This is a genomic window from Accumulibacter sp. (genome assembly GCF_029255145.1).
GTDB lineage: Bacteria > Pseudomonadota > Gammaproteobacteria > Burkholderiales > Rhodocyclaceae > Accumulibacter.
In genome coordinates this window covers 1-49,488 of the sequence record NZ_JAPUVQ010000146.1, presented here as the reverse complement: position 1 = coordinate 49,488, position 49,488 = coordinate 1, and the positions used below count along the sequence as shown (strand labels likewise).

At 64.1% G+C, this 49,488-nt stretch carries 47 protein-coding genes; 29 read left to right on the top strand and 18 right to left on the bottom strand.

All coding sequences use genetic code 11. The annotated features are described in order from the left end of the window. Positions 1 to 148: 148 nt before the first annotated feature. Positions 149 to 1,054, bottom strand: a complete 906-nt coding sequence (locus Q1L50_RS18770; RefSeq protein WP_300341730.1) for a LysR family transcriptional regulator — start codon at positions 1,052 to 1,054, stop codon at positions 149 to 151. Between the two features lie 117 nt (positions 1,055 to 1,171). Between Q1L50_RS18770 and aceB the strand changes: the two genes are divergently transcribed. From aceB to Q1L50_RS18755, 3 genes are all read left to right on the top strand, one after another. Then, complete coding sequence (gene aceB, locus Q1L50_RS18765) at positions 1,172 to 2,770, top strand: malate synthase A (RefSeq protein WP_300341729.1); 1,599 nt, start codon at positions 1,172 to 1,174, stop codon at positions 2,768 to 2,770. A gap of 250 nt (positions 2,771 to 3,020) precedes the next feature. Then, entirely contained in the window at positions 3,021 to 3,764 is a 744-nt protein-coding gene (locus Q1L50_RS18760) for a TerC family protein (protein ID WP_300341728.1), read from the top strand. Then, positions 3,761 to 4,189 (top strand): universal stress protein, encoded by a 429-nt coding sequence (locus tag Q1L50_RS18755; protein ID WP_300341727.1) that lies wholly within the window; start codon positions 3,761 to 3,763, stop codon positions 4,187 to 4,189. Before Q1L50_RS18760 ends, Q1L50_RS18755 begins: the two co-directional genes overlap by 4 nt. A gap of 104 nt (positions 4,190 to 4,293) precedes the next feature. Here Q1L50_RS18755 and hslU read toward each other — a convergent pair whose 3' ends face one another. The 5 genes from hslU to Q1L50_RS18730 all read right to left on the bottom strand — a co-directional run bounded on the left by hslU (position 4,294) and on the right by Q1L50_RS18730 (position 9,209). After that, positions 4,294 to 5,625: an ATP-dependent protease ATPase subunit HslU gene (gene hslU / locus Q1L50_RS18750; RefSeq protein WP_300341725.1), complete on the bottom strand. Its 1,332-nt coding sequence runs from the start codon at positions 5,623 to 5,625 to the stop codon at positions 4,294 to 4,296. A gap of 2 nt (positions 5,626 to 5,627) precedes the next feature. After that, positions 5,628 to 6,164, bottom strand: a complete 537-nt coding sequence (gene hslV / locus Q1L50_RS18745; protein ID WP_300341723.1) for an ATP-dependent protease subunit HslV — start codon at positions 6,162 to 6,164, stop codon at positions 5,628 to 5,630. Positions 6,165 to 6,195: 31 nt separating this feature from the next. Beyond that, entirely contained in the window at positions 6,196 to 7,398 is a 1,203-nt protein-coding gene (locus Q1L50_RS18740) for an STAS domain-containing protein (protein WP_300341721.1), read from the bottom strand. A 205-nt stretch (positions 7,399 to 7,603) separates the two neighbouring features. Next, complete coding sequence (locus Q1L50_RS18735; RefSeq protein ID WP_300341720.1) at positions 7,604 to 8,665, bottom strand: GTP-binding protein; 1,062 nt, start codon at positions 8,663 to 8,665, stop codon at positions 7,604 to 7,606. Positions 8,666 to 8,753: 88 nt separating this feature from the next. Next, complete coding sequence (locus tag Q1L50_RS18730; RefSeq protein ID WP_300341719.1) at positions 8,754 to 9,209, bottom strand: transcriptional repressor; 456 nt, start codon at positions 9,207 to 9,209, stop codon at positions 8,754 to 8,756. A 180-nt stretch (positions 9,210 to 9,389) separates the two neighbouring features. Between Q1L50_RS18730 and Q1L50_RS18725 the strand changes: the two genes are divergently transcribed. The 3 genes from Q1L50_RS18725 to msrA are packed head-to-tail and all read left to right on the top strand — an operon-like array spanning position 9,390 to position 11,377. Beyond that, positions 9,390 to 10,223 (top strand): thioredoxin family protein, encoded by an 834-nt coding sequence (locus Q1L50_RS18725; protein WP_300341718.1) that lies wholly within the window; start codon positions 9,390 to 9,392, stop codon positions 10,221 to 10,223. Between the two features lie 27 nt (positions 10,224 to 10,250). Beyond that, positions 10,251 to 10,763, top strand: a complete 513-nt coding sequence (gene msrB / locus Q1L50_RS18720; protein WP_300341717.1) for a peptide-methionine (R)-S-oxide reductase MsrB — start codon at positions 10,251 to 10,253, stop codon at positions 10,761 to 10,763. Then, positions 10,760 to 11,377, top strand: coding sequence for a peptide-methionine (S)-S-oxide reductase MsrA (gene msrA, locus Q1L50_RS18715; RefSeq protein ID WP_300341715.1), 618 nt, complete (start codon positions 10,760 to 10,762; stop codon positions 11,375 to 11,377). The genes msrB and msrA overlap by 4 nt, the downstream gene beginning before the upstream one ends. Positions 11,378 to 11,432: 55 nt before the next feature. Here the strand turns inward: msrA and Q1L50_RS18710 are convergent, their stop codons facing one another. Beyond that, a complete protein-coding gene (locus tag Q1L50_RS18710; RefSeq protein WP_300341713.1) occupies positions 11,433 to 12,623 on the bottom strand; it encodes a class I SAM-dependent rRNA methyltransferase in 1,191 nt (396 codons plus the stop codon). Between the two features lie 258 nt (positions 12,624 to 12,881). Between Q1L50_RS18710 and Q1L50_RS18705 the strand changes: the two genes are divergently transcribed. The 3 genes from Q1L50_RS18705 to Q1L50_RS18695 all read left to right on the top strand — a co-directional run bounded on the left by Q1L50_RS18705 (position 12,882) and on the right by Q1L50_RS18695 (position 14,477). Then, entirely contained in the window at positions 12,882 to 13,241 is a 360-nt protein-coding gene (locus Q1L50_RS18705) for a hypothetical protein (protein WP_300341711.1), read from the top strand. After that, the gene (locus tag Q1L50_RS18700; RefSeq protein WP_300341709.1) at positions 13,238 to 13,870 is read left to right on the top strand and encodes an SCO family protein; all 633 of its coding nucleotides are present in this window, start codon (positions 13,238 to 13,240) and stop codon (positions 13,868 to 13,870) included. Before Q1L50_RS18705 ends, Q1L50_RS18700 begins: the two co-directional genes overlap by 4 nt. 130 nt (positions 13,871 to 14,000) lie before the next feature. Beyond that, on the top strand, positions 14,001 to 14,477 hold the full coding sequence (locus Q1L50_RS18695) for a hypothetical protein (protein WP_300341708.1): 477 nt from the start codon (positions 14,001 to 14,003) through the stop codon (positions 14,475 to 14,477). A 247-nt stretch (positions 14,478 to 14,724) separates the two neighbouring features. Here Q1L50_RS18695 and Q1L50_RS18690 read toward each other — a convergent pair whose 3' ends face one another. The 3 genes from Q1L50_RS18690 to Q1L50_RS18680 form a co-directional block, all read right to left on the bottom strand. Next, entirely contained in the window at positions 14,725 to 14,856 is a 132-nt protein-coding gene (locus tag Q1L50_RS18690; RefSeq protein ID WP_300341706.1) for a hypothetical protein, read from the bottom strand. 86 nt (positions 14,857 to 14,942) lie between these two features. Further along, positions 14,943 to 15,599 carry a DUF47 family protein gene (locus tag Q1L50_RS18685; protein WP_300341704.1) on the bottom strand — a complete coding sequence of 219 codons (657 nt, stop codon included), beginning with the start codon at positions 15,597 to 15,599 and terminating at the stop codon, positions 14,943 to 14,945. 11 nt (positions 15,600 to 15,610) lie between these two features. Next, positions 15,611 to 16,657: an inorganic phosphate transporter gene (locus Q1L50_RS18680; RefSeq protein ID WP_300341702.1), complete on the bottom strand. Its 1,047-nt coding sequence runs from the start codon at positions 16,655 to 16,657 to the stop codon at positions 15,611 to 15,613. Positions 16,658 to 16,790: 133 nt separating this feature from the next. On the opposite strand from Q1L50_RS18680, the gene Q1L50_RS18675 reads away from it, so the two are divergent. Then, positions 16,791 to 17,648 carry a neutral zinc metallopeptidase gene (locus Q1L50_RS18675; protein ID WP_300341700.1) on the top strand — a complete coding sequence of 286 codons (858 nt, stop codon included), beginning with the start codon at positions 16,791 to 16,793 and terminating at the stop codon, positions 17,646 to 17,648. Positions 17,649 to 17,659: 11 nt separating this feature from the next. Beyond that, the gene (locus tag Q1L50_RS18670; protein ID WP_300341698.1) at positions 17,660 to 18,559 is read left to right on the top strand and encodes a M23 family metallopeptidase; all 900 of its coding nucleotides are present in this window, start codon (positions 17,660 to 17,662) and stop codon (positions 18,557 to 18,559) included. Positions 18,560 to 18,620: 61 nt separating this feature from the next. Here Q1L50_RS18670 and fur read toward each other — a convergent pair whose 3' ends face one another. After that, on the bottom strand, positions 18,621 to 19,094 hold the full coding sequence (gene fur / locus Q1L50_RS18665) for a ferric iron uptake transcriptional regulator (protein ID WP_300341696.1): 474 nt from the start codon (positions 19,092 to 19,094) through the stop codon (positions 18,621 to 18,623). 184 nt (positions 19,095 to 19,278) lie between these two features. Between fur and bamE the strand changes: the two genes are divergently transcribed. The 7 genes from bamE (at position 19,279) to Q1L50_RS18630 (ending at position 28,753) form a co-directional block, all read left to right on the top strand. Next, positions 19,279 to 19,761, top strand: a complete 483-nt coding sequence (gene bamE / locus Q1L50_RS18660) for an outer membrane protein assembly factor BamE (RefSeq protein ID WP_300341694.1) — start codon at positions 19,279 to 19,281, stop codon at positions 19,759 to 19,761. Position 19,762: 1 nt separating this feature from the next. Then, entirely contained in the window at positions 19,763 to 20,569 is an 807-nt protein-coding gene (gene dapB, locus Q1L50_RS18655) for a 4-hydroxy-tetrahydrodipicolinate reductase (RefSeq protein ID WP_300341692.1), read from the top strand. 30 nt (positions 20,570 to 20,599) lie between these two features. Beyond that, positions 20,600 to 23,158 (top strand): response regulator, encoded by a 2,559-nt coding sequence (locus Q1L50_RS18650; protein ID WP_300341690.1) that lies wholly within the window; start codon positions 20,600 to 20,602, stop codon positions 23,156 to 23,158. Between the two features lie 228 nt (positions 23,159 to 23,386). Then, positions 23,387 to 24,544, top strand: coding sequence for a glutamine-hydrolyzing carbamoyl-phosphate synthase small subunit (gene carA, locus Q1L50_RS18645; RefSeq protein WP_300341689.1), 1,158 nt, complete (start codon positions 23,387 to 23,389; stop codon positions 24,542 to 24,544). Continuing rightward, entirely contained in the window at positions 24,528 to 27,734 is a 3,207-nt protein-coding gene (gene carB / locus Q1L50_RS18640; protein ID WP_300341688.1) for a carbamoyl-phosphate synthase large subunit, read from the top strand. Before carA ends, carB begins: the two co-directional genes overlap by 17 nt. A 69-nt stretch (positions 27,735 to 27,803) precedes the next feature. Then, the gene (gene greA, locus Q1L50_RS18635) at positions 27,804 to 28,280 is read left to right on the top strand and encodes a transcription elongation factor GreA (RefSeq protein ID WP_300341686.1); all 477 of its coding nucleotides are present in this window, start codon (positions 27,804 to 27,806) and stop codon (positions 28,278 to 28,280) included. Between the two features lie 8 nt (positions 28,281 to 28,288). Beyond that, positions 28,289 to 28,753 carry a DUF4149 domain-containing protein gene (locus Q1L50_RS18630; RefSeq protein WP_300341684.1) on the top strand — a complete coding sequence of 155 codons (465 nt, stop codon included), beginning with the start codon at positions 28,289 to 28,291 and terminating at the stop codon, positions 28,751 to 28,753. 76 nt (positions 28,754 to 28,829) lie between these two features. Here Q1L50_RS18630 and Q1L50_RS18625 read toward each other — a convergent pair whose 3' ends face one another. Then, complete coding sequence (locus Q1L50_RS18625; RefSeq protein WP_300341683.1) at positions 28,830 to 29,189, bottom strand: YhbY family RNA-binding protein; 360 nt, start codon at positions 29,187 to 29,189, stop codon at positions 28,830 to 28,832. A 47-nt stretch (positions 29,190 to 29,236) separates the two neighbouring features. On the opposite strand from Q1L50_RS18625, the gene Q1L50_RS18620 reads away from it, so the two are divergent. The 4 genes from Q1L50_RS18620 to glmM all read left to right on the top strand — a co-directional run bounded on the left by Q1L50_RS18620 (position 29,237) and on the right by glmM (position 34,242). Next, the gene (locus Q1L50_RS18620; RefSeq protein ID WP_300341681.1) at positions 29,237 to 29,857 is read left to right on the top strand and encodes an RlmE family RNA methyltransferase; all 621 of its coding nucleotides are present in this window, start codon (positions 29,237 to 29,239) and stop codon (positions 29,855 to 29,857) included. A gap of 118 nt (positions 29,858 to 29,975) precedes the next feature. Next, positions 29,976 to 31,859: an ATP-dependent zinc metalloprotease FtsH gene (ftsH, locus tag Q1L50_RS18615; RefSeq protein ID WP_300341679.1), complete on the top strand. Its 1,884-nt coding sequence runs from the start codon at positions 29,976 to 29,978 to the stop codon at positions 31,857 to 31,859. A gap of 74 nt (positions 31,860 to 31,933) precedes the next feature. After that, positions 31,934 to 32,767 carry a dihydropteroate synthase gene (gene folP / locus Q1L50_RS18610; protein ID WP_300341731.1) on the top strand — a complete coding sequence of 278 codons (834 nt, stop codon included), beginning with the start codon at positions 31,934 to 31,936 and terminating at the stop codon, positions 32,765 to 32,767. A gap of 107 nt (positions 32,768 to 32,874) precedes the next feature. Then, entirely contained in the window at positions 32,875 to 34,242 is a 1,368-nt protein-coding gene (glmM, locus tag Q1L50_RS18605) for a phosphoglucosamine mutase (protein WP_300341677.1), read from the top strand. Between the two features lie 66 nt (positions 34,243 to 34,308). Here glmM and Q1L50_RS18600 read toward each other — a convergent pair whose 3' ends face one another. From Q1L50_RS18600 to acs, 5 genes are all read right to left on the bottom strand, one after another. Next, on the bottom strand, positions 34,309 to 34,584 hold the full coding sequence (locus Q1L50_RS18600; RefSeq protein ID WP_300341675.1) for a DUF4212 domain-containing protein: 276 nt from the start codon (positions 34,582 to 34,584) through the stop codon (positions 34,309 to 34,311). A gap of 81 nt (positions 34,585 to 34,665) precedes the next feature. Then, positions 34,666 to 36,714 (bottom strand): sodium:solute symporter family protein, encoded by a 2,049-nt coding sequence (locus Q1L50_RS18595; RefSeq protein WP_300341673.1) that lies wholly within the window; start codon positions 36,712 to 36,714, stop codon positions 34,666 to 34,668. Positions 36,715 to 36,728: 14 nt separating this feature from the next. Then, a complete protein-coding gene (locus tag Q1L50_RS18590) occupies positions 36,729 to 37,376 on the bottom strand; it encodes a 3'-5' exonuclease (RefSeq protein ID WP_300341671.1) in 648 nt (215 codons plus the stop codon). A 53-nt stretch (positions 37,377 to 37,429) separates the two neighbouring features. After that, complete coding sequence (locus tag Q1L50_RS18585; protein WP_300341669.1) at positions 37,430 to 39,340, bottom strand: DUF294 nucleotidyltransferase-like domain-containing protein; 1,911 nt, start codon at positions 39,338 to 39,340, stop codon at positions 37,430 to 37,432. 119 nt (positions 39,341 to 39,459) lie between these two features. Then, positions 39,460 to 41,424, bottom strand: coding sequence for an acetate--CoA ligase (acs, locus tag Q1L50_RS18580; protein ID WP_300341667.1), 1,965 nt, complete (start codon positions 41,422 to 41,424; stop codon positions 39,460 to 39,462). Positions 41,425 to 41,711: 287 nt separating this feature from the next. Between acs and Q1L50_RS18575 the strand changes: the two genes are divergently transcribed. The 6 genes from Q1L50_RS18575 to Q1L50_RS18550 all read left to right on the top strand — a co-directional run bounded on the left by Q1L50_RS18575 (position 41,712) and on the right by Q1L50_RS18550 (position 47,485). Then, a complete protein-coding gene (locus tag Q1L50_RS18575; RefSeq protein WP_300341665.1) occupies positions 41,712 to 42,269 on the top strand; it encodes a TIGR00645 family protein in 558 nt (185 codons plus the stop codon). Positions 42,270 to 42,323: 54 nt separating this feature from the next. Then, on the top strand, positions 42,324 to 43,844 hold the full coding sequence (locus Q1L50_RS18570; RefSeq protein ID WP_300341664.1) for a fumarate hydratase: 1,521 nt from the start codon (positions 42,324 to 42,326) through the stop codon (positions 43,842 to 43,844). A gap of 64 nt (positions 43,845 to 43,908) precedes the next feature. Then, entirely contained in the window at positions 43,909 to 44,253 is a 345-nt protein-coding gene (locus Q1L50_RS18565; RefSeq protein WP_300341662.1) for a RidA family protein, read from the top strand. A 40-nt stretch (positions 44,254 to 44,293) separates the two neighbouring features. Continuing rightward, positions 44,294 to 45,148, top strand: coding sequence for a glutamate racemase (murI, locus tag Q1L50_RS18560; protein WP_300341660.1), 855 nt, complete (start codon positions 44,294 to 44,296; stop codon positions 45,146 to 45,148). A gap of 2 nt (positions 45,149 to 45,150) precedes the next feature. Beyond that, positions 45,151 to 46,479: a TIGR03862 family flavoprotein gene (locus tag Q1L50_RS18555; protein ID WP_300341659.1), complete on the top strand. Its 1,329-nt coding sequence runs from the start codon at positions 45,151 to 45,153 to the stop codon at positions 46,477 to 46,479. After that, positions 46,463 to 47,485: an AI-2E family transporter gene (locus Q1L50_RS18550; protein WP_300341657.1), complete on the top strand. Its 1,023-nt coding sequence runs from the start codon at positions 46,463 to 46,465 to the stop codon at positions 47,483 to 47,485. The genes Q1L50_RS18555 and Q1L50_RS18550 overlap by 17 nt, the downstream gene beginning before the upstream one ends. A gap of 97 nt (positions 47,486 to 47,582) precedes the next feature. Here Q1L50_RS18550 and Q1L50_RS18545 read toward each other — a convergent pair whose 3' ends face one another. Then, positions 47,583 to 48,533, bottom strand: coding sequence for a LysR family transcriptional regulator ArgP (locus Q1L50_RS18545; RefSeq protein ID WP_300341655.1), 951 nt, complete (start codon positions 48,531 to 48,533; stop codon positions 47,583 to 47,585). Between the two features lie 95 nt (positions 48,534 to 48,628). Here Q1L50_RS18545 and Q1L50_RS18540 point away from each other — a divergent pair, with 95 nt between their 5' ends. Continuing rightward, positions 48,629 to 49,228, top strand: a complete 600-nt coding sequence (locus Q1L50_RS18540; protein WP_300341653.1) for a LysE/ArgO family amino acid transporter — start codon at positions 48,629 to 48,631, stop codon at positions 49,226 to 49,228. The last annotated feature ends 260 nt before the right edge of the window (positions 49,229 to 49,488 follow it).

Genomic DNA, 49,488 nt, shown 5'->3' with positions numbered 1-49,488 from the left:
GTGGTAGCAGCTTCGCTACCACCCGATCCTTCATCACTTGTCCGTATCTTGCCATTTCCTCACCTCGTCATTGCCCCCGGTTTCAGATCCTATCGAGGCGACAACTAGTCTGACACAGGGGGGCACTCTGGACGCAGCGCCTGACGGCTCAGCATTCAAGCCCCCAGTACAGTGGATCGCCGAACGTGCTCTTGATCTGATCGATGAACAAGCGCACGCGCAAGGGCAGGTGTCGGCGTTGTGGAAATACCGCGTAGATACCCACCGGCGGCGCAGCGTACTCGTCGAGCACCGAGCGTAGCCTCCCGCTGCGCAGATCGTCACCCACCTCCCACACCGACCGCCACGCCAAACCCTTGCCGGCCAGCGCCCATTCGTGCAGGACCGCGCCATCGTTGCACTCGAAAGCCCCTCCTACCTTGCGGTGCACGACGTCACCAGCCAGGGCCTCGCGGAGCGCCCAGCCGCGCTGCTGATCGAGCGACAAGCAGTTGTGCGCCGACAGATCCGCGGGCGTCAGCGGCACGCCGTGACGCGCCAGGTAGTCCGGGCTGGCCACCACCACCCGCCGCATCTCGCCCAGCTTGCTGCTGGCCAGACTGGAGTCGGCCAATTCGCCGATACGCACGGCACAATCGACGCCTTCGTTGAGCAGGTCAACGACGCGGTCGCTCAAGTCCAGTCGCACGCTGACGTCGGGATTTGCGGCCATGAAAGCGGCGACCTGCGGCGCTACGTGACGCCGTCCGAAACCGGCCGGCGCGGACACTTTAAGGTGCCCGCTGGCACGGATGCCGCCGACAGACACCGCCGCTTCGGCGTTCGCCAGTTCGTTGAGAATGCGCTGGCAGTCTTCGAGAAACGCCTGCCCTTCGAAGCTCAGCGACAGCCTGCGCGTCGTGCGCAGCAGCAGCTTTACGCCCAGCCGTGCTTCCAGCGCGTCGAGCCGGCGTCCAATTACCGCTGGCGTGACGGCTTCGACTTGCGCCGCCGCCGACAGACTGCCTCGAGTTGCCGAGTTGACGAAGGCGCGGATCTGTTTGAAGTGATCCATCCTAATGATTACATACCTGAAGTAAAAAATACTTTGATTTTAATCGTTCTTATCTTTCATCACCGTAGGCAATATAATTCGTGCACCGCATCATAAACCTTCGACAGGAGCCACCACATGAGCCTCAATCTGCCCGCTGGAATGCAAATCAACGCACCGATCCAAGCCGCTTACGAAACCGTTCTGACTACCGACGCGCTGGCCCTGGTGGCGAAACTGCACCGTGCCTTCGAAGGGATGCGCCAAGAGTTGCTGCAGGCGCGGGTCGACCGGCAAGCGGCCATTGACGCCGGCGAAGTACCCGACTTCCTGCACGAAACCCGGAGAATACGCGAAGGCGACTGGCGCGTTGCCCCCCTGCCCAAGGCACTCGAGCGCCGCCGGACGGAAATCACCGGCCCGGTTGAAGCCAAGATGGTCATCAACGCCTTCAACTCGGGCGCCGACTCGTACATGGCGGACTTCGAAGACTCCAACAGCCCGAAGTGGGACAACCAGATCCAGGGCCAGGTCAACCTGTACAAAGCCATCCGGCGCGAGCTGTCGTTCGTCAACGAAGCCGGCAAGGAGTACCGCCTGAACGACAACATTGCCACGCTGCAGATTCGTCCGCGAGGCTGGCACCTTGACGAAAAGCACGTGACCGTCGACGGCCGGCGGGTTTCCGGCGGCATTTTCGACTTCGCGCTGGTCTTCTTCCACAACGCCAAGGAACAACTCGCGCGTGGCGCCGGCCCCTACTACTACCTGCCGAAGATGGAATCGCATCTCGAAGCACGGCTGTGGAACGACATCTTCGTCATGGCCCAGGATCACATCGGGCTGCCTCAAGGCACGATCAAGGCGACGGTGCTGGTCGAGACCGTCCTGGCCACCTTCGAGATGGAGGAAATCCTTTACGAACTTCGTGAGCACTCGGCCGGCCTCAACGCCGGGCGCTGGGACTACATCTTTTCGTGCATCAAGAAATTCAAGAAGGACCCGGATTTCTGCCTCGCCAACCGCGCCGCGATCACCATGGAAGTCCCGTTCATGCGCAGCTATGCCCTGCAACTGGTCAAGGTCTGCCACTCGCGCGGCGCGCCCGCGATGGGCGGCATGAGCGCGCTGATCCCGATCAAGAACGATCCGGAGGCCAATGAAAAGGCGCTGGCCGGCATTCGTCACGACAAGGCGCGCGACGCCAATGATGGCTTTGACGGCGGCTGGGTCGCCCACCCCGGTCTGGTCGCGATCGCCGCCGAAGAATTCCAGAAGGTGCTCGGCGATCGCCCGAACCAGTGGGAAAAGCAGCGTCACGAGGTGTTCACGGCCGCTGACTTCCTCGACTTCCAGCCCTCGCAGCCGATCACCGAAGCGGGTGTGCGCAACAACATCAACGTCGGCATCCACTACCTCGGCAGTTGGCTCGCCGGCAATGGCTGCGTGCCGATCCACAACCTGATGGAAGATGCCGCGACGGCGGAAATCTCGCGCTCACAGGTCTGGCAATGGGTGATCTCTCCGAAAGGCGTTCTCGACGATGGCCGCAAGGTCACCGCCGAAATGGTTCGCGGCATGATCGCCGAAGAACTTGCCAAGGTGAAGGCAGCGGTCAGCGCCCAGGGCGAAGATACCGCCACCTACGATCAGGCGGCGGTCATTTTCGACAAGATGTCGCTGACCCCGGACTACCCGGAATTCCTCACCCTGCCGCTTTACGAGGCAATGGACTGAGACCACCTGCCAGCTGCGGATCAGAGCAACCGGCGGCAGCAGAAAGCGGCGTCGCGCCAAGCGGCGCCGGTTTTTTCGTTCAGCAGCCTAACCGACGCGCCGCGCCCCAATCTCGCAGCTCAGGTGTGAGACAATACCGGCGGCCCGATACGCAAGCGTAGCGCCCTTGCGGCTGTACACCAGCGACCGACGTCCCGACCGCATCAGGCATCAGCACATGCCACCTCCAGCCATCAAATAGAAAAACACAATGCCCGATCTCGCTTCGGCCCACTTCTGGATCGCCGTTCTCCAGATCATCGCCATTGATATCCTGCTCGGTGGCGACAACGCGGTAGTCATTGCGTTGGCGTGCCGCAAACTGCCAGCAGCGCAACGCGATAGGGGAATCTTCTGGGGTGTGGTCGGTGCCATTGGGCTGCGCATCTTATTGATCTATTTCGCGCTGCAACTGCTAGCCATCCCTTACCTCAAGATCGTCGGCGGTCTGCTCCTGTTCTGGATAGGCATCAAGCTGGTCATTCCCGAAGACGACAATCCGCACAATGAAGTGGCCGGCAGCGCCACGCTTGCTGGTGCGATCAAGACGATCATCGTCGCCGACGCGGTGATGAGCATCGATAACGTCATCGCGGTCGCCGCGGCGTCGCACGGGTCGATCATCCTGGTGGTCTTCGGTATCGCCGTTTCGATCCCGATCGTCGTCTGGGGCAGCAAGCTGGTGCTCACTCTGATGGATCGCTACCCGGTGGTGATCGTCGCTGGCGGCGGCCTTCTCGGCTGGATCGCCGGCGGCATGCTGCTCACTGACCCGGTGGTACCGCCAGGCTGGCGGGATACCGTCGCGCACAGCACTTACCTGGCTTCAGGGCTGGGCGCGCTGCTGGTCGTCGTGCTCGGGAGATGGCTGGCCAGGCGACATCACTCTGCGGCTGCAAGCGGTGAACTTGCTACCGCCAGCCACCAGAAGCAATCGGAAGGAGAACGGAAATGAACCCCCATTGGCTGGTTCCCGTCGATGGCTCGCTGCCGGCGCTACGCGCTGTGGACCACCTGCTGCGCGAAGTGGCCGACAGCACGATCGCCCCGGCGATCAGCTTGGTAAACGTGCAGGCGCCCTTGCCATCCGAGATCACACGCTTCATCAGCAGCGCGGTCGTCCACGACTACCACCGCGAAACCGGCGAAGCGGCACTGGCCGACGCACGAGCCAGGCTGGAGGAAGCAGGCCTTGCTTATTCCGAGCACATCCTGCTCGGCGAAGCCGCGCCGACCATTGCCGATTACGCCAGGGAGAATGGCTGCACGCTGATCGTCATCGGTTCTCGCGGCCTCGGCTCGGTGGCCGGCATACTACTGGGGTCGGTAACCAGCAGAGTCGTTCATCTGACAGACCTGCCGGTGGTAGTGGTCAAGTAACGCCCGGCTGAGCAAGTGCGTATCGTCCGGGCAGTCGGCCGCAAGCACCACTCGATACGCCCCCACTGGCAAGCCGCGCCTATGGCAACGCGCCGGCTCGCTTACTACAGGACGTAACGCGACAGGTCCTCGTTTTTCGCCAGGTCGGCCAAGCGGCTGTCGACGTAACCGGCATCAATCGCCAGCCTCTCCGGCCCCCCCTGGCCGGCGGAAAACGACACCTCCTCGAGCAATCGCTCCATGACCGTGTACAAGCGGCGGGCGCCGATGTTCTCCGTTCTCTCGTTGACCGACCAGGCGATCTCGGCCAGCCGCCTGACACCGTCGGCAGCAAACGCCAGGGTAACGCCTTCGGTGGTCAGCAGAGCCTCGTATTGTTTGGTCAGGCAGGCATCGGTCTGGGTCAGAATGCACTCGAAGTCGGCAACGGACAAGGAGTCGAGTTCGACACGAATCGGAAAGCGCCCCTGCAACTCGGGAATCAGATCCGATGGCTTCGCCAGGTGGAAAGCGCCACTGGCGATGAACAGTACGTGATCGGTGCGGATCATCCCGTACTTGGTCGACACGGTCGTTCCTTCGACCAGCGGCAGCAAGTCGCGCTGCACCCCCTGGCGCGAGACATCGACCCCGTGGGTCTCGCTGCGCGACGCAATCTTGTCGATTTCATCAAGAAAGACGATGCCGTTCTGTTCGAGATTGCGTATCGCGTCGAGCTTGACCTCCTCGTCGTTGACCAGCTTCGCCGCTTCTTCGTCGATCAGCAAGCGGCGCGCGTCAGAAATCTTCAACTTGCGTGCTTTCCTGCGGCCCCCACCGATGTTCTGGAACATGCCTTGAATCTGCGACGTCAGTTCCTCCATTCCTGGCGGCGCGAAGATCTCGGCCTGCATCGACGGCGCGGCAACCTCGACCTCGATTTCCTTGTCATCCAGTTGGCCCTCGCGCAGCTTCTTGCGGAATTTCTGACGGGTCGTGTTGTCGTCGCTCGGCGGGTTGTCGTTATAGACATTGCTGCGCGCCGATGGCAGCAGAGCCTCAAGAACGCGCTCTTCGGCCGCGTCCTCGGCACGCGCCCGAACGCCCTTCAGCGCTTCCTCGCGGCCACTCTTGACCGCGATCTCGGCCAGATCCCGGATGATTGTTTCGACGTCGCGACCGACATAACCGACCTCGGTGAACTTGCTCGCCTCGACCTTGATGAACGGCGCGTTCGCCAGCCGCGCCAGGCGGCGCGCGATCTCGGTCTTGCCGACGCCGGTCGGACCGATCATCAGGATGTTCTTGGGAGTGATCTCCTGCCGCAACGGCTCGGCGACCTGAGCCCGCCGCCAGCGGTTGCGCAGCGCGATGGCCACCGCTTTCTTGGCTTTGCCCTGGCCAACGATGTGCTTGTCCAGTTCGTAGACGATTTCCTGCGGAGTCATGGACGACATGTTTATTCCAGCACCTCGATGGTCAAGTTCTGATTGGTGTAAATGCATAGATCGCTGGCGATCAGCAGCGACTTGCGGACGATTTCGGCAGGATCCAGCGCGCTGTTTTCAAGCAAGGCGCGCGCAGCCGAGTGCGCAAAAGCGCCGCCCGAGCCAATCGCCACAATCCCGTACTCGGGCTCGACGACATCACCATTGCCCGTGATGATCAGCGAATTGTCGCGGTCGGCGACCGCCAGCATGGCCTCCAGCCGGCGCAGCGCCCGGTCGCTGCGCCAGTCCTTGGCCAGTTCCACGGCGGAGCGCAACAGATTGCCCTGATGCTTGTCGAGTTTCGCTTCGAAGCGTTCAAAGAGGGTGAATGCGTCGGCGGTGCCGCCCGCAAAGCCGGCGAGAATCGCGCCCTGGTGAATGCGTCGAACCTTGCGCGCGCTGGCCTTGATCACCAGGTTGCCGAGCGTCACCTGCCCGTCACCGCCCATCGCCACGCGCGCACCCCGGCGCACGGACAGAATCGTCGTCCCGTGGTACTGATCCATCCAAAACTCCTGTTGTTGGGCTGGTGTTGGCCTAGTTCCTGGCGAGATCGACGTCGGCCACGGCGCGCAGACCAACGACGCGGAACAACTCGGCAAGCAGGTGGTTGGGGTGACGAACAATGATCTGCCGACCGGTCCGTTTGACCGTTGTCAGAACGTTCAGCAGGGCCCCGGCGCTGAGAAAGTCCATCCTCGTCACGGTCGAGCAATCGATCAGCACCGGATCGTTGGCTGCGGCGTAGGCGGCGAGATCGCCAAAACGCGTGCCCTTGACTTCACCCTTGATGACATAGGCCTCGGCCAGCAAGTGGTCCGCAGCGGCCAGGATCAGCGGCGAAGGTTCGGCCTCCTGGACGCGATCGAATTCCCAGGAGGGCGGCGAGATCTCGAAGTTCACGGCGTAGTCGATCGCCATTTCCTCGAACAATTCAAACTGCCCGCGCAGCTGGCAAAGCTCCAGCTTCAGCAACCAGCACGCACGGTTCTCCGGTAGGGCGGGCGCGATCCGACGATCGAGCAGAGTTGCAAGCTGGTCACGGCCCAGCAGGTCGATCTCGCCCTTGCTCCTGCGTGCCTGCTGCAGCATGGCCAGAAGACGTTCACAGCCGGCCGCGTCGAGCTGCCGCACCTTCGACAGGTCAAGGCGAAGCTGCGGGCTCTTCTTGAGTGCCGACTGCAGGATTTCGAAACCGGCATCGTTGTCGCCGGTCAGGTCGCCCTTGAACAAGACCGTTCCCAACACCTTCGCCTGCGCCGCCACCGGCGCAGCAGCGTTTCGCCAGATCGGCGGCGACTTCTCGAAGGATTGTGCGTAGTCGACTGCCAGGGTCTCGAAAGGAACTTTCTTGCCGGTCATCCGGAAGAGGTCGAATAGCATCAGCCACAGACGCTCGCCCGCACCCGAGCGGTGCACCCGTGTCGAATTCTCGAGCAACGCCCGGACCACATCGTCCTGACCATTGGCAAAGAGCATTGCTGCTTCTTCGGCCTCGGCATCAATGGGGTCGCTTTCGGTTTCGATCTGGAACTCGGCGGCAAGCTCGCTGAAAACGAACTCGCTGAGATCGAGCGGTGGACCGTCGGCAGTAGGCACCGGCGATGAAAAGGGGAGATCCTCACGGGCCAGGCCGACCGGTACAGCTGGCGGCGAATTCAGGGTATCGTCCGGCTGCCCACCGGCAGCCGTGCCACGCGCGTCGTGTGGCCGTGGAACGGCCGCTGGCCGGGCAACCATTTTCTTTTCCGGCGGCTGCTTCTTGAAAAACGAAAAAACCATGGGCGAAAAGGGCCACGAGTGACTTGGCGATAAATTCATCTTGTAACACATCGTCCGGCGCACTGCAATTTGAATCCCGGCCGACCGCGGCCCGGCCGCGTCGACCTTCACTTCCTGCAGGCGCGATCGCCGGCGCCTGCCAACGCTCGACAACGCCAGCGCGTCATCCACCATCCCGCTGCGCGGCAGTCCCGCAAAACATCCTGAAAGCCTTCTCGACGACCTCGCGTGCGAGGGCGCGGACGATGAACACCAGCCGTGTGCCATGATCTTCGTCCGGCCAAGCGGGCAGCACCGATTCCGGGTAACGAATGTGCTGAACGCAGTGCACAACACGCGGGGCGCTTTCTCCCACAACGCCGACCAGGCCCTTGACGCGCAGGATCCGTTCGCCGCAGGTGGCGAGCAGGAGGTCGATCGCCTCAGCAAACTCCGGCCAGGCAAGAGGCGGTTCGAAGCGCAAGACGAAGGCATGGACGAGGGCGTCGTGGTGCGTGACATCGTGCTGTCGGGGCATTTCCCCACCGGCGCGGGTAGCCGCAACCTTTTCCTCGGCCAACCAGCGGCGAACGTCGGCGCCCCTGACGGCCGGATCATAAAGACCACAGCCGATGACCTGCTCCGCGCCAATCACCCCATGGCGCACTTCGATCTGCGGCGCACCCGGGTTGACGCGCGTCAGCCGCCCCGCCACCCGGGCAATCTCTTCGGGCTTTGCCAGATCGCACTTGGTGAGCAGCAGGCGATCGGCCATCGCAACCTGCCTGACTGCCTCGAAATGACGGGCAAGCTGAAGATCGGCGTGCGTGACGTCAACCGCAGTCGCGACCCCATCGATGCGATAGCGTTCGGCAATGAAGAAATCCTCAAGCAGGGTGTACAACACCGGCGCCGGATCAGCCAGGCCGGTGGTTTCGATCAACACCCGCGAGAAGGCCGGGATCTCGCGCCGCAACCGGCGCATGAACAGGTCGCGCAGGCCACCTGACAGCTCGCCGCGCACGCTGCAACACAGGCAGCCCGACGCCAGGACCACGAGGTGGTCGTCGATCTTGTCCACCAGGTGATGGTCGACGGCGACGGCGCCGAACTCATTGATGAGCACCGCGGCGTCGGCCAGTGCCGACTGCCGCAACAGCTGGTTGAGCAAGGTCGTCTTGCCGGCACCGAGAAAGCCGGCCAGGACGGTCACCGGAATCGCCCGCTGCGGGTCTATTGCCGGCACTGCCGGTGTCCATGGGAAGCGGTCGCGCCGGAATCGCACACCAGATTAGCGCCAGTCGCGTGGCTGAGCGGCACTACCAAAGCAAACCTCATTGGCCCATACCGGCGCACTGGGCGCAACGCCCACGCAGATCGAGTTCGATACGTGACAAGGCAAATCCCGCGGGCAGGCTGGGAGCTGTCGGCGGTGCGGCCTCAAGACAGAAGACGCGCCCACAGTCTTCGCAACGAAAATGCGTATGCGCCGCATGCTCACCGGCAGCGGCGGCCGAAAAACGGAACAGGCGCTGCGCATCGGTCTGGCGATGCGCCAGACCACGTTCCACCAGCCAGTCGAGGACGCGATAGAGGGTGACGCGGTCGAGTGCCAGCTCGCCGAGCGCTTGCTCGATCTCGTGATGGCTCAATGCTGCCGGTGCAACTCGCAGCAGCAACAGGACGCGGACGCGTGCCGGCGTCGCGCGCGCGCCCGCCTGGCGAATCAGCAGAGCGACGCGCTCAGCTTCGGCCAGCCTATCGAACGAGGGAGCAGCGACGGTCGTCATGACCGTAAATTTAAGCACAGCCAGAGCACAGACGCTACACGGTTGCAGTATTCGCGTGCCGCCGCGCGCTCCCGATGCGACAGGCAAGCGTAAGGTTTGCCGTTCGTCCGACGACCACCGCACATCCAGCGCACAACTGCCGTCGCGCCATTCCATTATTCAATCATTCAGGAGAAGGCCATGTCTTCCGCCAGCAGATGGGCATCAGCGGTCGCTGCCCTGAGCCTGCTCGGCCTCGCCCATGCAGCGGCCGCCGAGCCAGTGCGCTGCGTCAAGCAAAGTCAGGCGCACCGCGTCGCGCTGGTCGAACTGTACACCTCCGAAGGTTGCAGCAGTTGCCCACCGGCAGACCGCTGGCTGGGGGAACTGTCGCAGCGCTTTTCGGACGAACAGCTGCTGGCCTTGTCGCTGCACGTTGATTACTGGGACTACATCGGCTGGCAGGATCCCTTCGCCCAGCCACGCTTCGCGGAGCGGCAACGATGGCTTACGAGTCTGGCGGCGGCCAGCACGATCTACACGCCAGAAGTATTCACCAACATGAAGGAGACTCGCGGATGGCACCAACACGCGCCTTTTGCCGCGCAGGTCGAAGCCATCAACCGCTTGCCGGCAGCTGCCGAGATCACGCTGCAGATGCAGAAGGCCGGAGACACGGCGCTCGATCTGGAAGCTCGCTTCTCGCTGCGCAAGGGGTTTCGTTCGGGGCGGACGGCCGAGGCGATCGTGGTGGTCTTTGAAAACGAGCTGCGCAGCGACGTTCGAGCCGGCGAGAACCGCGGCGCCCGACTGCAGCACCAACGAGTCGTGCGCTACTGGTCAACGGCCATCGCCCTGAGTGCTCCCGACACGCAGACGGTCTGGCGCCAGACCGTGAAGCTGCCGGCGGGCTGGCAGCGTGAAAAGCTGGGGCTGGCCGCCTTTGTTCAGGACCCACAGGCTGGCGAGGTGCTGCAGGCGATAGCGATGACCGGCTGCGCCGGGCAGCAGTCCGCGGGTGGGATCAACAGTTAGAGCAGTCAATCTTCGATGGAGAACGCAATGAATCGTCGTCAAACACTGAAATGGCTGGGCGGCTTGTCCGCCTTCATGCTTCCGGTTACCGCTCCTGGCCCGACCTGGGCCAGTGCCGGCGCTGGCGCCGGGCTACAGAAATCGAAAGCCGAATGGGCGGCGCTACTGCCGCCAGCGTCGTATCGCGTGCTCTTCGAGGAGGATACCGAACGCGCCGGCAGCAGCCCTCTGAACCAGGAGAAGCGTGACGGAACATTCGTCTGCGCCGCCTGCTACCTGCCGCTGTTCGACAGCTCGACCAAGTACGAGAGTGGTACCGGCTGGCCCAGCTTCTGGCAGCCTCTGCCGGCCGCCGTTGCCACCAGGACCGACTTCAAGCTGATTTATCCACGTACCGAGTACCACTGCTCACGCTGCAGCGGGCATCAGGGCCACGTCTTCAATGACGGCCCCAAGCCTACCGGCAAGCGCTACTGCAACAACGGTGTCGCGCTGCGCTTCGTACCACGCGACGAGAGGCTACCGGAGCTGCGGACATGAGCATCCGTCTGCCCCTGGCCGCGATGGCCACGCTGTTGCTGCTGCTCGGCGGTCGTGCCGCGGCAACTGACCTGCCCGCTGGCAAGACCGCCGCTGGCAGCACGGCGATTTTCGCCGGTGGCTGCTTCTGGTGCAGCGAGGCCGATTTCGAGAAGGTACCGGGAGTGATTGCCGTAGAGTCCGGCTATACCGCCGGCCAGACCGTCAACCCGACCTACGAACAGGTCAGTTCGGGAACCACCGGCCACACCGAGGCGGTGCGCGTTTTCTACGATCCGCAGAAGGTCAGTTATGCGCAGCTGGTCGAATACTTCTGGCACCACAGCGACCCAACGGTCAAGAACCGGCAGTTCTGCGACGTCGGCAGCCAGTACCGCAGCGGCATCTACTGGCAGACGGAAGGCGAGCGCAAGATCGTCGAAATGAGCCGCGACGCTCTGCTGGCCAGCGGCAAGCTGCCGCGCATCGAGACCGAGATTGCCGCCGCAACGACCTTCTATCCGGCCGAGGAGTACCACCAGGACTACTACAAGAAGAATCCGATCCGCTACGCCTACTACCGCAGCGGCTGCGGCCGCGACATGCGGATCCAGAAAATTTGGGGTGGCAGCTAGCTGGCCTCGATCGCGGCGGCGCTGCGACCGGCGGTCACCGCCTGCCGCAGCGCAGTCAATCGACCTGGCAGAGCAGGCCCTTGAGGTATTCGCCTTCGCTGAAATGCAGCGCCACCGGGTGGTCCGGCGGTGCTGCCAGGCGGCGCAGGATGCGTGCGTCGCAGCCGGCGGCAACGGCCGCATCGGCGACGATCTCCTGGAAGTGTTCGCGGCGAATACCGCCCGAACACGAGTAGCTCATCAGCAAGCCGCCCGGATTGAGCAGGCGAAAGCCGAAGACGTTGATATCCCGGTAGGCGCGTGCGGCGGCCGCGGCGTGCGCGCCCGAGGGCGCGAACTTGGGCGGATCGAGAATGACCAGGTCGAAACACCGACCGTCGCTCTTGAGCTCGCGCAGAAAACTGAAGACGTCGGCCTCGCGCCACTCGGCGCGGCTGGCGTCGAGTTGCGGGTTGAGCTGCAGGTTGTCGACGGCGGTCGCCAGCGCCGGACCCGAGGAGTCGACCGACAGCACGCTGCTGGCGCCACCGGCCAGCGCCTGCAGCGAAAAGCCGCCGGTGTAACAGAAACAGTTTAGCGTCGCCCGGCCGGCAGCCAACTCGCGGGTCAGCAGGCGGTTGTCGCGCTGGTCGAGATAGAAACCGGTCTTGTGCCCGGCGACGATATCGACCTTGAGCCGGAGACCGTTTTCGTCGATTACCAGCGCCTCGTCGGCGGCGTCGCCGAGCAGCCAGCCGCTCACCGGTTCGAGTCCCTCGAGCCGGCGCACGTCGGAATCGGAGCGCTCGTAGATGCGTGCGCAGCCGGTCGCCCGCTGCACGGCGGCAACGATCGCCCGCCGCCACTTGTCGGAGCCGGTGGCGGTCAGCTGCAGCACCACGCTGTCGCCGTAACGATCGGCGATCAGTCCCGGCAGGCCGTCAGACTCGCCGTGAATCAGCCGCAGGCCGTCCTGTCCGCGCAATTCGGGCATCCACTGCCGACGTTGCACCGCCGCCTGGATGCGCCGCTTGAAAAACGCGTCATCGATGATTTCGTTGGCGTCGAAGCTCCACACCCGCGCACGAATCTTCGATTCCGGACTCCACGCCGCCTTCGCCAGCGGCCGGCCGTTGGCCGCCACGACGTCGACGGTATCGCCCGGCCGGGCGCGACCGCGCAAACCATCGACCGAAGCGGCAAAGATCCACGGGTGGCGGCGGGCGAGCGAGCGGTCCTTGCCCGGCAGAAGAACGAGTTGAGCCATGCTGGCGTTCCGGTGTTCAGCGCCCGGCAGCGCAACCGGGCGACAGGGTGGTGAATCATGAGCAACGCAGTGTACCAGTGTTGCACGACATGCTCCCCGCACCTGCGCGTCGAACGCCGGACGGCGGGAAGATCCTGGCGGCTGACCGAGTCCCTGCCCGACAGCGCTGCCGCGCTTTTTGAGCACCATCAACGAATGCTCTGGCCGGAAGCTCCTATAATCAACCGCCGTACGCCGCCCCCCACCGATGGAGCCCTGATGAAACGTCTGACTTTGCTCGCCACGCTGAGCTTGCTTGCCTGGCCGGCGGCCGCCACACCCGAAGAAGGGCTCTCGGCAATCGGGGACTTGGGACAACTGAACGGTCAGGCACTGGCCTGCGGCAACATGAGCGTCGCCAGCCAGGCGAAGAAACTGGTCATCGCGCACGCGCCGAAGACCCGCAACTATGGCGAGGTCTTCGAAGAACAGACCAACGCCGCGTTCCTCAGGCAGGGCAAGGATCACGCCGAGTGCCCGACGGACGAGGACTTTGCCGGCGCACTGCGCAGCCTGTCGAACCGTTTGCAGGTCGCCCTGCCAGCGCCGCCGCCAGCAAACCAGGCCGCAGGCCGATGAGGAGTCTGCTCCTGGCCTTGCTGACCGCCTGTCTCGCGCTGCCGGCGGCGGCCGCCGATGGGGCGGCGGAGCCGGCCAGCGCCGGCGCGGCGCAGCCACCCGGTGGCCGCTACCTGCTGATGGACGTCAACGGACGGGCGGTCAGCAACGAGGACTTCCCGGGGCAGTTCCAGCTGCTCACCTTCGGCTACACCTTCTGCCCCGACATCTGCCCGACGACGCTGGCCGAGATGGCGGTGGTCCTCAACAGCCTGGGCAAGGACGCCGCCCGTTTGCAGGCGCTGTTTGTCACCGTTGACCCGGAGCGCGACACGGCCGGCGCTCTGCGCCCCTACGTCGCCTTCTTCGACGAACGGATCATCGGCCTGACCGGTTCGCCCGCACTCGTCCGGAAAGCCGCCGACGCCTTCAATGTACGCTACGAAAAAGTCAGGGAACCAGGCGCTCCAGCAGAACAGTATGCGGTGGACCACTCTGCCGGGATGTTCCTGCTCGGCCCGGACGGTGACTACATCCGGAAGTTTGCTTACGCCATGCCGCCGGTCGAGATCGCCAGGCGGATTCGCGAGCTGATGGCCCAGGCACCCTCCCGTCGGCAAGCCGGACTCTTGGCGCCGGTGGGCGAGTAGCCATCGGCTCCGGCAGAACATCCTGGCGCGCAGCAAGAACTCAGCCGCTTCGTCGTCAGCGAGCCCTACGTGCGACAGCGACCCGGCTGGCCGGCAGAAATTCGCCCACTATTACGAGGAGAAGAACGCCATGAGATCAGCGTCGATTGCCTTTGCCCTGCTGCTGCCGGCCTTGGTCGCCAGTGCCACCGAAACACTGCCCTGCCCGCTGCTTGCCAGCGCCATCCAGGTCGGCAACTGCCCTGACGAGGCTGGACTGCAGTACACCTTTACCGGCTACTGTAGCGATAACCGGCGGATGTACGAGCAGGATGCAGAGGTGTGCACCGATTACCAGCAATACCGGAAGCTCAAGAACGTCGCCCACTGGGAATCGGCGGACGGCGCCTTCAACGCGTACCTCTCGTGCGACTTGCCGGCAGAGCAGATCAGGGCCGCTCGCGCGTCCCGGATGACGATCGCCAAACGGGGACAGATCAGCCTGCTGGCGTGCCACTACGGTGAAGACAACAGCATCAGCTTCACCTATCGCTCGCGGCTGCAATGCAAGGTCGTGGGCGATGGCCACTGCGCGCCAGCGGCGGCCTGCCAGGCCATCTGCGAATGAGGTCAGTTCCGCACGCGCAGACGGGAGAGCCGCTTCGGCGATGGCAGCAGCGCTAGCCGGGAGGCTAACCCCGCGGCTTCCGGGCCTAGCTCCAGCCAGCGCTGCCAGGACCACTCGCGGCAGCTGACACCCGAGACCGGCGATCCGGAACAAGGTCCGCAGGGTACGCCGCGAGCACCCAGCAACGCACAACGCAACGCGGCGCATACCAGAGGTACGCGCCGCGCGTGTTACAGGCACCGACAAGTCAGATCTTGGGCTTGGTCGGAGTGCTCATTTCAGTCTGCCCATCCTTGGCCTTATCAGCCGAGCAGGCGACAGCAGTTGCACTTGATAGCGCCAGCGCCAAGGCCATCAGGCCGGCGGTGAGGTTCCTCATACGCATCTCCCGGTAACTGCCGAAATTGGCAAGGCCAATGTAAGCCGATGCCGTCCCGAAAACAAGCCCAATCGTCTAATGGGTTTTCAGCACAGCTTGACGACGATGTCGTCCAGCGCGTTGGCGGCGTCGGCCACGCGGTCGCCAGCGTTGGACATGTGACGATAGGTCTCTCGCCGCTTGAACATGTTAAGGTAGTCGTCACCCTGAAAGAGCTCGACAATCGCTCGCCGATAGGCTTTCTCGACCGTGCGCTCGGCTTTCCGTGCGGCGGCGGCATCAACGCCCGACGCTGCCGGATCGGTCGCCAGGCGACCGAAACCCCGGGCCAGCGCGTCGGCGCCTTCCTTCAGGTGCAGCGCCATTTCGAGGCTGTACTTGTCGGGTTGCAGGCCCAGCACGTCCATCTCGACCACCGTCGACTTGCAGTAGTTGACGATGTCGTCGAGGGTCATGATGGCACGGTGGATGTCTTCACGGTCGATCGGCGTCGAAAACGCTTCGGCGAGGACGCCGAGGTTGCTGGCCTTCATCCGGTCGGCCTGATGCTCGTCGGCGCGGACTCTCTGGCTGACCGCGACGTCGCCGGTCTCCATGAACTCGACCAGCAGGCGAGTGGTCTCCGCGGCGTTGGTGCTCTGCTCGGCTAGCATGCCGAAAAAGTCGGCAACGGTCGGGAAAACGCGCTCGTACAGACGGCGAAAGATTGGCTTGTTGGCGGCGGTGCTTTGATTATCTTCCATGGTTCATCTCCTCAGGTGGTCTGGCCAAGCATGATTCTGGTAATGGCGTAAATGACGATTGACGTGAGAGCCGACGCCGGGATGGTGATCACCCAGGTCTTGGCGATGTCCTTCGCCTTCTTCCAGCGGACGGCGCGTGGGCGTTCGGAATAGCCGATGCCCATGATCGAGGTGGCGACGACGTGGGTGGTCGACACCGGCGCGCCGATCATCGAAGCCGAAAAGATCAGCAGCGCCGAAGTCAGCTGCGAGTCGAAAGCGTGCAAGGGGCGAACGCGATAGATGGCGAAACCCAGGGTACGCACGATGCGCCAACCACCGGACATGATGCCCAGGGTGATCGCCGCCGCGCAAGACAGCACCACCCAGAACGGCACCTCGAACTTCGGAATAAAACCGCCCAGCAACAATACGAGCGTGAGCATGCCCATGCTCTTCTGCGCGTCGTTGGCGCCGTGCGAGAACGCCAGCCCGGCGGCGGTAACGAATTGCATCTTGCGCAGAGTGGCGTTGGCGGTCGGTTTGGCACCAGCGAGCAAGCGACGCCCCAGGCGGTGAATCGCAAAACCGACCCAGAAACCGAGCAGGGGCGAGATAAACAGCGCCAGCAGCACCTTCATCACGCCAGTCAGCTTGCCCGCGGTCATCAGTTCGTGAAAGCCCCAGATCACGTGCGAAGAGCCAACCGCCGCCACCACCGCTCCGGCCAGGCCACCGACCAGCGCATGCGACGAAGAAGACGGAATGCCGAGCCACCAGGTCGCCAGGTTCCAGACGATCGCCCCGAGCAGCCCGCAGAACATGATCAGCACGGCAAGCTGCGGTTCAACGTCGGACAGATCGACGAACTTGCCGATGGTGTTGGCAACCGCCGTCCCGCCCAGCAAAGGCCCCATGAACTCGAAGAAACCGACGATCAAAACCGCCTGTACCGGCGTCATCGCCCGCGACGCGATGACCGTCGCGACGATGTTCGCCGCATCATGAAAGCCGTTGGTGTAGTCGAAGATCAAGACCACCACCACCGTGGCCACAGCCAACCAGAGCAAAGTATCCATACGCACCCTTCTTGTAAAAAAGGCCTCTGCGGACCTCTGCTTGTGAAAAGTGGGCGGATTAAGCACGAAAATCGAAGTTTGTACACCTTCTGTTAGCATTCGCACCATCGAACGGGTCTCTTTAGGATAAATCATGCGCCTGGATGATCAGAGCGAAAGTCGCAACGTCGAGGACCGGCGCGGTGGCATCGGGCGCGGCGGCGCCGGCCTCGGGGTCGGCACCCTGGTGATCGCGCTCGCCGCGAGTTACTTTTTCGGTATCGATCCGGCGGTGATTCTCGGACTGGCGTCAGGGCCCGGTGGCCCCTCGCCGGCAGGCAGCTCGGCGCAGCGGCCACCGGCCAACGATTCGGCCGCACGCTTCGTCAGCAAGGTGCTCGGCAGCACCGAAACCGCCTGGCAAACCATCTTCCAGGAGGCCGGACAGCGCTACCGGGAACCGAAGCTGGTCCTGTTCACTGGCGCCACACCGACCGCCTGCGGCAGTGGTCAGTCGGCAATGGGCCCCTTCTATTGCCCGTCCGATCAGAAAGTCTATATCGACCTCGCCTTCTTCCGTGATCTCAAGGACCGCTTTCACGCCCCTGGCGAGTTCGCGCAGGCTTACGTGATCGCGCACGAGGTTGGCCACCACGTCCAGAACCTGCTGGGCATTTCGGACAAGGTGCACGCGGCGCAGCGGCGTAGCGGCAAGCAGGCCGCCGCCAATGCCCTATCGGTGCGACTGGAGCTGCAGGCCGACTGCTTCGCTGGCGTCTGGGGCCACAGCGCCAACAACATGCAGCGGATCCTCGAACCAGGCGAGATCGAGCAGGCACTGGCGGCAGCCTCGGCCATCGGCGATGATCGGCTGCAACGGCAAACGCAGGGACAGATCGTGCCGGAATCGTTCACCCACGGGACTTCCACGCAACGCGTACGCTGGTTCAAGCGGGGCATGGACAGCGGCGATGTCCGCCAGTGCGACACCTTCAGCGCGGCGTCGCTTTAGGGGGCAGATCGATGGCCAGGGAGACTCTGCCCAAGCTCGCATGGATCTGTTCGGGGCTGCTGCTTGGCGTGTTGCAGCCGTCGCCGGCACAGGCCTCCCTGCCCGCGGACGCCAGCGTGCCGGGTGGCGTGGCGCTGATTCCTCTTGGCCCGGTCGCACCTGACGCCGGCCGGCCGCGCGCCTGGCTCGGCGAGCGGCAGGTGTTGATCGCCGCCGAGAAGGGTCGGTGGGTGGCAGTCGTCGGATTGGCGCTGGATATCGCTCCCGGCACGCACCGGCTACGTGTGCAAATGACCAGCGAAACCAGCGGACAGGCGGCGGGACGAGCGGTGGAAAACACGCGCCTGCTGCCCTTCGAGGTCCATGCCAAGGACTATCCGGTACAGCGGATCACCCTCAAGGACAGCAGCAAGGTGCAGCTCTCGGCCAGCGATCTGGCGCGCGTCGAAGGCGAGCTGGCCACCCTGCAGCGGCTGAAGCAGCATTGGCGCGACACGGAGGATACCGACACGGACTTCATTCTGCCAGCACAAGGGCGGCAAACCGGGCGCTTCGGTGTCCGCCGCTTTTTCAATGGCGAGCCACGCTCACCGCACGCCGGGTTCGATATCGCGGTCGCGCGTGGCGTCGCCGTCAAGGCCAACGCCCGCGGCCAGGTGCTGTCCGTAGATGACTACTTCTTCAATGGCAAGACGGTGCTGGTCGATCACGGCAATGGTCTGATCAGCATGTACTGCCACCTCGACCGCAGCACGGTAGAGGCTGGCGAGGTCGTAGCCAAGGGGCAACGGATCGGATTCTCCGGAATGAGCGGTCGCGCCACCGGCCCGCACCTGCACTGGAGCGTGATTCTCAATGGCGCCCTGGTGAACCCGGATCTGTTTGTCGCCAGGTCAGGCCAGGCTCGCTGACCGGATCACTTGCTGGATCCGCGTCGCCACTGGCTCGCCAAGCATTTGCCGATGCACCCGTTCAAGCAGCGGGCAGCGTCTTGCCCCGCTCGTCGGCGGTGCGGGCCGAATTGGCACGATGCGGGCAGTCGGGCTTGCTGCATTCGGCGTACAGGTACAACGCGTGTTCGCGAATGATGAAGCCACGGTCCTTGGCGACCCGCGTTTGCCGGCGCTCGATCTCGCCGTCGTAGAATTCCTCGACGCGCCCGCAATCGATGCATACCAGGTGATCATGGTGCTGCCCGGCGCTCAACTCGAAAACCGCCTTGCCTGATTCGAAATAGTGGCGTTCGAGCAGGCCGGCCTGTTCGAACTGGGTAAGGACGCGATAAACGGTTGCCAGACCCACATCCAGATTTTCGGCCAGCAGCAGCCGATAGACATCCTCTGCCGTCAGATGACGAACCTCGGTCTTCTCGAACAGCGCGAGAATCCTCAGGCGAGGAAGGGTAGCTTTCAGCCCCATGCTCTTGAGGTTGTCTGAGTTGCTCATCGGCGTACCTTGATAGGCTGCAAAGGGAGTGGCTTCTTTTCGGTTATGATATACCGTCGTCCGCGCCAGTGACCAAGGGAAGCAACATCGCGTCGGCGCCGGACTCGATCCGGCTGCCGGCAAATGCTCCCCGACGGCCACCCGCTCGCTGCCGATCGTTCACTCAACTCCAACCGACCAGAACATGATCTTCCCGCGACTCGCCACGACCGTCCTTGTCCTCTGCGCGCTTTCCGCCTGCTCGACGGTCCCGAGGATCATCACCGAATACCGGATCGACGTGCAGCAGGGAAACGTCCTGACCCAGGAAATGGTTGCGCAGTTGCGTCCCGGCCTCAGCAAGGATCAGGTACGTTTCATTCTCGGCACGCCGGTGCTGGTGGATATGTTCCACCTCAACCGCTGGGATTACTTCTATTGGCTGAAAAAGGGCAATTCGGCAACCGCCGAAACACGCCGGTTCTCGGCCTTCTTTGACGACGACGGCAAGCTGCTGCGGGTCACCGGCGACGTCACCGCTGCCGAACCGACCGACGCCGACACGGCTCCGGAAAGCCGGATCCGGGAAATCGACCTGGGCTCGCTACCAGCCGATGGCACCACCAGCATGCCTCCTCCCGACGAGAAAGGCTTTTTCGGCAAGATCATCGACAGCGTGGGGCTGTGAAATGAACGCATTGAGGATAGCGGTCGCGGGTGCTGGCGGCCGGATGGGACGAATGCTGATCGAAGCGACGCTGAACGATGGCCATGCGACGCTGGCGGCGGCGCTCGACCAGCCAGGTGCCGCGGCACTCGGCAAGGATGCCGGCGAAATGGTCGGCACCCCCTGCGGCGTACTGGTCAGCAGCGATGCCGAGGCGGGGATCGCCCAGGCCACCTGCCTGATCGATTTCACCCGGCCTGAAGGCACCCTGCAGCACCTCGAAATCTGCCGCTGCCATGGCACGGCGATGGTCATCGGCACCACTGGCTTCGATGCCCATGGCAGGGAGGCGATCACCGCTGCCGCGCGCGACATCCCGATCGTCTTTGCGCCAAACATGAGCGTCGGCGTCAACGTGGTGTTCAAGCTGCTCGACCTGGCGTCGCGGATCATGGATCAGGGCTACGACATCGAGATCGTCGAAGCGCACCACCGGCACAAGATCGATGCCCCGTCGGGAACCGCCCTGCGCATGGGAGAAGTCGTTGCGCAAGCGCTCGGTCGCGATCTCCAGGAGTGCGCCATCTATGGTCGGCAAGGTGTCACCGGCGAGCGGCAGCAGTCGACCATCGGCTTTGCCACGATCCGCGGCGGCGACATCGTCGGCGATCACAACGTCATGTTTTGTGGGCTCGGCGAGCGTCTCGAGATCGGCCACAGGGCGAGCAGTCGCATGCCCTATGCCCTGGGCAGCCTGCGCGCGGCCCACTTCCTGGCGAGCAAGCCGTGCGGCTTGTTCGACATGCAGGACGTCCTCGGCCTGCGCTGAAGCACCACCAGCCCTCCGACAGCACGCACCGTGGCGCTGCAGAATCCGCAACTGGTTCGCAAGCTCGCGAAGGTACTAGGCGAAGCTCCGGAGCGCCGTCTCGAGCAGCTGCTGACCGCGCTTGCCCGGCAAGCTCCTGAACTGGCGACAACCGTCACCGGCCTTCTCGCAGCGTCCGACAGTCTGGTTTCCAAGTATGCCCGCCTGCACGGCGTGCAAGCCGAGATATCGGGTGACGCCTTTTCCGACTGGCATATCGAGCACGGCCGCATCGAGTCCGGCCGCGGCTGGAAGACACTGCTCGGCTATGCTGAGGATGAATTCGCCGACACCATGGCCGCGTGGCGCACACTGGCCCACCCCGACGATCTGAAGACATTCGACGCGGTCGTCGCGGCACACACCCAGGGAAAATCACCGACTTTCCAGAGCACCTGCCGGATGCGCACCAAGAGCGGCCGCTGGACATGGCTGTTGCTGAGAGGGCGCATCATCGCCCACGATGGACACGGCCAACCTTCGCGGCTGCTGCTGCTGCAACGCGACATCACCGCCTTCAAGGAGGCCGAGGAAGCCGCGCTGGTCGCCAAGGATGCCGCCGAAGCGGCCAACCGGGCACGCGGCACCTTTCTGGCCAACATGAGCCATGAAATTCGTACGCCGATGAACGGCATCATCGGCATGACCGACCTGGCGCTCGATACGCAACTCGACGCCGAGCAGCGGCACTACCTGAAAACGGTCAAGTCCTCGGCCGAGTCACTGCTCGCGATCGTCAACGACATCCTTGATTTTTCCAAGATCGAAGCCGGCAAGCTGCACTTTGACCAACTGCCTTTTTCCTTGTCCAATCTGGTCTTCGAGGCCGCCCGCGCGCAGGCGGTGACGGCCCACAAGAAAGGCCTGGAACTCGTCGTCTCGGTTGCTCACGACGTCCCCGCCCGGGTAATTGGCGATCCCGCGCGACTCCGTCAGGTACTCGCCAATCTGGTCGGGAATGCGATCAAGTTCACCGAGCGTGGCCAGGTCGAGGTGACCGTATCGGTCGATGAGCAGCTGGTCGGATCGGTGCTGCTCCGCTTTGCCATTCGCGATACAGGCATCGGCATCCCGACGGCGTGGCAGGCAGCCATCTTCGAGGCATTCTCACAGGCCGACGATTCGACCACGCGGCGCTTCGGAGGCACCGGGCTGGGGCTGACGATCTGTGGTCACCTGATTCAGATGATGAACGGCCGGCTGTGGCTGGAAAGCGTCGAAGGCAAGGGTTCATGCTTCTGCTTCACGGCACGGTACGGCGTCGATTCGAGCGTCGTCACGGCCGCTCCGGTCGCCCAGCTCGGCGGTCAGCGCGCGCTGCTTCTCGAACACCATCCCGCGGTGGCGGCGCAGCTTGCCGGACTGCTCGCGGAATGCGGCATCGAGGTTTCGGCGATCGACGACCCGGCAAGGGCCGAACGGGCGATCAAGAAGTCACGCGCAGTCGGCTTCCCGTACGACTACGTGCTGATCGATGCCCTGATGCCACCGCCCGGAGGGCTGGCTCTGGTCGAGTCATGGCACGGTAGCGCGTGCCCCGAGAAGCTGATCGTCCTGCTCACGACCGAACAGCAGCGGCAAGACCTCGAACGCCTGCGCGCCCTCAATGTCGGCACGCACCTCATCAAGCCGATTGCCCCTGACGACCTGCTCGCCGCGCTGACGCTGCTCTCCGGCACCGCCGACGAAGCGTCGCCGATCCTGGCGCCTTTCGACTTCGAAGTGAATGCCGCGACCCCCGACCACCGGCGCATCGCGGCCTTGCTGGTCGAAGACAACCCGGTCAATCAGGAACTGGCGAGACGCCTGCTGGAGAAGCGTGGCTACCAGGTCACCCTGGCCAACAACGGCGCCGAGGCGGTTGATTGCTTCGAAAGGCAGACCTTCGATCTGATTCTGATGGACATGCAAATGCCGGTGATGGGCGGGATCGAGGCAACCGAATCGATTCGCGCGCGAGAGATGCGGCGTAGCTGGGTCGTTTCTCACGAGTTCAGGTCGGTGACCATCATCGCCATGACCGCCAACGCCATGGAAGGCGACCGCGAACGTTGCCTGGACGCGGGAATGAACGATTACGTGGCCAAGCCGATCAGGCCGCAGGAACTGTACGCAGCCATCGATCGCTGTCTGATGCAGGGAAACAGCAATGAGCCGGCGCCGCCCTTGCCGGGTGAAGAGGTCACCACGACCTCGCTCGACCTGGCGGCGGCAGCCCGCGACCTGGGTGATCGCGAGCTGTTGCTGACCATGGCCGGAATGCTGCTCGCCGAATGGCAGACACACCTGACGCGGATCCAGTCGAGCCTGCAGGCCATGGACGCGTCGCAGTTGACGATGGCTGCGCACACCCTGAAAAGCCTGCTGGCGATGTTTCACGCCGAGAAGGCGCGACGCCTGGCGCTCGACATCGAGCGTGCCACCGCCCCGTCGTCCGGCAGCGCAGTCGATTGGCCTCGCTGTGCGCAACTCGCCGGCGCGCTGACTCGGGAAATGGATCGGCTGAAGCCACAGCTGGACCGTTTCGTGCGCGGCGATCAGACCGTCTAGGGCCGCATCCGCGCGCTCGCTCCAGCCCCGCGCTGGCCGGGGAACCACCGTCGCAAGCGTGTAATCCGCAGCGGCAACGCCCACAAAGAGGTGCGCTCCGGTATAATCCCTCGGCTTGCGACGATCCGAGCGGGAGGGCTGTACGGCCGTCCCGCTCTTGCGTGTCTACAGCCGTATCTACAGCCCCGATCGGCAAAGCATCCACAGCAGCCTGAACAGGAGTCTCTTGTGTCCTTGTTACCCACTCTTCCGCCGGCGCTGCTCGCACTGGCTGATGGGACGATTTTTCGCGGCCAGTCCATCGGTGCCAGTGCCAGCACCAGCGGCGAAGTCGTGTTCAACACGGCGATGACCGGCTATCAGGAGATCCTGACCGACCCCTCGTACTGCCGTCAGATCGTCACCCTCACCTACCCTCACATCGGCAATGTCGGCTGCAACGCCGAGGACTTCGAATCACGCGGCAATTACGCGGCCGGGCTGGTTATCCGTGACCTGCCGGTTCGCGCCGAGAGCTGGCGCCTGCGCGAGACGCTGCCCGAGTACCTGCAAAAACACGGCATCGTGGCCATCGCCGGCATCGACACCCGCAAGCTCACCCGCATCCTGCGCGAAAAAGGCGCCCAGGCCGGTTGCATCATGGCCGTCGACCTTGATGAGCAGCGCGCGATCGCTGAAGCTCGGGCCTTTCCCGGTCTCGCCGGCATGGACCTGGCCAAGGAGGTGAGCGCTACCGAGCCTTACCAGTGGAGCGCGGGAGAATGGACCCTCGATGGCTATCGAGCCAGCCCGGTGGCACAACTGCATGTCGTCGCCTACGATTTCGGCGTCAAGCACAATATTCTGCGCATGCTTGCCGATCGCGGTTGCCAGCTGACCGTCGTCCCGGCGCAAACGACCGCCTCGGAAGTCCTCAAATACCGACCCGACGGGGTATTCCTGTCCAACGGTCCCGGCGACCCGGAGCCGTGCGACTACGCGATTTCGGCCATCCGCGAGCTGCTTGAGAACGGCGTGCCCACCTTCGGCATTTGCCTGGGTCACCAGCTCCTGGCACTGGCCTCCGGCGCGCGGACGGTCAAAATGAAGTTCGGCCATCACGGCGCCAACCATCCGGTCAAGGATCTGCGCAGCGGCCAGGTGCTGATCAGCAGCCAGAACCATGGCTTTGCGGTCGACGCCGGAACTCTGCCGGCCAATTTGCAGCCAACGCACGTGTCGCTGTTCGATGGCTCCCTGCAAGGGGTTGCCCGCAGCGACGTTGCGGCGTTTTCCTTCCAGGGCCACCCGGAAGCCAGCCCGGGGCCACACGACATCGCCCATCTGTTCGATCACTTTGTCCGGATGATGCACGACAAGAAGGCGGAACATGCCCAAGCGCACTGACCTCACGAGCATTCTCATCATTGGTGCCGGCCCGATCGTGATCGGTCAGGCCTGCGAGTTCGACTACTCCGGAGCGCAGGCCTGCAAGGCCCTGCGCGAGGAAGGCTACCGGGTGATCCTGGTCAACTCCAACCCGGCGACGATCATGACCGACCCGGACATGGCCGACGTGACCTACATCGAGCCGATAACCTGGAGAGTCGTCGAGAAAATCATCGTCAAGGAACGTCCGGACGCACTGCTGCCGACCATGGGCGGCCAGACGGCGCTTAACTGCGCCCTCGACCTGGCCAGGCATGGCGTCCTGGAACGATATGGGGTCGAGATGATCGGCGCCACCAGGGAGGCGATCGACAAGGCCGAGGACCGGGAAAAGTTCAAGCAAGCGATGACCAGGATCGGTCTCGGCTCGGCGCGCTCGGCAATGGCGCATTCGCTGGAGGAAGCCCTGCAGGTGCAGGCGATGATCGGCTATCCGACAATCATCCGGCCATCGTTCACGATGGGCGGATCCGGAGGCGGCATCGCCTACAACCAGGAAGAGTTCGTCGACATCTGCCAGCGCGGCCTGGAGGCCAGTCCCACCAGCGAGCTGTTGATCGAGGAGTCGCTGATCGGCTGGAAGGAGTTCGAGATGGAGGTCGTTCGCGACCGGAACGACAACTGCATCATCGTCTGCGCGATCGAGAACCTCGACCCGATGGGCGTGCACACCGGCGACTCGATCACCGTGGCGCCGACCCAGACGCTGACCGACAAGGAATACCAGATCATGCGCAACGCCTCGGTAGCGGTGTTGCGAGAGATCGGCGTCGATACCGGCGGTTCGAACGTACAGTTCGCGATCTGCCCGCGCCACGGACGGATGATCGTCATCGAGATGAATCCACGTGTCTCGCGTTCGTCGGCGCTGGCCTCGAAGGCAACCGGTTTCCCGATTGCCAAGGTCGCGGCAAAGCTGGCGGTCGGCTATACGCTGGACGAACTGGCCAACGACATCACCGGCGGCAGGACACCGGCCTCGTTCGAGCCATCGATCGATTACGTGGTCACCAAGGTGCCGCGCTTCGCTTTTGAAAAATTCCCGGAAGCCGATTCGCGCCTGACCACGCAAATGAAGTCGGTTGGCGAAGTGATGGCCATCGGGCGCACCTTTCAGGAGTCGCTGCAGAAGGCCCTGCGCGGACTGGAAATCGGCGTCGACGGCTTCGACGAGTTGTGCACTGACCGTGAGGAAATCGAGATGGCGCTCAGCGAGGCGCGCCCGGAACGTATCTGGTACATCGCCGACGCCATGCGCATCGGCATGAGCCTCGACGAGATTCACCGCCTGACGGCCATCGATCCGTGGTTCCTGGCGCAAATCGAGGATCTCTACAAGAAGGCCGAGTTGATCCGCGGCAAGCCATTGCAATCGCTATCGCGTGACGAATTGTGGCATCTCAAGCGCGCCGGCTTCTCGGACAAGCGCCTGGCTACCCTGATGCAAACGACCCAGACGGCGGTTCGCGAACGTCGCCATGCCTTGCAGGTTCGTCCGGTCTACAAGCGCGTCGACACCTGTGCGGCCGAGTTTTCGACCGATACCGCTTACATGTACTCGACCTACGAGGAAGAATGCGAGGCAAATCCCAGCGACCGGAAAAAGATCATGGTCCTCGGCGGCGGCCCGAACCGGATCGGCCAGGGGATAGAGTTCGACTACTGCTGCGTGCACGCGGCGCTGGCGCTGCGTGAGGACGGTTACGAGACGATCATGGTCAACTGCAATCCGGAGACCGTGTCCACCGATTACGACACCTCCGATCGCCTGTATTTCGAGCCCCTGACGCTCGAAGACGTGCTCGAAATCGTCGCCGTCGAAAAGCCGCACGGAGTCATCGTCCAGTACGGCGGCCAGACCCCGCTAAAGCTGGCGCGCGATCTCGAAGCCAACGGCGTCCGGATCATCGGCACCAGTCCGGACATGATCGACGCCGCGGAAGACCGCGAACGATTCCAGAAGCTGCTGCAGACTTTGGGGCTCAAACAACCGGCTAACCGTACCGCACGCACCGAGCCCGAAGCCTTGCGCCTGGCCGCCGAAATCGGCTACCCGCTGGTCGTCCGTCCGTCCTACGTACTGGGTGGTCGGGCGATGGAAATCGTCCACGACCCGCGCGACCTCGAACGCTACATGCGGGAAGCGGTCAAGGTCTCGAACGACTCGCCGGTGCTGCTCGACCGTTTCCTCAACGACGCCTGCGAAGTAGACGTCGATGCCATCGCTGACGGCGAGGAAGTGCTTATCGGCGGGGTTATGGAGCATATCGAGCAAGCCGGAGTGCACTCCGGGGATTCGGCGTGTTCTCTGCCCCCGCACTCGCTGTCGTCAGCATTGCAGGACGAAATGCGCTGCCAGACCCGGTTGATGGCCAAGGGGCTGCAAGTCTGCGGCCTGATGAACGTCCAGTTCGCGATCCAGAACGACGTCGTATTCGTCCTGGAGGTCAACCCGCGCGCTTCGCGAACGGTTCCCTTCGTCTCGAAGGCCACCGGCGTGCAACTGGCAAAGGTTGCCGCGCGTTGCATGGTCGGGCAGTCGCTGGCCAGCCAGGGACACGCCAGGGAAGTGATCCCGACTTACTTCTCGGTCAAGGAAGCGGTCTTCCCGTTCGCCAAGTTCCGCGACGTGGACACCATCCTTGGCCCGGAAATGAAATCGACCGGCGAGGTGATGGGTGTCGGCGTCAGTTTCGCCGAGGCCTTCGTCAAGAGCCAGACCGCGGCCAGCGTGCGCCTGCCCAGTTCGGGACAGGTATTTGTTAGCGTCAAGGAATCGGACAAGCCGCAAGCGGTGGCCATCGCCCGCGACCTGCGCGCGGCCGGCTTCACCCTGCTGGCGACGCGCGGCACGGCGGCGGCAATCGCCGCGGCGGGGGTCGAGGTGACAGCGGTGAACAAGGTCACCGAAGGCCGCCCGCACGTGGTGGACATGATCAAGAACAACGAGATTGTCCTGATCATCAACACCGTGGACGAGAAGCGTACGGCGATCAGCGACTCGCGCTCGATCCGCACTTCCGGCCTGGCCGCGCGCGTACCCATCTACACCACCATATGGGGAGCCGAGGCGGCAACCGCAGGAATCAGGAATCGTGGCGCGCTGGTCGTCTATCCGATCCAGGAATTACACGCGCAACTGAGTTAGTTAACCCTTAGAACCGTCGCTGCGAGCCGCCTCGCGGGTAGCGGCGGTTTATCGTTGGTAGCCAAAGACATGACCAAGACCCCCTTGACCGTCAAGGGCGCTGAAAAACTCGGCGCCGAACTGCATCACCTGAAAACCGTGGAGCGTCCTCGCGCCATCGCGGCAATCGCCGAGGCACGCTCGCACGGTGACCTCTCGGAAAACGCCGAATACGATGCCGCCAAGGAAAGACAGGGCTTTGTCGAAGGTCGCATCCAGGAGGTCGAAGGCAAACTCGCCAATGCACAGATCATCGACCCGAAACTGCTCGCCGCCGACGGGCGTTGCGTCTTCGGTGCAACAATCGATCTCGACGACCAGGAATCCGGCGCCCGCGTCAGCTATCAGATCGTCGGCGAGGACGAGGCCGACATCAAGGGCGGCAAGATTTCGATCAATTCACCGATCGCTCGCGCGCTGATCGGCAAGTTTGCTGGCGACATCGCCGAGGTGCAGGCGCCCGGCGGCGTTCGCGAGTACGAAATCATCGCCGTACGCTACGAATAGCCGGCTCGATGCGACGCCTCGCCGACGCGCTGTACGACATCGCCCTGACCCTCTGGGTAGGCGGCTTGTGGGCGATTGGCTATCTGGTCGCGCCGACGCTTTTCGCCGCACTGGGCAACGACCGCCAGCTGGCGGGTGCGCTCGCCGGCCGGCTGTTCGAGTTGATCGGCTGGGTGGGCCTGGCCTGTGCGTCCTACCTGCTGCTGTTCACCTTGTTGCGCAGCGGTAGCGTCGCCATGCGCCGCTGGAATTTCTGGCTGGTCGTGGTGATGCTGCTGCTGACCGTGGTCGGCCTGTTCGGGATTCAGCCGCTACTCGCCCAGCTCAAGGCCGACGCCTTGCCGCGCGAAGTGATGGAGAGCGTCCTGCGCAACCGCTTCGCCACCTGGCATGGCGTGTCGAGCGTCCTTTACCTCGTTCAAAGCGCCCTCGGGCTACTCCTCGTGACCGTCTTCCGGCACACCGCAAGGTAGGCGGCCGCACATTGTCAGCGGTAACCGCCACGGCGGCCGAGCGTGGGCGCCGCCTGCGCGCCGATCGGCCGCCAGGTCAGCTGCCGGAGCTTCCCTGGAAGCTGCGCTTGCTGCGACGCGGCTCGCTACGTCGCGGACGGGGCTTGGCGGCGTTCGCCTGCGCATCGGTTTGCGGGCGCCAGAGCACCAGCAGCTTGCCGATATGCTGAACCGGTGCGGCGTCCAGCCGTTCGCAGAGCGTCGCGAGAAACTGTTCCCGCACCTGCCGGTCGTCGTTATAGACCCGAACCTTGATCAATTGGTGACTGAGGAGGTTGGCATTGACTTCCATGACCACGGATTCGGAAAGGCCGTTCTGGCTTATCGCGACCACCGGATGCAGGGAATGAGCACGGGCGCGCAAGGCGCGGCGCTCGTCGGCGCTGAGAGTGAGCATGCAGGATCCCCTTTTCTTGAGGAACGCATTCTAGCGGTTTTCGGCCAATGAATCGAAGCAGATCGAGCAGTGCGTGGTTGAACGAACATGTCAACGACACTTATGTGCAGCGGGCCAGAGCGGAAGGCTATCGCTCGCGTGCCTCGTACAAGTTGATGGAAATCGACGACCGGGATCGCCTGATCCGCGCCGACGAGGTGATCGTCGATCTCGGAGCGGCCCCCGGCGGCTGGTCGCAGGTCGCGGCCAAACGACTGCAGGGCAAGGGTCGCGTGATCGCCGTCGATCTCCTCGAGATGGAAGCCGTGCGTGGCGTCACCTTCCTGCAAGGCGACTTTCGCGAGCACGATGTCCTGCAGCAGTTGGAGGAATTGCTGAGCGGTGAGCGCGTGGGGCTTGTTCTTTCCGACATGGCGCCCAACCTATCGGGCATCGCGGTCCGCGACCAGGCCAGAATGATGCACCTGGCGGAACTCAGTCTGGACTTCGCGCGACACTGGCTGCAACCAGACGGCGCCTTGCTGGTCAAACTTTTTCAGGGTCACGGCTTCAGCGACTTTCTGCAGGAAATGCGCCGGGCCTTTGAAACGGTTTCCTCGCGCAAACCGGATGCTTCACGGGACCGCAGCCCGGAGGTCTACCTGCTGGGCAAGACCTTGAAGGCTTGAAGCATGGCCAGGGTCGTGTTTGCTGCAGCAGGCAGTAATCAGTTTAGAATGGTGAGTTCGTGGCACAGCAGGGCTTCCGGCGAGACCGTCGCCGGGGCAACGTGGAAGAGGTGAAGCATTGAATAACATGTTCAAGAATCTGGCGGTGTGGCTGGTTATTGGTCTGGTCCTGATGACCGTCTTCAACCAGTTCAACACGCGCCAGGTAACCCAGACGACGATGGAATACTCGCAGTTCATCGACGAAGTGGGCAAGGGAACAATCGCCAAGGTGGTGATCGAAGGCCGGGTGCTCAAGGCAACGACCACCGACGGCCGCAAGCTGACCACCTACGCGCCGCCGGACCTGTGGATGGTCTCCGATCTGCTGAAGAACGGCGTCAAGGTCGAAGCCAAGCCCGAAGAGGAACAATCCTTCCTGATGAGCATCTTCGTCAGCTGGTTCCCGATGCTGTTGCTGATCGGCGTTTGGATCTTCTTCATGCGTCAGATGCAGGGCGGTGGTCGCGGTGGTGCCTTTTCCTTCGGCAAGAGCAAGGCGCGGCTGCTCGACGAGTCGACCAATACCATCACTTTCGCCGATGTCGCCGGTTGCGACGAGGCCAAGGAAGAGGTCTCCGAGTTGGTGGACTTCCTGCGTGACCCGTCGAAGTTTCAGAAGCTCGGCGGCCGGATCCCGAAAGGCGTGCTCCTCGTCGGCAACCCCGGGACCGGCAAGACCCTGCTGGCCAAGGCGATTGCCGGCGAGGCCAAGGTCCCCTTCTTCTCGATTTCAGGCTCGGACTTCGTCGAGATGTTCGTCGGCGTCGGCGCGGCGCGCGTTCGCGACATGTTCGAGAACGCCAAGAAGCACGCGCCGTGCATCATCTTCATCGATGAACTCGATGCCGTCGGTCGTCAACGCGGCGCTGGTCTGGGCGGTGGTAACGACGAACGCGAGCAGACACTGAACCAGATGCTGGTCGAGATGGATGGCTTCGAAGGAAGCGTCGGAGTCATCGTGATTGCGGCGACCAACCGTCCGGATGTGCTCGACCCGGCGCTGATGCGTCCGGGCCGTTTTGACCGGCAGGTGGTCGTGCCGCTGCCCGACATCCGTGGTCGCGAGCAGATTCTGGTGGTCCACATGCGCAAGGTGCCGCTGTCGCCCGACGTCAAGGCGGACATCATTGCCCGCGGCACGCCGGGATTTTCCGGCGCCGATCTGGCCAATCTGGTCAACGAAGCGGCATTGTTTGCCGCCCGCGGCAACAAGCGACTGGTCGACATGGAGGACTTCGAAAAGGCCAAGGACAAGATCATGATGGGCGCCGAGCGCCGCAGCATGGTCATGAACGAGGACGAGCGGCGCAATACCGCTTACCACGAGTCCGGGCATGCGGTGGTCGCCAAGCTGATGCCGAAGTCCGACCCGGTGCACAAGGTCACCATCATCCCGCGTGGACGGGCGCTTGGCCTGACCATGCAGCTGCCCGAAGAGGATCGCTACGCTTACGACCGAATCTATCTGATGAGTCGGATTGCGGTCCTGTTCGGCGGCCGCGTCGCCGAGGAGCTGTTCATGGACCAGATGACCACCGGCGCGTCCAACGACTTCGAGCGCGCCACCCAGATGGCGCGCGACATGGTCACTCGCTACGGCATGTCGGACGCACTCGGTCCCATGGTCTATGGGGAAAACGAGGGCGAGGTCTTCCTCGGGCGCTCGGTGACCACCCACAAGAACATGTCCGAGGCGACGATGGAGAAAGTCGATCGGGAGATCCGCCGGATCATCGATGAGCAGTACTCGCTGGCGCGCAGGCTGCTGGAAGAGCATCGCGACAAGGTCGAGGCGATGGCGACCGCTTTGCTTGAGCTGGAGACCATCGATAGCGACCAGATCAACGACATCATGGACGGCAAGCCGCCACGCCCACCGAAGCAGCCGCAGGCAAAATCTGCCAGCAAACCCGACACCAACGCGCCGGATGCAGCGCCGAGCGCGCCGGCGCCGGCCTGATTGCGCTGCCGTAGCGCCAGGCGGACGCTGTCGGGAGTGCTTTCCCGGTGCCCGCCGTTGGTGCGGCCACAGCCCTGATGCTCCTCCGCTGCGGAGCCTTTGACCTCCCTCTGACGCGCCCGCTGCTGATGGGCATTGTCAACCTGACGCCCGACTCGTTCTCCGGCGACGGGCTGGCGAACGACCCGGCTCTGGCGCTGGCCCACGCTCGCAGACAGATCGACGCTGGCGCCGACCTCCTTGACATCGGCGCGGAGTCGTCACGTCCCGGCGCTGTGTCGACCCCGGAGGACGAAGAGTTGCGGCGCTTGCTGCCAGTACTCGAGGCGCTTCGCGACTGTGGCGTTCCGATCTCGGTTGACACCTGCAAACCGGCGGTGATGCGCGCGGCCCTGGCGAACGGCGCGTCGATGATCAACGACATCCAGGCGCTGCGGGTGCCGGGCGCGATGGCGGCAGTCGCCGACAGCGACTGCGCGGTCTGCCTGATGCACATGCGGGGCACACCATCGAGCATGCAGGAGAGCCCGGCGTACCAGGAGGTCGTCAGCGAGATCGCGTCCTTTCTCCGCGAGCGGGTCGCTGCGGCCAGGGCGGCCGGCATCGCGGGCGACCGCCTGGTCCTCGATCCCGGTTTTGGCTTCGGCAAGACCCTGCAGCACAATCTGGAACTGCTGCGCGATTTTGCCAGGCTGTCGTTTGACGGGCTGCCGATGCTCGCCGGCGTTTCCCGAAAAGCGATGCTCGGGGCGATCACCGGACGTCCGGTGGACCAGCGACTGGCCGCCAGCGTCGCTGCCGCCCTGCTGGCCGCGCAGCGCGGTGCGCGAATTCTGCGCGTCCACGATGTCGCCGAGACACGCGACGCGCTGGCCGTCTGGCGTGCGGTTGACGGCGACGGCCAGTGAAAAGATCGGCTGACCGTGCTCCAGTTGGCACCGTCAAGGGGGCGTTTGCGTAGAATAGCGGGGAACGGGCAGACACTGATTTATTGGGACAAACGGGGAGAGCAAGCGTGAGCAGAAAGTATTTCGGCACCGACGGCGTGCGTGGGCGTGTTGGGGAATCGCCGATCACTCCCGATTTCATCATGCGCCTGGGCCATGCGACCGGCAAGGTACTCGCCGCACGCGCCAGTGAGCGCAGCAGTTTCAAGCCCGGCGAGCGGCCGGCGGTGCTGATCGGCAAGGACACCAGGGTCTCGGGCTACATGCTGGAAGCGGCGCTCGAGGCGGGCTTCGCGGCAGCCGGGGTAGACGTCTGTCTGGTCGGGCCGATGCCTACCCCGGCCATCGCCTACCTCACCCGCGCCTTGCGCCTGCAGGCCGGGATCGTCATTTCTGCGTCGCACAACCCTTACTACGACAACGGAATCAAGTTCTTTTCGGCACGGGGTACCAAGCTCCCCGATGAGATGGAGTTCGAGATCGAGGCGATGCTCGACGAGCCGCTGACTTGCGTACCGTCGGCCGCTCTCGGCCGGGCGCGCCGGATTGACGACGCCGACGGTCGCTACATCGAGTTCTGCAAGAGCACTTTCCCGTTTGATCTCGACCTACGCGGGCTGAAGATCGTCGTCGATTGCGCAAACGGTGCAGCCTACCACATCGCCCCACATGTGTTCCATGAACTGGGCGCCGAGGTCAGCACCATCGGCACCGACCCCAACGGCCTCAACATCAACCAGGAGGTCGGCGCCACGTCGCCCGCAGCCTTGCGCGAAGCGGTCCTCGCACAAGCCGCCGACATCGGCATCGCGCTTGACGGCGACGCAGACCGGGTGATGATGGTCGACGCCGCGGGCAATCTCTACGATGGCGATCAGCTGCTGTTCGCGGTGGTCCGCAGCCGCCTGCGACAGGGCCCGATCGCGGGCGTCGTCGGGACCTTGATGACCAACCTCGCTCTCGAGCACGCGCTGGCTGCCCTCAAGGTACCGTTTGTCAGGGCACCCGTCGGTGACCGCTACGTGATGGACATGCTGCGGCAGAAAGGCTGGCTGTACGGCGGCGAAAATTCCGGTCACATCCTCTGTCTCGACCGGCATTCCACCGGTGACGGTATCGTCTCGGCCCTGCAGGTACTTTCAGCGCTGCGCGAAGCCGGGGTAGGCCTCCAGCAACTGCTTGAAGATCTGAAGCTGTACCCGCAAAAACTGATCAACGTGGCCCTCAGCAAAGGCTTTGCCTGGCAGGGCCACCCACTGATCGGAGCGGTGCTCGGCGAAGTGGAAGCCGAACTCAACGGCTGCGGTCGGGTGCTCCTGCGAGCTTCCGGGACTGAACCGCTGCTGCGCGTGATGGTCGAGGGACAGGATTCGGAAACGGTCACCCGCACCGCCGAGAAGTTGGCCGCCGCCGTACGCCAGGCAGTGTCGGCGTAAGACCGTCGAACCGCCCCAGACGGGGCACTGCCCGCCCGGGCGATCCAGCCGATCGACCCGCAGGCATCAGTCGTCCCCCTCACCTTCACCCTGGTGAACCCCGTATTCGCGGTCGAGCCTGCTCATATAGCGCGCATACCACCAGATGATCACCAGATAGATCAGCGGCGCTCCCTGGGCGCCCATATAGAATCCCAGAGGAAAACCGATGATCGTGATGCTGTCCAGGTCGCGCGCGAAAAAGCTGACGACAAAGCTGACGACAAACCAGATGGCCAGGAGCAATGCAGTCATCTTGAGGTTGCGCTGCCAATAGGCGCGATGCCTTCGCCCGAGTATCATTCCGCGCCTCCCCCGCTGCTACCGATCAGGCCAGAACCCGGCGGCAACGGCAGCCGACGCAAGCGACCACAGCCGGACTCACTAGCCGTCCAGCTCGGGGTAGCGAACACTTTCGACAAAATCCTGTGTCTCCTTGCTTGGCGCCTGCCCGAACAGGCTGACGACGATGATCGTCACGAAACCGACGGCGACGCCCCACACCCCGGCCGACGTTGACTGGATGCCAAACCACGGCTCCATGCCGATGCCCTGAATGCCAAGCCACGGGATGGCGTCAACCTGGACCCGCACCATGTAATAAATGGTCACCAGCAGGCCAAGGATCATGCCGCTGACCGCTCCCGAGGCATTGGCCCTCTTCCAGAAGACACCGAGAATCAGCGCCGGAAAGAATGCTGCACCGGCCAGCGAAAAAGCCCAGGCAACCATCGCCAGAATGGTCGCCGGTTTCTGCGACGCAACGCTAGCTGCCAGAACGGCTACAACCAGCAGCAGCGACTTCGAAACGACCAGCCGCCATTGCGTTGTCGCGTTCGGACGGAAGATCTTGTAATAGACGTCGTGTGACAAGGCACTGGCGATCGTCAGCAACAGACCGTCGGCCGTCGACAGAGCGGCGGCCAGCGCGCCGGCCGCGACCAGCCCGGAAATGACGTAGGGCAGACCGGCGATTTCGGGTGTGGCCAGCAGGATCACGTCGGGATTGAGCGCCAGTTCGACGAGTTGAAGGACTCCGTCGCCGTTGACGTCCTCGATCGAAACCAGTCCGATCTTGCCCCAGGCGCTGACCCAGACCGGCAGTTGCGCGATCGAAGAGCCGATCAGCGTGGAGTAGATCTCGTACTTGGCAAAAACGGCATACGCTGGCGCCGTCAGGTACAGCGCGAGAATGAACAGCAGCGACCAGAAGACCGAACTGCGTGCCTCGCGAACGCTCGGCGTGGTGTAGTAGCGCATCAGCACGTGCGGCAGCGCAGCGGTACCGACCATCAGGCAGAACACCAGGCTCAGGAAGTTCAGCCGAGCCGTGTCGCTTACCGCCTCACCCGCCTGACCGCCCGCCGGGTAGGGCGTCACGTGATGCTCGGGCTCGGCGCCACGCTGCATCGCCTGGCGCATCAGTTTGTCCCAGTAACTGCGGGCGCCTTCGCTGGTTGCTGGCAACTCCCGCCGTTCGCGTTCGAGGGCGACGACCTCGCGCATCTGCGGGTTGCTGGTCTTCAGCTCGTTGATCTGCTCCGCCAGGCGGAGCTTTTCTTCGTCGAGGGATTCCGGCAAGCTCCGGATTCGCTCACGGTAGCCTTCGCCGCGTTCGCGGAACATTCGACGCGCTTCGATCTCCGCGGGATCGTCGAAGATCCTTTCCTCGAGCACTTGCACCTTCTGCAGCACGTGCCCATAGGTCAGCTGCGGAACCGGAATGCCAGTGACCTGGTACGAGAGAATCGTCACCGGTACCAGGTAGGCGACAATCAGGATGGCGTACTGAGCAACCTGGGTCCACGTGACGGCACGCATGCCGCCCAGGAAGGAACAGACCAGGATGCCCGCCAGGCCGACGAAGACGCCGATCTCGAACTGCAGGCCGACGAAACGGCTGGTAATCAGGCCGACACCGTAGATCTGCGCGACCACATAAACGAACGACGCCAGGACGGTCGCGAAGACGCCGACCAGGCGCGCCGGATTGCCGCCATAGCGCGCCGCCAGGAAGTCCGGGATGGTGTATTGCCCGAACCGCCGCAAATAGGGCGCGAGCAACAGGCCGACCAGAACGTAACCACCGGTCCAGCCCATAACGTATGCCAGCCCCTGATAACCCGACAGGTAGAGAGTCCCCGCCAGGCCCATGAAGGACGCAGCGCTCATCCAGTCGGCGCCGGTGGCCATGCCATTGAAGATCGCCGGCACGCGCCTGCCGGCGACGTAGTATTCGGAAACGCTGGCCGTACGCGCCAGGACGCCGATCGTCGCGTACAGAAAGATGGTCAGGAAGAGAAAGGAATACCCGATCCACCGGGGCGGCATACCGAAGCGCTCGAGGACCGCCAACGCCAGGATGAACAGGAAAAAGGCTGCGGTATAAAAAGCGTAGTAGCGACGCAGTGGGCCAGCGGTGTAGTCAGCCATCGCCGGGCGCCCGCCTAGGCGCTCTGGTACAGGTGGCGATGTGCCTTTTCCAGCTCCAGCAGGCTGGTCGGCGTCTCGAAGCCATCGCGCGCTGCGCGGGCGATCGTCACCTGTAACAGCTTGGCCGTCACGTAGGCGTCCGAAACGGCGTTGTGGCGCTCGATGCTTTCAACATCGAAGTGTGCGAGCCAGCGGTCCATGGGTGCCTGTGCATCGCCGATCTCCCGAAACAGACTGGCCATCACCCACGCCAGATCGATCCATGGCAGACGCAACTCGACACCCAGCGATTCGGCCATCGCGCGTTCAATCCGCCTCGCGGCAAACGACGCGTGATACGCCACCAGCGGCGCCTTGCCGACAAAACCAAGAAAGGCGAGCAGTGCTTCGGCGCGCTGCTCGCCAATCGTCAGCAGCGGCGGCGCAGTCGCCTCGCTCGCCGCATGACCGTTGGCGACGTCCACCCGCAAAGCCTGCTGGAAATCGATCAGGCCATCGGCCACGGCCAGCACAGCGATCACCCCCAAAGGGTCGGTCTGCCAGTCGGCACCGGCGATTTCCACGTCGACCACCACGTAGCGGCTGCGATAGTGCGAACGACTCATGGCCGCCGCAGGCAACTGGCGCCAGGCGGCGAGCAGCTGCCGTTGGCGGGTGGTCAAGCACGCATCGGGCGTTTCGTGGCCAGCGAGAAGTCGTGAAAACCACACCATGATCAGACCTGGTAGTCGAGTTTCAGGCGTGCCTGCAGCTTGCGCGCCTGACGAAAAGCCTCTTTGAGAATCCGCCGCTCAATCTCGTTCAGCTCGTCTGGCCTGACGAGGTTGTCGCCCGACCGCCCGTGCTCCTGCTCGAAATGCTGGTGCCGCAAACGCAGGATCTGGATGAAGTTGAAACCCTCGACGCTCGCTGCCACCTCGTCGGCAGAAATGTTCATCAAGGCACTTGATCGCTTCAGACGAGCGACGGTGTTGGTCGCCTCGACCTGGTTGGCCAGCGCAAAGAGGCGGGCGGCGTCGGTAAACAGGCGCACGCCGTATTTCTTGAGGTCAATGGTTCCCGGATGCCCGGGGTCGGCACCGGTGACGAAGTCGCGGATCCTGCCCAGCGGCGGCGCGACGCTGAGCGCGTTTTGCGCCAGCATGCGCAGAAAGAGCGGATTGCCCTGCGTCTGTCGCAGCAACGACAAGCGCATTCGGTGCGCCAGGTTGAAGCGCCCGTAGAGCGGCCGGAAATCGAAAAAGATCGTGGCATTCAGCAAGGCCAGCGGGTCCGGTGTGCGAACCCACTGTGCGAACCTCTCGTCCCACTCCTCCAGCGTCAGACACAGATCCGGGTTGCTGGCCATGATGTTGCCCTTGCACAGCGGGAAACCGCACTTGTCGAGGTCCTGGTTGACGTCCCTGGCGAACTCCAGGAAGCGCAGCTGGGTCTGCTCGCGATCCATGATATCGGTGCAGATATAGACGATGCCGTTATCCTGATCGGTGGTGAAGGTCTGTTCGTCACGCCCCTCCGAGCCGAACGACAGCCACGCCCAGTCGATCCCGTAGAGGTCGTGACGGTCGAGGTTCAGTTCGATGATCCGACGGGTCACGGTGTCGTTCAGCGTCGAGATGAACTGGGTGATTTCCTGCCCGCCAACGCCCTCGGCAAGCATCGTCAGCGCCAACTGGCGAACGTCTTCGCGGGCATGCCGCAGCACCTCGATGCTGGTCGCCGAATCGATGGCGTGACGGATCTGTCGCAGGCCGGCGCCTTGCAGCTTGAACAGGTCGCGTTCGGAAACCACGCCCTTCAGCCGCCCACCCTCGTCCACCGCCAGCACGTGCCGGACCCGGTGCATGGCCATCGCCAGTGCCGCGTCGTGGGCATTGGCCGCCAGCGGCAAGGTCCGTGGCTGCGGCGACATCACCGCTTCAATCGCCTGATCCAGCGACGCGCCAGGCAGAACGATGCGTTTCAGGACGTCCGAGAGGGTAAAGATGCCAACTGGCTGCTGCCCGGCATCGACGACGACCATCGAACCGAGGTGGCGGCTGGCCATCAACTCGACCACCTGGCGGACCGGCGTTTCCGGTGCGACAGAAACGGGGTCACGCGTGATCACCCTGGCGAGCGGTGAATTCATCGTCTTCTGCTCGGCCGCCCGCTGCGCAAACTGGAGCTGCAACTGCTGTTGCGACTGCCGGAGCAGCCCGGCGATGTACTGCGTACAGAAGAGGTTGAAAACCGTGCTCTTCTGGGTAAGGCTGAAGAAATCCTCGGCCGGGAGCTCGTAGCAGAAGACTTCGTCGCGCGCAATGTACGCACTCGAGCTTTCCCGCTGCGCCATCAGCGCGCCGATCGAGAAGCAGCTGCCGGGACCGAGCGTGATCGATGCGGATTCGGCGCTGCTGCTGCCGCCGCTTCTCCTGACCCGCACCTGACCGCGCTGCACGATGTGGAGCGTCCGCGCGACACCCATTTCGCTGGCCAGAATCAGCGCCCCTTTCGGGTAATGGGCAAGCTTGACGCGCTCGGCGAGAAAACGCAGCGACTCCGCTTCCATTTGATCAAACGGAGCGTAGGCCTGGAGCAACTGGATGCACGCCGAGACCAGCCGTTCAGTGGCGCTGTTGCTCATCCCTGCTCCTCGACCACCGCAATTGAACAGGCCGGCACGCGGCGTGCCGGCCTGCAAGGCGCTTCCTGGCATGCGGCCCGACGCCTCCGTGAAACGCAGGCCGCATGACAACCGCCGGGTCAGCCCTTGAGCTGCTCGAGAATGGCCGGGTTCTCGAGCGTCGAGACATCCTGCACGACATCCTCGCCCTTGGCCAGCGAGCGCAACAGGCGGCGCATGATCTTGCCCGAACGCGTCTTCGGCAGATTCTCACCGAAGCGCAGGTCCTTCGGCTTGGCGATCGGGCCGATCTCGCGTCCGACATGATCCTGCAACTCCTTGATCATTTTCTTCGCCGCGTCGCCGGTCGGGCGCGCACCCTTGAGCACGACAAAGGCGCAGATCGCTTCGCCGGTCAGGTCGTCCGGCCGGCCAACCACCGCCGCTTCGGCGACCATCGGGTGCGAAACCAGCGCGGACTCGATTTCCATGGTTCCCATGCGGTGACCGGAAACGTTCAGCACGTCGTCGATCCGACCGGTAATCGTGAAATAGCCGGTGTTCACATCGCGGATCGAGCCGTCGCCGGCGAGATAAAGCTTGCCATTGAAGTCATCCGGGTAGTACGACTTCTTGAAGCGCTCGGGGTCGCCCCAGATGTTGCGGATCATTGCCGGCCACGGCCGCTTGACGACCAGCAGGCCACCCTTGCCCCAATCGAGCTCGGTGCCCGTTTCGTCGACGACGGCGGCCTGGATGCCGGGGAAGGGCAAGGTGCATGAACCCGGCACCATAGGCGTGACGCCCGGCAGCGGAGTGATCATGTGGCCGCCCGTTTCGGTCTGCCAGAAGGTGTCGACGATCGGACAGCGGCCGCCACCGACGCTGTCGTAGTACCACTGCCAGGCGGCAGGGTTGATCGGCTCGCCCACCATACCCAGCAAGCGCAGCGACGACAGGTCGTACTGGGTTGGCGCGACCGCCGGATTGACGTCGGCCGCCTTGACCAGCGAGCGGATTGCCGTCGGCGCGGTGTAGAACACACTGACCTTGTGGTCCTGGATCATCTTCCAGAAACGCCCTGCATCCGGATAGGTCGGGATGCCTTCAAAGACCATTTCGGTGGCGCCACAGGCCAGCGGCCCGTAAGTGATATAGGTGTGGCCGGTCACCCAGCCGATGTCGGCAGTACACCAGAAGAGGTCGTCCGGCTTGATGTCGAAGGTCCACTTCATGGTGATGATGGCGTGCAACAGGTAGCCGCCGGTCGAGTGCTGGACGCCCTTCGGCTTGCCGGTCGACCCCGAGGTATACAGCAGGAACAGCGGGTGCTCGGCGCCGACCCATTCCGGCTCGCAGACGTCGGACTGGCCGGCGACGACATCGTGCCACCAGACGTCGCGTCCGGTGACCATGTTGCACGCACCGCCGGTACGCTGAAAGACGATCACGTTCTTGATCGACTCGCAGCCGCCCAGCGCGAGGCCCTCGTCGACCGCCGGCTTGAGCGGAATCTTCTTGCCGCCGCGGCATTGCTCGTCGGCCGTGATCACCGCCACGGCGCCGGCGTCGTTGATCCGGTCGCGAACCGACTGCGCCGAGAAGCCGCCGAAGACCACCGAGTGGATGGCGCCGATGCGCGCGCAGGCCTGCATCGCGACAATGCCCTCGACGCCCATCGACATGTAGATCACCACCCGGTCGCCCTTGCCGATGCCGCGTGCGCGCAGGCCGTTGGCAAACTGGCTGACGCGCGTCAGCAACTCCTGGTAGGTAACCCGCTTGACTTCACCGTCGTCGGCTTCGAAGACGATCGCCACCTTGTCACCCAGACCGGCTTCGATATTGCGGTCCAGGCAGTTGTAAGAGGCGTTCAGCGTACCATCGGCAAACCACTTGAAGAACGGCGCGGCGGACTCGTCAAGTACCTGCGTGAAGGGGGTTTTCCAGGAGACGTGCTCGCGGGCCAGGCGGGCCCAGAATCCGGTGTAATCTTTTGCTGCCTCGTCACACAGCGCCCGGTACGCGTCCATGCCGGAAATGGTCGCCTTCTCGACAAACTCGGCTGAGGGCTGGAAAAAAGTTACGGCTTCGTTCTGTGACATGTCCCATCTCCTGTGCAGTATTGATAGAGGATTCAAGAAGGCGATGCAGCAAAGTGCAAGAGAACCCGGTATTGGTGACCCCCCGCGCGGCGGAAGGCAGATAGTACCCCGCCACGTACCCCGCGACGAGTTCCCGCTGTCAGGACAACAGCGCACGATCAAACGCCGCCAATCTTACACACCACTTGCTTACACCCCACTTACGCGAGGACCGCTCTGCGCGCTCCGAGTCGGCGTTTCATTGGTGCTAGAATCTTGCCTCCCAAACCTCTCAAGCCGAAAAAGAAATGGCCTCACTGCAACCGACCGTTGAAAAACTCGAAATGTTCATCTTCTGGAGCCGCTGGCTGCAGGCGCCGCTTTATCTCGGGCTGGTGATCGCCCAGGGGGTCTACGTCTACCTGTTCATGGTCGAGTTGTCGCACCTCATCCACAACCTGTTCTTCAGCGGCACGCGGATCAACGAAACCGAGGTGATGCTGGTCGTTCTCGGCCTGATCGACGTGGTGATGATCGCCAACCTGCTGATCATGGTGATCATCGGCGGCTACGAAACCTTTGTCTCCAGACTCAATCTCGAAGGCCACCCCGACCAGCCGGAGTGGCTCTCGCACGTCAATGCCGGCGTACTCAAGATCAAGCTGTCGACGGCAATCATCGGCATTTCGTCGATCCACCTGCTGAAAACCTTCATCAATGCCGAGAACATGAACGAGCACACGATCAAGTGGCAGGTCATCATCCACGCGGTTTTCCTGCTGTCGGCGCTGGCCATGGTGTGGGTCGACCGGATCATGACCCAGACCCTGGCGATCAGCAAAGCCCAACACCTCGCGCGGCACTGAACCGCCCCCCGCCGCGGATAGCCCCCCGTCCCCAAGAACAGGAGAGAGCCTGAAATGACCGCTATCAAACAGGAAGACTTCATCCAGAGCGTCGCCGACGCCTTCCAATACATCAGCTACTATCACCCGCTCGACTACATCAAGGCCCTTGGCGCGGCTTACGAGCGCGAACAGAGCCCGGCGGCCAGGGATGCCATCGCCCAGATCCTGACCAACAGCCGCATGTGCGCCGAGGGTCACCGGCCGATCTGCCAGGACACCGGGATCGCGGTGATTTTCCTCAAGGTCGGCATGGACGTCCAATGGGACGCCACCCTGTCGGTCCAGGAGATGTGTGACGAGGGCGTGCGCCGGGCCTACAACGACCCGGACAACAAACTGCGCGCGTCGGTCCTCCTCGACCCGGCCGGGGCACGCAAGAACTCGCGCGACAACACGCCGGCGGTGGTGCATTACGAGATCGTTCCCGGTCACCACCTGGAAGTGATTTGTGCCGCCAAGGGTGGCGGCTCGGAGAACAAGTCCAAGTTCTACGCGCTCAACCCCTCCGACTCGATCGTCGACTGGGTGCTCAAGACCGTGCCGACGATGGGCGCTGGCTGGTGCCCGCCGGGGATTCTCGGCATCGGCATCGGCGGCACGCCCGAAAAAGCGATGCTGCTGGCCAAGGAATCGCTGATGGCGCCGGTCGACATCCACGAGCTGATTGCCCGCGGCCCGGCGAATCGTGTCGAGGAACTGCGTCTCGAACTGTACGAAAAGGTCAACGCGCTGGGAATCGGTGCGCAGGGACTCGGTGGGCTGACCACCGTCCTCGACGTCAAGATCCTCGACTACCCGACGCACGCCGCCAGCCTGCCGGTGGCGATGATCCCGAACTGCGCGGCGACCCGGCACGCGCACTTCCACCTCGACGGCTCGGGACCTGCGACGCTGACCCCGCCGGACCTGAACGAGTGGCCGAAGGTCAACTGGACGCCGAACACCGAGACCTCGACGCGGGTCGACCTCGACACGCTGACGCCGGCCGAAGTCGCCAGCTGGAAGCCGGGCCAGACGCTGCTGCTCAACGGCAAGATGCTGACCGGACGCGACGCGGCCCACAAGCGCATTCAGGACATGCTGGCCAAGGGCGAGCCGCTGCCGGTCGATTTCACCAATCGCGTGATCTACTACGTCGGCCCGGTGGACCCGGTTCGCGACGAAGTCGTCGGCCCCGCGGGTCCGACCACCGCCACCCGCATGGACAAGTTCACCGAGATGATGCTCGCCCAGACCGGCCTGATCTCGATGGTCGGCAAGGCCGAACGTGGCCCGGCGGCGATCGAGGCGATCAGGAAGCACAAGTCGGCGTACCTGATGGCAGTCGGCGGTGCCGCCTACCTGGTCGCCAAGGGAATACGGACCGCCAGGGTCGCCGGTTTTGCCGACCTCGGGATGGAGGCGATCTACGAATTCGAGGTCAAGGACATGCCGGTCACCGTCGCCGTCGATTCGACCGGCACCTCGGTGCACAACACCGGACCGAAGGAATGGCAGGCCAGGATCGGCAAGATCCCGGTCGCCGTCGCCTGAGCACCAGGCTGACCGGAACCAGCGGCCGGCCGCGCGCCGGCCTGTTGCTGGCAGGAGAAGTCGAATGGCCATCGAGCGTTACGGTACGACCCAGCGTTACTCGGACGTTTGCGCCTGCAACGGCACCATTTATCTCGTCGAACGACCGCAAACACTTGACGCCAACATCGCCACCCAGACCCACGAAGTCCTCGCCGGGGTCGAGAAGCTGCTGGCCCAGGCCGGCAGTGACAAGACGCGCCTGCTGATGGTGACCATCTACCTGCGCCAGATCGACGACGCGGTCGCGGTCAATCGAATCTGGGACCGGTGGGTTCCGCAAGGCAGCGCCCCGGTCCGGGTCTGCGTCGAAGGAAAACTGCGCCATCGCGAAGCCTTGCTTGAAGTCGCGGTCATTGCGGCCCGCTGACGGCCTGCCAAGCGATCTGGCGCCAAACCCGGCAGCGGCCGTGGCAGAAGCTGGCCGGGCGGCTGACGGCAGCACCTGGCAAGCCCTTCCCGAGCCGCCGCCGGCACCGATGATCGGCATTTTCGACAGCGGCCTGGGCGGCCTCTCGGTGCTGGCGGCAATCGCCCGGGCGCTACCACAGGCCGACCTGCTTTACTTCGCCGACAGCGCGCACGTGCCCTACGGCGACCGGGACGACAGTTTCATCCGCCAGCGCGTGCTGGCGATCGGCAAACACCTTGCCGACCAGGGCTGCGGACTGATCGTTGTCGCCTGCAATACGGCGACAGCAGCCGCTGTCGCCGCTTTTCGCGCGCTGTATCCCGATCTGCCGGTAGTCGGTGTCGAGCCCGGGATCAAACCGGCCGCCGCCGCCTCGAACAGCGGCCGGATCGCCGTCCTGGCGACCGCTTCGACCGCCCGCAGCCAGCGTCTGGCAGCGCTGATCGCGCAGCACGCCGGCGCCGTGCAGGTGGCCGTCGAAGCATGCCCCGGCTGGGCGACGCGGGTCGAAACGCTGCACCTCGACGACCCCGCTTTCGCCGACGAGGCGCGCCGACATCTGGCCCCGCTGCTTGCCGCCGGCGCCGACCAGATCGTTCTTGGCTGTACCCACTACGCCTTTCTTCGCCCGGTCCTGGAGCCGATCGTCGCCAACCGGGCAATCCTGGTCGACGTCGCGGAAGCGGTCGCCCGCCAGTGTGTTCGGCTGGCCGGGGCCGCGGCACTCGGCAACGGCCGGCTGGTACTGCTCGCCACCGCGCACCCGGAACGACTGCAGGCCGCCCTGCCCGCGCTCGGCCTGAGCTGGCTGAGCAGCCGCCTGACCGGCGCCGCGCGCCTGGCACTGGCCTGAGCATGCGCCGGCCAGCCACCCCGCCGCCCGCGGTGGCGATCATCGGCGGTGGCCCGGCCGGACTGATGGCGGCCGAAATCCTCAGCAGCGGCGGCGTCGGCGTCGACCTTTACGACGCCATGCCGTCGGTCGGCAGGAAGCTGCTGCTCGCCGGCAAGGGCGGACTGAACATCACCCACTCCGAGCCAGCCGACCAGTTCATGACCCGCTACGGCGCGCGGCAAGGGCAGATCGCGCCGCTGCTCGATGTTTTCGGCCCGACCGCTCTGCGCGAGTGGGTGCACGGCCTGGGCGTGGACACCTTCGTCGGCAGTTCCGGCCGCGTCTTCCCCACCGAAATGAAGGCCGCGCCGCTGCTGCGGGCCTGGCTGCAGCGACTGCGGGCGAGCGGCGTCCGCTTCCACATGCGCCACCGCTGGTGCGGCTGGGCGCCGCGGCCGAATGCCAGCGACGCCAGGGACGGCCTTGCCGGGCTGCGCTTTGCGACGCCGCACGGCGAGCGGCAACGGCAGGCGGCGGCGCTGGTGCTGGCCCTCGGCGGCGGCAGCTGGGCCCGGCTCGGTTCCGACGGACGCTGGTTCGCGCTGCTCGAGCAGGCCGGCATGGCGCTGGCGCCGCTGCGCCCCGCGAACTGCGGTTTTGACGTCGCCTGGAGCCCGCACCTTCGCCAGCGCTTTGCCGGCCAGCCGATCAAGTCGGTGGTCGCGTCGTTTGTCGATCCGGCCGGCGTCAGACAGCTGCGGCGCGGCGAACTGATGCTCACCGCCAGCGGCGTCGAAGGCGGCCTGATCTACGCGCTGTCCGCCGCCTTGCGTGACGCCATCGAGACCGCCGGCTCGGCAACGCTGTACCTTGATCTGCTGCCCGATCACGACCCGGCCCGCGTGCTCGCCGAGGTGGCCAGGCCGCGTGCCGCGCGCTCGCTGTCCAGCCACCTGCAAAGCCGCCTGGGACTCAAGGGAGCGAAAGTCGCGCTGCTGCGCGAATGCACGGCGGCAGCCGACCTCCTCGACCCGGTGCGCCTGGCGACGGCGATCAAGTCCCTGCCGCTGGCTCTGATCGCCACCCGCCCGCTGGACGAGGCGATCAGCACCGCCGGTGGCGTGCGCTTCGAAGCGCTTGACGAACGGCTGATGCTGCGCGACCTGCCCGGAGTCTTCTGCGCCGGCGAAATGCTCGACTGGGAAGCGCCGACCGGCGGTTACCTGCTCACGGCCTGCCTGGCCAGCGGCCACGCCGCCGGCCGCAGCGTGCTGGCCTGGCTGAGCGATTCGTCCCGACCAACCGCGGCCACCACCGAACCTGACCACCCCGATGACCACCACCCATAATCTTCCCCGCGCCAGCGCCTGCGAATACGCGGCGTGGATTCTGGCCGTACTGGCGATGCTGACGATCATCAAGGTGCGGCTGTTGCCGGCGCTGATCGCCGGGCTGCTGGTCTACCAGTTGGTGCATATTCTGGCGCCGCTCTTTGCCCGACACCTGTCGAGCAGCCGCGCCAGGGAGATCGCCGTCGGCTTGCTGGCGCTGCTGGTGTCCGGTGTCGTGACCGCGGCGGTATTCGCGACGATGGCCTTCATGGGCAGCGAGCATGGCAGTTTCGCGGCCCTGCTGGCGAAAATGGCCGAGATCGTCGAAAGCTCGCGCGAGACCATGCCGGACTGGCTCGCCGAGGTTCTGCCGAGGGGCAGCGAAGCCATCCGCGAGCGCGCGAGTCACTGGCTGCGCGAGCATTCGACCGATCTGCAATTGATCGGCAAGGAAACCACCCACCTGCTGGTGCACCTGCTGATCGGCATGATCGTCGGCGCGATGGCCTCGCTGCGCGAGGCCAGGGATTCGGAAAGCCTGGGGCCATTGGCGCGCGCGCTGGCCGAAAGGGTCTTCCGCCTCGGCGAGGCGTTCCGCCGGGTCGTCTTCGCGCAGGTCCGCATATCGGCGCTGAATACCTTGTTCACGGCGCTATACCTGGTCGTCGTGCTGCCGCTGGCGGGCGTGCACCTGCCGCTCACCAAGACCATGATCGTCGTCACTTTCATCGCCGGTCTGCTGCCGGTGGTCGGCAACCTGATCTCGAATACGGTGATTTTCATCGTCAGCCTGGCGCACTCGCCCGGCGTCGCGATCTCATCGCTGGCGTTCCTGGTGCTGATCCACAAGCTCGAATACTTCCTCAACGCGCGCATCGTCGGCAGCCAGATCAGGGCCAAGGCCTGGGAGCTGCTGACCGCGATGCTGATCATGGAGAGCACCTTCGGCCTCGCCGGACTGGTCGCCGCGCCAATCTGCTACGCCTGGCTGAAGGACGAACTCGCCAGTCGGCGCCTGATCTGAAGCCGACGACGCCGGATGGCAGGTCGGCGCACCGACGCACGGGGTGGCGAAGAGCGGCGCTGGCGGAGGCGCGGACCAGGCGCCTCAAATCGACCAGCTAGCGCCCGTCGGGCACCACCGACTCGCTCGGACGAGACCCCGGAGCGCCTGGCGATGCGCGCAGCGCCTTGCTTGCCGCCCGATGCACCAGTCGGGTCAAGGCGTCCAGCGCCGCCGAAGCAATCCGCCAGCGATGCCAGAACAGCGGAACGTCCAGCCAGTGCTGCGGAGCCAACTCGACGAGTTGCCCGGTTTTCAGGTGCCCTTCCGCCAGTTGTTCCGGGATCATTCCCCACGCCATGCCGCGCAACACGGCTTCGCCAAAGGATCGGGTGGTGGGCAGGTAGTGCGTCGGCGGCCTTATGGCGGCATCCGTGAGCCGGCCCAGAAAAACCTGCTGCAGGGCATCCTTCTTGTTGAACATCAACATCGGGGCGGCGTTCAGCGACTCGGCATTGACGCCGGCCAGGAAGTGCCGCTCGACGTAGGACGGCGAGGCCAGGGCCAGATAGCGCATCACGCCGAGCGGTTCGACGCGGCAGCCCTGAATGGGCTTGGCACTGGCACTGACCCCGGCCATCACGGTGCCTTCGCGCAACAGCACCACCGAGTGATCCTGATCCTCGACCCGCAGGTCAAGCGTAGTGGCCGCACTGGCGCCCAGAGCGTCGAACACCTCAAGGAACCAGCTATCCAGCGAATCGGCGTTGATCACCATCGGGATGCGCACGGTGGATGTGGCGCCGCCATCGACGACGCCCAGCGCCGAGAAAACCTCCGCTTCCAGCAGCGAAAGCTCTTCGGCGTAGCGTAGCAGAGGACGGCCGGCGGCAGTCACCTGGCAGGGTGTGGAGCGCTGGATCAGAACCTGCCCCATGCGCTCCTCCAGCAACCTGATCCGCTGACTGATCGCCGATGGAGTCACGTTCAACTTCCGCGCGGCCAATTCAAAACTGCCTTCGCGTATGGCTTCGGCGAAGGCAGCCAGTTGAGCGTTGTCGACTCGCATGAGTTAGCAAATCTAATGAGCAGTTAAGAAGTTTAACTGTATTCACGTGGCGGCGCATCATAAGCTGGCCGCCTTGCCAACTTCACCTGCAAATCATGCCAGCTGACCTGATTGCCGGCTTCCTTTCCAGCGCGGTGCTCATCGTCGCCATCGGTGCGCAGAATTCCTACGTGCTCCGCCAGGGCGTTCGGCGCGAACACATCCTGCCACTTGTGCTGGTCTGCGCAAGCGCCGACGCCCTGCTGATCGTGGCCGGCGTTGCCGGGCTGGGTGCGGCGATTCAAGCCCAGCCAGGATTTCTCGACCTCGCCCGCTACGGCGGTGCGGCGTTCCTGCTCCTTTACGGACTGGCCTCGGCGCGGCGTGCCCTGGCGCCCGAACAACTCATCCTTGACGCCGGAACCAGGCTGCCGCTTGGCGTCGCCCTGGCGACCTGTCTCGGCTTCACCTTTCTGAATCCGCATGTATATCTGGATACCGTGATCCTTCTCGGCTCGCTGGCCAGCCAAAGGCAGGAAGGAAAATGGATCTTTGCCGCGGGAGCTGCAGGCGCGAGCTTTGTCTGGTTCTTTGCCCTCGGCTACGGGGCTCGATTTCTGGCCCCTCTGTTCGCGAAGCCCTTCTCGTGGCGCGTCCTCGACTCGCTGATCAGCATCACGATGTTCGGGCTCGGCGGCATGTTGATACTGGACTAGCTGCCATGGCGCGCTCGTGTCCATCCGGCGAGGCTGGGCGAGGCTGGATGAGTTCGCCAGCGGAATCGATCAGTCACGACGACCAGGCGGGTCCGCTCTTGTGAGCAATTGCGAGCATGTCAACACCGATTGAAAACTGACACAGTTTTACCTTTGCCACCGATTCAAAACTGATATACCCCCAATGCTGCTTGATGGCGGTGGTTGGGCCACCGGGAGGGCGGGCCGTAGGCCCAACCGGAAGGAGGCCCAACCACCGC

Excerpts from the sequence above, each read along its gene's own strand:
- Q1L50_RS18540 (WP_300341653.1), top strand. The coding sequence starts at position 48,629 with ATGCCAGCTGACCTGATTGCCGGCTTCCTTTCCAGCGCGGTGCTCATC.
- greA (WP_300341686.1), top strand. The coding sequence starts at position 27,804 with ATGACCAAGACCCCCTTGACCGTCAAGGGCGCTGAAAAACTCGGCGCC.
- Q1L50_RS18625 (WP_300341683.1), bottom strand. The coding sequence starts at position 29,189 with ATGCTCACTCTCAGCGCCGACGAGCGCCGCGCCTTGCGCGCCCGTGCT.
- Q1L50_RS18725 (WP_300341718.1), top strand. The coding sequence starts at position 9,390 with ATGTCTTCCGCCAGCAGATGGGCATCAGCGGTCGCTGCCCTGAGCCTG.
- acs (WP_300341667.1), bottom strand. The coding sequence starts at position 41,424 with ATGTCACAGAACGAAGCCGTAACTTTTTTCCAGCCCTCAGCCGAGTTT.
- Q1L50_RS18740 (WP_300341721.1), bottom strand. The coding sequence starts at position 7,398 with ATGGTTGCCCGGCCAGCGGCCGTTCCACGGCCACACGACGCGCGTGGC.
- Q1L50_RS18680 (WP_300341702.1), bottom strand. The coding sequence starts at position 16,657 with ATGGATACTTTGCTCTGGTTGGCTGTGGCCACGGTGGTGGTGGTCTTG.
- Q1L50_RS18620 (WP_300341681.1), top strand. The coding sequence starts at position 29,237 with ATGAATCGAAGCAGATCGAGCAGTGCGTGGTTGAACGAACATGTCAAC.
- Q1L50_RS18600 (WP_300341675.1), bottom strand. The coding sequence starts at position 34,584 with ATGATACTCGGGCGAAGGCATCGCGCCTATTGGCAGCGCAACCTCAAG.
- Q1L50_RS18755 (WP_300341727.1), top strand. The coding sequence starts at position 3,761 with ATGAACCCCCATTGGCTGGTTCCCGTCGATGGCTCGCTGCCGGCGCTA.
- Q1L50_RS18550 (WP_300341657.1), top strand. The coding sequence starts at position 46,463 with ATGACCACCACCCATAATCTTCCCCGCGCCAGCGCCTGCGAATACGCG.
- Q1L50_RS18770 (WP_300341730.1), bottom strand. The coding sequence starts at position 1,054 with ATGGATCACTTCAAACAGATCCGCGCCTTCGTCAACTCGGCAACTCGA.
- dapB (WP_300341692.1), top strand. The coding sequence starts at position 19,763 with ATGAACGCATTGAGGATAGCGGTCGCGGGTGCTGGCGGCCGGATGGGA.
- Q1L50_RS18700 (WP_300341709.1), top strand. The coding sequence starts at position 13,238 with ATGAGGAGTCTGCTCCTGGCCTTGCTGACCGCCTGTCTCGCGCTGCCG.
- msrA (WP_300341715.1), top strand. The coding sequence starts at position 10,760 with ATGAGCATCCGTCTGCCCCTGGCCGCGATGGCCACGCTGTTGCTGCTG.
- fur (WP_300341696.1), bottom strand. The coding sequence starts at position 19,094 with ATGAGCAACTCAGACAACCTCAAGAGCATGGGGCTGAAAGCTACCCTT.
- Q1L50_RS18595 (WP_300341673.1), bottom strand. The coding sequence starts at position 36,714 with ATGGCTGACTACACCGCTGGCCCACTGCGTCGCTACTACGCTTTTTAT.
- Q1L50_RS18575 (WP_300341665.1), top strand. The coding sequence starts at position 41,712 with ATGGCCTCACTGCAACCGACCGTTGAAAAACTCGAAATGTTCATCTTC.
- Q1L50_RS18555 (WP_300341659.1), top strand. The coding sequence starts at position 45,151 with ATGCGCCGGCCAGCCACCCCGCCGCCCGCGGTGGCGATCATCGGCGGT.
- Q1L50_RS18690 (WP_300341706.1), bottom strand. The coding sequence starts at position 14,856 with ATGAGGAACCTCACCGCCGGCCTGATGGCCTTGGCGCTGGCGCTATCA.
- Q1L50_RS18670 (WP_300341698.1), top strand. The coding sequence starts at position 17,660 with ATGGCCAGGGAGACTCTGCCCAAGCTCGCATGGATCTGTTCGGGGCTG.
- msrB (WP_300341717.1), top strand. The coding sequence starts at position 10,251 with ATGAATCGTCGTCAAACACTGAAATGGCTGGGCGGCTTGTCCGCCTTC.
- Q1L50_RS18585 (WP_300341669.1), bottom strand. The coding sequence starts at position 39,340 with ATGAGCAACAGCGCCACTGAACGGCTGGTCTCGGCGTGCATCCAGTTG.
- Q1L50_RS18545 (WP_300341655.1), bottom strand. The coding sequence starts at position 48,533 with ATGCGAGTCGACAACGCTCAACTGGCTGCCTTCGCCGAAGCCATACGC.
- bamE (WP_300341694.1), top strand. The coding sequence starts at position 19,279 with ATGATCTTCCCGCGACTCGCCACGACCGTCCTTGTCCTCTGCGCGCTT.
- Q1L50_RS18565 (WP_300341662.1), top strand. The coding sequence starts at position 43,909 with ATGGCCATCGAGCGTTACGGTACGACCCAGCGTTACTCGGACGTTTGC.
- Q1L50_RS18710 (WP_300341713.1), bottom strand. The coding sequence starts at position 12,623 with ATGGCTCAACTCGTTCTTCTGCCGGGCAAGGACCGCTCGCTCGCCCGC.
- hslV (WP_300341723.1), bottom strand. The coding sequence starts at position 6,164 with ATGGATCAGTACCACGGGACGACGATTCTGTCCGTGCGCCGGGGTGCG.
- Q1L50_RS18685 (WP_300341704.1), bottom strand. The coding sequence starts at position 15,599 with ATGGAAGATAATCAAAGCACCGCCGCCAACAAGCCAATCTTTCGCCGT.
- Q1L50_RS18760 (WP_300341728.1), top strand. The coding sequence starts at position 3,021 with ATGCCCGATCTCGCTTCGGCCCACTTCTGGATCGCCGTTCTCCAGATC.
- Q1L50_RS18695 (WP_300341708.1), top strand. The coding sequence starts at position 14,001 with ATGAGATCAGCGTCGATTGCCTTTGCCCTGCTGCTGCCGGCCTTGGTC.
- Q1L50_RS18630 (WP_300341684.1), top strand. The coding sequence starts at position 28,289 with ATGCGACGCCTCGCCGACGCGCTGTACGACATCGCCCTGACCCTCTGG.
- aceB (WP_300341729.1), top strand. The coding sequence starts at position 1,172 with ATGAGCCTCAATCTGCCCGCTGGAATGCAAATCAACGCACCGATCCAA.
- Q1L50_RS18675 (WP_300341700.1), top strand. The coding sequence starts at position 16,791 with ATGCGCCTGGATGATCAGAGCGAAAGTCGCAACGTCGAGGACCGGCGC.
- Q1L50_RS18570 (WP_300341664.1), top strand. The coding sequence starts at position 42,324 with ATGACCGCTATCAAACAGGAAGACTTCATCCAGAGCGTCGCCGACGCC.
- hslU (WP_300341725.1), bottom strand. The coding sequence starts at position 5,625 with ATGTCGTCCATGACTCCGCAGGAAATCGTCTACGAACTGGACAAGCAC.
- Q1L50_RS18730 (WP_300341719.1), bottom strand. The coding sequence starts at position 9,209 with ATGACGACCGTCGCTGCTCCCTCGTTCGATAGGCTGGCCGAAGCTGAG.
- carB (WP_300341688.1), top strand. The coding sequence starts at position 24,528 with ATGCCCAAGCGCACTGACCTCACGAGCATTCTCATCATTGGTGCCGGC.
- Q1L50_RS18705 (WP_300341711.1), top strand. The coding sequence starts at position 12,882 with ATGAAACGTCTGACTTTGCTCGCCACGCTGAGCTTGCTTGCCTGGCCG.